This window comes from Streptomyces sp. HM190, from assembly GCF_009857135.1.
GTDB lineage: Bacteria > Actinomycetota > Actinomycetes > Streptomycetales > Streptomycetaceae > Streptomyces > Streptomyces heilongjiangensis.
The window spans coordinates 7,056,600-7,113,544 of the sequence record NZ_CP047318.1 but is presented as its reverse complement, the minus strand read 5'-3'; the positions used below and the strand labels follow the sequence as shown (position 1 = coordinate 7,113,544).

At 73.8% G+C, this 56,945-nt stretch carries 49 protein-coding genes and 1 pseudogene (1 of these 50 only partly in view); 18 read left to right on the top strand and 32 right to left on the bottom strand.

Going from position 1 to position 56,945, the window contains the following annotated elements; all coding sequences use genetic code 11:
- Positions 1-82 (bottom strand): annotated as a pseudogene (locus GSY65_RS30425) (sensor histidine kinase) (its annotated part extends 288 nt beyond the left edge of the window); the annotation flags it as partial.
- A gap of 27 nt (positions 83-109) precedes the next feature.
- Here GSY65_RS30425 and GSY65_RS34775 point away from each other — a divergent pair.
- The 3 genes from GSY65_RS34775 to GSY65_RS30410 all read left to right on the top strand — a co-directional run bounded on the left by GSY65_RS34775 (position 110) and on the right by GSY65_RS30410 (position 1,465).
- A complete protein-coding gene (locus tag GSY65_RS34775; RefSeq protein ID WP_201452720.1) occupies positions 110-289 on the top strand; it encodes a hypothetical protein in 180 nt (59 codons plus the stop codon).
- 277 nt (positions 290-566) lie between these two features.
- Entirely contained in the window at positions 567-1,238 is a 672-nt protein-coding gene (locus tag GSY65_RS30415; protein ID WP_159774625.1) for an RNA polymerase sigma factor, read from the top strand.
- Positions 1,235-1,465, top strand: coding sequence for an anti-sigma factor family protein (locus GSY65_RS30410; protein ID WP_159774623.1), 231 nt, complete (start codon positions 1,235-1,237; stop codon positions 1,463-1,465). The genes GSY65_RS30415 and GSY65_RS30410 overlap by 4 nt, the downstream gene beginning before the upstream one ends.
- Positions 1,466-1,482: 17 nt before the next feature.
- On the opposite strand, the gene GSY65_RS30405 is transcribed toward GSY65_RS30410, so the two are convergent.
- The 6 genes from GSY65_RS30405 to GSY65_RS30380 all read right to left on the bottom strand — a co-directional run bounded on the left by GSY65_RS30405 (position 1,483) and on the right by GSY65_RS30380 (position 10,555).
- Positions 1,483-1,977, bottom strand: a complete 495-nt coding sequence (locus GSY65_RS30405; RefSeq protein WP_159774621.1) for a DM13 domain-containing protein — start codon at positions 1,975-1,977, stop codon at positions 1,483-1,485.
- 617 nt (positions 1,978-2,594) lie between these two features.
- Complete coding sequence (locus GSY65_RS30400) at positions 2,595-4,952, bottom strand: SWIM zinc finger family protein (protein ID WP_236580123.1); 2,358 nt, start codon at positions 4,950-4,952, stop codon at positions 2,595-2,597.
- Positions 4,949-7,825, bottom strand: coding sequence for a DEAD/DEAH box helicase (locus GSY65_RS30395; protein WP_236580122.1), 2,877 nt, complete (start codon positions 7,823-7,825; stop codon positions 4,949-4,951). Before GSY65_RS30395 ends, GSY65_RS30400 begins: the two co-directional genes overlap by 4 nt.
- 138 nt (positions 7,826-7,963) lie before the next feature.
- Positions 7,964-8,545, bottom strand: coding sequence for a sugar kinase (locus tag GSY65_RS30390; RefSeq protein WP_159774619.1), 582 nt, complete (start codon positions 8,543-8,545; stop codon positions 7,964-7,966).
- A complete protein-coding gene (locus GSY65_RS30385) occupies positions 8,542-9,687 on the bottom strand; it encodes an ROK family glucokinase (RefSeq protein ID WP_159774617.1) in 1,146 nt (381 codons plus the stop codon). Before GSY65_RS30385 ends, GSY65_RS30390 begins: the two co-directional genes overlap by 4 nt.
- Positions 9,688-9,817: 130 nt before the next feature.
- Positions 9,818-10,555 carry a GntR family transcriptional regulator gene (locus GSY65_RS30380; RefSeq protein ID WP_201452856.1) on the bottom strand — a complete coding sequence of 246 codons (738 nt, stop codon included), beginning with the start codon at positions 10,553-10,555 and terminating at the stop codon, positions 9,818-9,820.
- 129 nt (positions 10,556-10,684) lie between these two features.
- Here GSY65_RS30380 and GSY65_RS30375 point away from each other — a divergent pair, with 129 nt between their 5' ends.
- Complete coding sequence (locus GSY65_RS30375; RefSeq protein ID WP_159774615.1) at positions 10,685-11,695, top strand: Gfo/Idh/MocA family protein; 1,011 nt, start codon at positions 10,685-10,687, stop codon at positions 11,693-11,695.
- Between the two features lie 15 nt (positions 11,696-11,710).
- Here GSY65_RS30375 and GSY65_RS30370 read toward each other — a convergent pair whose 3' ends face one another.
- From GSY65_RS30370 to GSY65_RS30360, 3 genes are all read right to left on the bottom strand, one after another.
- Positions 11,711-12,211, bottom strand: a complete 501-nt coding sequence (locus GSY65_RS30370) for a hypothetical protein (RefSeq protein WP_159774613.1) — start codon at positions 12,209-12,211, stop codon at positions 11,711-11,713.
- A 55-nt stretch (positions 12,212-12,266) separates the two neighbouring features.
- Entirely contained in the window at positions 12,267-13,457 is a 1,191-nt protein-coding gene (locus GSY65_RS30365; RefSeq protein WP_159774611.1) for a cytochrome P450 family protein, read from the bottom strand.
- 324 nt (positions 13,458-13,781) lie between these two features.
- Complete coding sequence (locus tag GSY65_RS30360; protein ID WP_159774609.1) at positions 13,782-14,453, bottom strand: response regulator; 672 nt, start codon at positions 14,451-14,453, stop codon at positions 13,782-13,784.
- A 124-nt stretch (positions 14,454-14,577) separates the two neighbouring features.
- On the opposite strand from GSY65_RS30360, the gene GSY65_RS30355 reads away from it, so the two are divergent.
- Complete coding sequence (locus tag GSY65_RS30355) at positions 14,578-15,603, top strand: aldo/keto reductase (RefSeq protein WP_159774607.1); 1,026 nt, start codon at positions 14,578-14,580, stop codon at positions 15,601-15,603.
- A gap of 240 nt (positions 15,604-15,843) precedes the next feature.
- On the opposite strand, the gene GSY65_RS30350 is transcribed toward GSY65_RS30355, so the two are convergent.
- Complete coding sequence (locus GSY65_RS30350; RefSeq protein WP_201452719.1) at positions 15,844-17,097, bottom strand: sensor histidine kinase; 1,254 nt, start codon at positions 17,095-17,097, stop codon at positions 15,844-15,846.
- Positions 17,098-17,277: 180 nt separating this feature from the next.
- On the opposite strand from GSY65_RS30350, the gene GSY65_RS30345 reads away from it, so the two are divergent.
- A complete protein-coding gene (locus GSY65_RS30345; RefSeq protein ID WP_159774603.1) occupies positions 17,278-17,481 on the top strand; it encodes a hypothetical protein in 204 nt (67 codons plus the stop codon).
- 255 nt (positions 17,482-17,736) lie between these two features.
- Here GSY65_RS30345 and GSY65_RS30340 read toward each other — a convergent pair whose 3' ends face one another.
- The 3 genes from GSY65_RS30340 to allB form a co-directional block, all read right to left on the bottom strand.
- Positions 17,737-18,363, bottom strand: coding sequence for a dihydrofolate reductase family protein (locus GSY65_RS30340; protein ID WP_159774601.1), 627 nt, complete (start codon positions 18,361-18,363; stop codon positions 17,737-17,739).
- Between the two features lie 92 nt (positions 18,364-18,455).
- Positions 18,456-19,571, bottom strand: coding sequence for an allantoicase (gene alc / locus GSY65_RS30335; protein ID WP_159774599.1), 1,116 nt, complete (start codon positions 19,569-19,571; stop codon positions 18,456-18,458).
- A 5-nt stretch (positions 19,572-19,576) separates the two neighbouring features.
- On the bottom strand, positions 19,577-20,956 hold the full coding sequence (gene allB / locus GSY65_RS30330; RefSeq protein ID WP_159774597.1) for an allantoinase AllB: 1,380 nt from the start codon (positions 20,954-20,956) through the stop codon (positions 19,577-19,579).
- Positions 20,957-21,232: 276 nt separating this feature from the next.
- Between allB and GSY65_RS30325 the strand changes: the two genes are divergently transcribed.
- Positions 21,233-22,030 carry an IclR family transcriptional regulator gene (locus tag GSY65_RS30325; RefSeq protein ID WP_159774595.1) on the top strand — a complete coding sequence of 266 codons (798 nt, stop codon included), beginning with the start codon at positions 21,233-21,235 and terminating at the stop codon, positions 22,028-22,030.
- 102 nt (positions 22,031-22,132) lie between these two features.
- Entirely contained in the window at positions 22,133-22,912 is a 780-nt protein-coding gene (locus GSY65_RS30320) for a maleylpyruvate isomerase family mycothiol-dependent enzyme (RefSeq protein WP_159776546.1), read from the top strand.
- Positions 22,913-22,977: 65 nt separating this feature from the next.
- On the opposite strand, the gene GSY65_RS30315 is transcribed toward GSY65_RS30320, so the two are convergent.
- Entirely contained in the window at positions 22,978-23,265 is a 288-nt protein-coding gene (locus GSY65_RS30315) for a DUF5955 family protein (RefSeq protein ID WP_159776544.1), read from the bottom strand.
- A 526-nt stretch (positions 23,266-23,791) separates the two neighbouring features.
- Between GSY65_RS30315 and GSY65_RS30310 the strand changes: the two genes are divergently transcribed.
- Both GSY65_RS30310 and aceB read left to right on the top strand, forming a co-directional pair.
- A complete protein-coding gene (locus GSY65_RS30310) occupies positions 23,792-24,367 on the top strand; it encodes a nucleotidyltransferase family protein (protein WP_201452855.1) in 576 nt (191 codons plus the stop codon).
- A 199-nt stretch (positions 24,368-24,566) separates the two neighbouring features.
- Positions 24,567-26,201 carry a malate synthase A gene (gene aceB / locus GSY65_RS30305; protein ID WP_159774591.1) on the top strand — a complete coding sequence of 545 codons (1,635 nt, stop codon included), beginning with the start codon at positions 24,567-24,569 and terminating at the stop codon, positions 26,199-26,201.
- Here aceB and GSY65_RS30300 read toward each other — a convergent pair.
- The 4 genes from GSY65_RS30300 to GSY65_RS30285 all read right to left on the bottom strand — a co-directional run bounded on the left by GSY65_RS30300 (position 26,191) and on the right by GSY65_RS30285 (position 29,080).
- On the bottom strand, positions 26,191-26,487 hold the full coding sequence (locus tag GSY65_RS30300; RefSeq protein WP_159774589.1) for a SelT/SelW/SelH family protein: 297 nt from the start codon (positions 26,485-26,487) through the stop codon (positions 26,191-26,193). The genes aceB and GSY65_RS30300 overlap by 11 nt on opposite strands.
- The gene (locus GSY65_RS30295) at positions 26,484-27,404 is read right to left on the bottom strand and encodes a HipA family kinase (RefSeq protein ID WP_159774587.1); all 921 of its coding nucleotides are present in this window, start codon (positions 27,402-27,404) and stop codon (positions 26,484-26,486) included. Before GSY65_RS30295 ends, GSY65_RS30300 begins: the two co-directional genes overlap by 4 nt.
- Positions 27,405-27,476: 72 nt before the next feature.
- Complete coding sequence (locus GSY65_RS34140; RefSeq protein WP_236580121.1) at positions 27,477-27,953, bottom strand: hypothetical protein; 477 nt, start codon at positions 27,951-27,953, stop codon at positions 27,477-27,479.
- Positions 27,954-28,171: 218 nt separating this feature from the next.
- Positions 28,172-29,080, bottom strand: a complete 909-nt coding sequence (locus GSY65_RS30285) for a LysR family transcriptional regulator (RefSeq protein WP_236580120.1) — start codon at positions 29,078-29,080, stop codon at positions 28,172-28,174.
- Between the two features lie 202 nt (positions 29,081-29,282).
- On the opposite strand from GSY65_RS30285, the gene GSY65_RS30280 reads away from it, so the two are divergent.
- The 3 genes from GSY65_RS30280 to GSY65_RS30270 all read left to right on the top strand — a co-directional run bounded on the left by GSY65_RS30280 (position 29,283) and on the right by GSY65_RS30270 (position 32,469).
- On the top strand, positions 29,283-30,503 hold the full coding sequence (locus GSY65_RS30280; RefSeq protein WP_159774583.1) for an FAD-dependent oxidoreductase: 1,221 nt from the start codon (positions 29,283-29,285) through the stop codon (positions 30,501-30,503).
- A 40-nt stretch (positions 30,504-30,543) separates the two neighbouring features.
- Entirely contained in the window at positions 30,544-31,437 is an 894-nt protein-coding gene (locus tag GSY65_RS30275; protein WP_159774581.1) for an alpha/beta hydrolase, read from the top strand.
- Between the two features lie 93 nt (positions 31,438-31,530).
- Positions 31,531-32,469 (top strand): flavodoxin family protein, encoded by a 939-nt coding sequence (locus GSY65_RS30270; RefSeq protein ID WP_159774579.1) that lies wholly within the window; start codon positions 31,531-31,533, stop codon positions 32,467-32,469.
- 228 nt (positions 32,470-32,697) lie between these two features.
- Here the strand turns inward: GSY65_RS30270 and GSY65_RS30265 are convergent, their stop codons facing one another.
- From GSY65_RS30265 to GSY65_RS30220, 11 genes are all read right to left on the bottom strand, one after another.
- Entirely contained in the window at positions 32,698-34,449 is a 1,752-nt protein-coding gene (locus GSY65_RS30265; RefSeq protein WP_159774577.1) for an ABC transporter ATP-binding protein, read from the bottom strand.
- A complete protein-coding gene (locus GSY65_RS30260; protein ID WP_159774575.1) occupies positions 34,446-36,185 on the bottom strand; it encodes an ABC transporter ATP-binding protein/permease in 1,740 nt (579 codons plus the stop codon). Before GSY65_RS30260 ends, GSY65_RS30265 begins: the two co-directional genes overlap by 4 nt.
- On the bottom strand, positions 36,182-37,312 hold the full coding sequence (locus tag GSY65_RS30255) for a nitroreductase family protein (RefSeq protein WP_236580119.1): 1,131 nt from the start codon (positions 37,310-37,312) through the stop codon (positions 36,182-36,184). The genes GSY65_RS30260 and GSY65_RS30255 overlap by 4 nt, the downstream gene beginning before the upstream one ends.
- A gap of 14 nt (positions 37,313-37,326) precedes the next feature.
- Positions 37,327-38,706, bottom strand: coding sequence for a YcaO-like family protein (locus GSY65_RS30250; RefSeq protein ID WP_159774573.1), 1,380 nt, complete (start codon positions 38,704-38,706; stop codon positions 37,327-37,329).
- Positions 38,703-40,184, bottom strand: coding sequence for a CocE/NonD family hydrolase (locus GSY65_RS30245; protein WP_159774571.1), 1,482 nt, complete (start codon positions 40,182-40,184; stop codon positions 38,703-38,705). Before GSY65_RS30245 ends, GSY65_RS30250 begins: the two co-directional genes overlap by 4 nt.
- Positions 40,181-41,023: a hypothetical protein gene (locus GSY65_RS30240; protein ID WP_159774569.1), complete on the bottom strand. Its 843-nt coding sequence runs from the start codon at positions 41,021-41,023 to the stop codon at positions 40,181-40,183. The genes GSY65_RS30245 and GSY65_RS30240 overlap by 4 nt, the downstream gene beginning before the upstream one ends.
- A 91-nt stretch (positions 41,024-41,114) precedes the next feature.
- A complete protein-coding gene (gene amiA, locus GSY65_RS34385) occupies positions 41,115-41,228 on the bottom strand; it encodes a streptamidine family RiPP (RefSeq protein ID WP_268256018.1) in 114 nt (37 codons plus the stop codon).
- Positions 41,229-41,285: 57 nt separating this feature from the next.
- Positions 41,286-42,107: an ABC transporter ATP-binding protein gene (locus GSY65_RS30235; protein WP_159774567.1), complete on the bottom strand. Its 822-nt coding sequence runs from the start codon at positions 42,105-42,107 to the stop codon at positions 41,286-41,288.
- 20 nt (positions 42,108-42,127) lie between these two features.
- Positions 42,128-43,135, bottom strand: a complete 1,008-nt coding sequence (locus GSY65_RS30230; protein ID WP_159774565.1) for a FecCD family ABC transporter permease — start codon at positions 43,133-43,135, stop codon at positions 42,128-42,130.
- Positions 43,132-44,268, bottom strand: coding sequence for a FecCD family ABC transporter permease (locus GSY65_RS30225; RefSeq protein WP_236580269.1), 1,137 nt, complete (start codon positions 44,266-44,268; stop codon positions 43,132-43,134). Before GSY65_RS30225 ends, GSY65_RS30230 begins: the two co-directional genes overlap by 4 nt.
- 104 nt (positions 44,269-44,372) lie before the next feature.
- Positions 44,373-45,350: an ABC transporter substrate-binding protein gene (locus GSY65_RS30220; protein WP_201452718.1), complete on the bottom strand. Its 978-nt coding sequence runs from the start codon at positions 45,348-45,350 to the stop codon at positions 44,373-44,375.
- 89 nt (positions 45,351-45,439) lie between these two features.
- Here GSY65_RS30220 and GSY65_RS30215 point away from each other — a divergent pair, with 89 nt between their 5' ends.
- From GSY65_RS30215 to GSY65_RS30195, 5 genes are all read left to right on the top strand, one after another.
- The gene (locus GSY65_RS30215) at positions 45,440-46,639 is read left to right on the top strand and encodes a hypothetical protein (RefSeq protein ID WP_159774563.1); all 1,200 of its coding nucleotides are present in this window, start codon (positions 45,440-45,442) and stop codon (positions 46,637-46,639) included.
- 335 nt (positions 46,640-46,974) lie between these two features.
- A complete protein-coding gene (locus GSY65_RS30210) occupies positions 46,975-48,162 on the top strand; it encodes a carboxylate-amine ligase (protein WP_159774561.1) in 1,188 nt (395 codons plus the stop codon).
- A 223-nt stretch (positions 48,163-48,385) separates the two neighbouring features.
- Positions 48,386-50,170 carry an N-acetylglutaminylglutamine amidotransferase gene (locus GSY65_RS30205; protein ID WP_159774559.1) on the top strand — a complete coding sequence of 595 codons (1,785 nt, stop codon included), beginning with the start codon at positions 48,386-48,388 and terminating at the stop codon, positions 50,168-50,170.
- Positions 50,143-52,488, top strand: coding sequence for a S9 family peptidase (locus GSY65_RS30200; protein ID WP_236580118.1), 2,346 nt, complete (start codon positions 50,143-50,145; stop codon positions 52,486-52,488). Before GSY65_RS30205 ends, GSY65_RS30200 begins: the two co-directional genes overlap by 28 nt.
- Positions 52,489-52,604: 116 nt before the next feature.
- Positions 52,605-52,886, top strand: coding sequence for a hypothetical protein (locus GSY65_RS30195; protein ID WP_159774557.1), 282 nt, complete (start codon positions 52,605-52,607; stop codon positions 52,884-52,886).
- Positions 52,887-53,025: 139 nt separating this feature from the next.
- Here GSY65_RS30195 and GSY65_RS30190 read toward each other — a convergent pair whose 3' ends face one another.
- Both GSY65_RS30190 and GSY65_RS30185 read right to left on the bottom strand, forming a co-directional pair.
- Positions 53,026-55,182 carry a SpoIIE family protein phosphatase gene (locus GSY65_RS30190; RefSeq protein ID WP_159774555.1) on the bottom strand — a complete coding sequence of 719 codons (2,157 nt, stop codon included), beginning with the start codon at positions 55,180-55,182 and terminating at the stop codon, positions 53,026-53,028.
- 110 nt (positions 55,183-55,292) lie between these two features.
- On the bottom strand, positions 55,293-56,849 hold the full coding sequence (locus GSY65_RS30185) for an IucA/IucC family protein (protein WP_159774553.1): 1,557 nt from the start codon (positions 56,847-56,849) through the stop codon (positions 55,293-55,295).
- Between the last annotated feature and the right edge of the window lie 96 nt (positions 56,850-56,945).

Here is a 56,945-nt window from a genome sequence, read left to right as displayed (position 1 = left end):
CGAGGCTGCCGAGTATCTGGCGGAGTCGCACAGGGTCCGCAGACACGTCGGGCGCGTCCCATGCGGCGACCGTGACCGTGACGCCCGATCAGCACAGGAGGAGACAGCCATGCACGCCGACCGGCAGCGGCACGCCGCAGATCCCGCAAGGGCCGAACTGGGCTTCGATGGTCCTCCGACGGTCATCTGCGTCAAGGCCGAGGAGGAGCACATCGAGGCCGTCAGCCAGGTCCTGCCCGCGACGGTCCGTCCGGAGCTGCCCGGCCCGGTCACCGTCAGCCGCCCCTAGGACGCCCTGACCGCCGGACAGCAGACCTGGAGCACCGCCTGCGCGCCTTTCCTGGGACTGGCCCTCGTCGCTCTGCTGGTCGGCGGGGTCGGCAGCGCCGACACCATGGTCATCTCGGTGATCGAACGCCGCCGGGAGATCGGACTGCTGCGGGCTCACTGTGGGATTCGGGAACAGCTTTCTCGTTCAAGCCGGTTGACGGGCATGACTGGCACGCATGGGCCTCTGGCCCACCCCGTAGGCTGAGGCTCCCCGTTGACAGCCATGAGGAGAGACGATGGCGGGCGTACGCGAACTGCCCCCGGACGAGGTCCTGGTACAGCGATTGCGTGACGGTGACGAGCGGACCTTCGCGCTGGTGCTGGACAGTTGGTGCGGTGGCATGTTGCGGGTCGCGATGTCGTTCGTGTCGACGAGGGACTCCGCCGAGGAGGCCGTCCAGGACACCTGGCTGGCGGTCATCAAGGGTATCGGCGACTTCGAGGGGCGCTCGAGTCTGAAGACGTGGGTCTACCGGATACTGGTGAACACCGCCAAGGCGCGCGGCACGAAGGAGAGCAGGACCGTTCCCTTCGGTGATCTCCTGGCGGAGGAGGAGGGCCCGACGGTGGATCCCGCACGGTTCCGCGGCCGTGGTGAGCCGTATGCCGGGCACTGGGCCGTGGGACAGGAGCCGCGCCCCTGGCACTTTCCGGAGGACCATGTGCTGCGTGGTGAGGTCCGCGGTGTGATCGAGGAGGCGATAGACGGGCTTCCGCCCCGCCTGCGCACCGTGATCACGTTGCGCGACGTCGAGGGGTACGGCTCCGAGGAGGTGTGCTCCCTGCTGGAGATCTCGCCCGGGAACCAGCGTGTACTGCTGCATCGGGCAAGGGCCCTGCTGCGCGGCAAGTTGGAGAAGTATCTGTCGGAAACGCATGAGGTCGCTGTCGGGAGGGGGCAAGCGTGAACTGCGACGAGTTCGTGGAGCTGGTGACTGCTTTTCTGGACGGTGCCCTGTCCGAGGAGGACGAGCATCGCTTTGTGGGACACCTGGCCGAGTGCTCCAAGTGCGAGGTGTATCTGGACCAGTTCCGGCAGACGATCGCCACGACGGGCGAGCTGACTCCGCAAGCCATCTCCGACGAGGCCCGGGGCCTGTTGCTCACCGCGTTCCGGGACTGGCGACGGCCGTGAACCGGTCCGGACATCCGTCAGGCCGCCCGGTCCAGTTCGGCCGCGCCGAAGGACACGCTGAAGCGTTCGCACCAGATCGTCACCGTGGAAAACCTTCCGAGGTCGGCGCTCGCCGGGATCGCATAGTTCTGGTTGCCCTCGTTGCCCTTCAGCGAGCCGAGGTCGATGTGCTGACCGCCGTCGAGGTTGCCGCCGTCGCCCTGGACAGGCTGGTCGCTGAGCCATACGTGCAGTGCCGGGCCGTCGGACGTGCGCAGGTCCGACAGACGCAGCGTCCGCGCCCCGTCCGCGGACTCCAGAACCGTCACCGAGCCGCTGGTCTCGTGCCCGTGTGAGACGAACGTACCGCTCAGCGACCGCTCCGCGGCGACGGCGGCCGGCGGTGCCTCGTCCACCCGGACCGTGGTGAACGCCCGCCACGGCTGGAAGAGACAGAGGCCGACGGCCACGGCCACGACGGCCAATGCGGTGATGATCCAGAGGGCAGGGCTGCGGCGCTTGCTGCGGCACATGGGAGTTTCCGTTTCTGTTCGGTGGTCGCTGTGACCCGGCGTCGTGGTCACAGCGCCTTCAGAGACGGAAGGGGCGCCGAACGTTACACACCCACCGAGGAATTCGCCCCCCGAGACATACGCGGAACCCCACGCCGGATCGGCTTGCCACGTTCGGCGGCTTCGGCGCACCGAGTAGGCACAAGCGACGACGCCCCAGCCGTACCGGACTCAACAACCGTGCGCAGAACGGCACTACGGCTGGAATGTTCGCGCCGAGGCGAATGGGGCCGTCTTCCACACCACCCGGTGTGGAAGACGGCCCCATGTCTGTTGGGAGGGGTCAGTCGCAGAGCAGGGCCCACCCGTTGCCGGGGCGCCAGGTCTCCTCGCCGGCGGAGGCTCCACTGCGCTGTGCTCGACTTTGGCACCGTCACCACGGTGCCCAGCACCAGCGGTCGGGCAGCCCACCCACTGCGATGGCGCGGCTCGGGGGCGGTCTGCCGCGCGCGACGATGTCGGGGGCGGGCGAACAAGTGGGGCGGGCGAGGAAGTCGCGGGGGGGCGTGACGGGTCGTGGAGGGCTGGAATCTCGTGGAGCGCTCGGTAGGCGTAGGGGTCTCGGAGTTGGTGGGGCTTCAGAGGGCGTCGGTCGGCCCCAGGCCCGTCAGGGCTCCGACCGGGTCGAGGTCGGGGATGCCTCTCGGCCACCAGTCGTCGTGGCCCGGTTCGGACTCGTAGGCGTACCACAGACCGTCCCGGCCGAGGCGGAGTTGGACGTGGCCGAGGGGGTGGGTGAGGTGGTTGCGCCACGGGCGGAACGGCGGCAGGTCGGCGGCGAGGAGCAGCGGGCGGGCACGGTCGAAGCGGCCCGCCGGCGGGTCCCAGGGCTCCTCCAGGACGACGAGCCCTTCGAGGCCGCCCTGGCGCCAGGCGGCGACGGCGCGGGCCAGGTCGGCCGGGGTACGCCCGGTGGCGGCGGCCAGCGACGAGTACAGGGCGCGGGTGGCGGCGGTCAGACCGGAGCCGGGGCGCGCGGCGGCCAGCCGTACCGCGTCCTGCCAGAGCGTCAGCTCGGCGACCGGGTCCCGCCCGGTGGTGAGCAACGCGTGCGCCCGGGCCGCCGCGTCGGTGGCCAACTGGTCCAGCGCGAGCGGGTCCGGGCCGCCGGGCGCCCCCGGATACACCGGGGGCTGCTCCGGGTGCGGGGGCGGGGACAGCGGGGCGGGCAGCGGCGGAAGCACGCGCGGGGCGAGGGCCTCGCTCGCCCGGACACCGGGGAGTGCCGCGGGCCGCTGCTCCTGCGCGGCACGCGCCGCCCGCGCGGCGTTGCGCCGCGACAGCGCGTCGAGCAACTCCCGCTCGCCCCGGCCGCGCAGAAGCAGCAGGACGAACGGGTCCTCGTCCAGGAGCCGCGCCGTCTGATAGCACAGCGCCGCCGCGTGCTTGCAGGGATGCCCCCGGTCCGGGCAACTGCAGTGGGGCTCCAACTCCCCCGGTCCGGGCAGCAGGCGCGCCCCGCGACAGCTCCGGCCGCCGGACGCGGGCGCGTCACCGGCACCGGCACCGGCACCGGCAAGGGACTGAGGGAGTTCCTTGTCGAGCAGGGCGGCGATGTCGGCGGGACGTTCGGCCGCCGTGTCCAGGAAACGGTCCCATTCGTCGTCGTCCAGCGTCCGCAGCCGGACCTGCACGCGGTAGGGCCGGGGGCGGCTGCCGTGGACGTACGCCAGCACCAGCCCCGGCGTGACCGTGATCGCGTCCACGTGGCCCTTGTCGGCGTACGCCCGCCCCCGCACGAGCCGGGCCGCGTCCAGGGCGCCCTCCTCCAACGCCGTCACCCAGGCGTTCCCCCACCAGCTCTCCGCGAACGCCTCCCCACCGGAGGTCCGGGGCGGGAACGCCCGGAAGGTACGCCGGAGTTCGCCGTCACGGGAGGGAGCTGCCATGGTGCCGGGAACGCGGGGCATGGCGGCGGCACCTGCGGACCGGGGATCACCGGGGTGGTCGACGGCGTGGGAACCATACCGGTCACCGGCCAGGGCTTCGCCTCGGACGGGCGATTCGGCGCGGGCTCGGCTGCGGGCCCGCGGGGCCTCGGCGGAGGTGAGGTCGCGCGTCGGCGCGTGGTCCTCCGTGGGCGGTTCGAAGGCACCCGCGATCACGGCGCGTACGTCCCGGACCGGGCGGGGTCCCTCACCCCGGTCCGCGCTGCGGCCGGGCCCCTCGTGCCTGCCGGTGCGCCGACCGTGGGGCGGGTCCACGGGCGCGGCTCCCTCCACATCGGCATCGGTCCTGGCCATGTCCTCGGCGACGGCCTTCGCTTTCGCATCGGTCTTGGCCGCGGCATCGGTCCTGGCCGCGGACTCCGCGTCGGTCTTCGCCTTCGCATCGGTCTTGGCCGCGGCATCGGCCTTGGCCGTGGACTCCGCCTCGGCCTCCGCACGGGCCCGCTCCGCCGCGCTCCGAGCGGCGCGCAGCGCGGCACGGGCGACGTCACCGGGCCGGGCACCGCCCGATGCGGCAGTCCCAGCAGTCCCACGAGCGCGCGGCGCCTCCGGGGCGCGTGCTGCGCGCTCCGCCTGCGGTTCCTCGGTCGAGGCCGCCACCCCGGCGTCCACGGCCCGCCACAGCGCTGCCCGAGCCGCGTCGCCCGGCCGGGCACTCCGCGCCCCGGCGGCAGCGCTCCCGGCCGACGCTGCCGCCGTGCCGCCGCTCCCCGGCTCCTCCCCGAGGCGGGCCGGCACGGGCCCCGGCGTCCTGGCGTCACCCGTGTCGCCCGTCCCCTCCGCACCCGATGTCTGCGCACCCGGCGTCTCCCCGGCACGGCGCCCCGCCACCGCGCCGCCACCAGTCACCGCGCCCCCGCCGGTCGGCCCCGGTGTGGTCGTGGTCTCCTCCCGGTCCTCGCCGCGCACTGCCCGTGCGCGGGCCGCGCGCAGCGCCTGGCGGGCGGCGTCCGCCGGGCGGGGGGCGGGAGGGCCGGAGGCACTCATGTCGACCTCCGCAGCGAGACGAGGTCGGTCAGTTCGCGGTCGGTGAGTTCCGTGAGGGCCGCCTCGCCGGTGCCGAGGACGGCGTCGGAGAGGGCACGCTTCGCTTCGAGCATCTCGGCGATGCGGTCCTCGACGGTGCCCTCGGTGATGAGGCGGTGGACCTGCACGGGCTGGGTCTGGCCGATGCGGTAGGCGCGGTCGGTGGCCTGTTCCTCGACGGCGGGGTTCCACCAGCGGTCGAAGTGGATGACATGGCCGGCGCGGGTGAGGTTCAGGCCGGTGCCGGCCGCCTTCAGGGAGAGGACCAGGACGGGGGTCGCGCCGCTCTGGAAACGGTCCACCATCTCCTCGCGGTCCTTGACCGGGGTGCCGCCGTGGAGCAGTTCGACGGGGATCGCGCGGGCGGCGAGGTGCGCGGTGATCAGGCGGGCCATGCCGACGTACTGGGTGAAGACGAGGGCCGACCCGTCCTCGGAGAGCAGGGTGTCCAGCAGTTCGTCGAGGAGGGCGAGTTTGCCGGAGCGGGCGGACAGGCGCTCGCCGTGGGTGGTCGGCTCCTCCTTCAGATACAGCGCCGGGTGGTCGCAGATCTGTTTCAGGGCGCCCAGCAGTTTCAGGACCAGGCCGCGGCGGGCGATGCCGTCGGCCGTCTCGATGGCCAGCAGTGACTCGCGGACGACGGCCTCGTAGAGCGCTGCCTGCTCCCGGGTGAGGGGGACGGGGTGGTCGGTCTCGGTCTTGGGCGGGAGTTCGGGGACGATACCGGGGTCGGACTTCTTGCGGCGGAGCAGGAAGGGGCGGACCAGCCGGGCGAGACGGGTCACGGCCTCCTCGTCCTCGCCGTTCTCCACGGCGCGGGCGTGGCGGGAGCGAAAGGACTTCAGGGGGCCGAGGAGGCCGGGGGTGGTCCAGTCGAGGAGGGCCCACAGTTCGGAGAGGTTGTTCTCCACGGGGGTGCCGGTGAGGGCGACCCGGGCGGGTGTCGGGATGGTGCGCAGGGCCTTCGCCGTCGCCGAGTAGGGGTTCTTCACGTGCTGGGCCTCGTCGGCGACGACCATACCCCATCGCTGCTCGGCGAGTCGGGGTGCCGTCGAGCGCATCGTGCCGTAGGTGGTGAGGACGAAGCCGGGGCCGAGGTCGTCCAGGGTGCGGTCGGGGCCGTGGAAGCGGCGGACGGGCACGCCGGGGGCGAAGCGGGTGATCTCGCGCTGCCAGTTGCCCAGCAGGGAGGCGGGGCAGACGACGAGGGTGGGTTCGGTGCGGGCCCGGCGCAGGTGCAGGGCGATGACCGTGACGGTCTTGCCGAGGCCCATGTCGTCGGCGAGGCACCCGCCGAGGCCGAGGGAGGTCATGAGGTCCAGCCAGGCCAGCCCCCGGAGTTGGTAGTCGCGGAGGGTGGCCGCGAGGCCCGGGGGCGGTTCGACCGGGGCGACACCGGCGGTCAGCCGGTCGCGGAGCGCGGCCAGCGCGCCCACCGGGACCGCCTCCACGGTCTCGCCGTCCACGTCGGCCGTGCCGGTGAGGGCCGCGGACAGGGCGTCCACCGGGTCGAGCAGGCCCAGTTCACGGCGGCGGGCCTTGCGGACGAGAGCGGGGTCGACGAGGACCCACTGGTCGCGCAGGCGGACGACCGGGCGGTGGGCCTCGGCCAGGGCGTCCATCTCGGCGTCGGTGAGCGGGTCGCCGCCGAGCGCCAACTGCCAGCGGAAGCTGAGCAGTTCCTCGCTCTCGAAGAAGCCCGTGCCGTCCGTGGCCGAGCCGGGGGCCGGGCGGACCTCGGCGCGGGCGCTCAGGTCCTGGGCGAGGTCGCGGGGCCAGTGCACGGCGACCCCGGCCGCGGCCAGCCGGGTCGCGGCCACGCCGAGGAGGTCGGACAGTTCCTCCTCGCAGAGCGCGAGGACGTCGGGGACGTCCCGGTCGGCGAGGCGGTCCAGGGGAGGCCAGACGCGGGCCGCGCGACGCACGGCGAGGGCGGCGTCCACCCGTGCGCGGGGCCCGAACGCCTCGTCGGCGTCGCCCGCCCACAGCGCCGCCGCGTCGACGACCAGGGTGGGGTCGGCGAGGCTGTGCACCTGGACGACGGCCGCTCCGGCCCGGCGGCCACCCTCGCTGTCGTCGAACAGGTCGTACGCCGACAGGTCCAGGCGCAGGGAGATCCGTACGCCCGCGTCCAGGCCGGCGGCGACCTCGGCGGCCCAGTCGCGGGCGCCGGGAAGCCGCTGGCCGGTGCTCGCCGCGAAGGGTGTGCCGGAGACGTACGGCGCGGCCGGGCCGCGGGGCAGGGTGTCGGCGACGGCGTCCAGGAAGGACCGGATCAGCGCTTCCGGGTCGGGCAGCCGGAGAGGGCCCTTGCCGGGCAACGGGACCGCGTGGCCCTCGTACGGCAGCGCGGCGGCGACGGCCCTGAGGTGGGCGATGTCACCGGGGTCGAGGGGGCCGGCCCGCCAGGCGTCGAACCCGTCGGCGGTGAGCCCCGGCAGGAGGCGCCCCCGGGCCACGAGCCGCAGCGCGTGCAGGGCGGCGGCACCCCAGCAGGCCGTGGCGGGGTGGGCCGCGGGATCGCGGCGGGCCCGGGAGAGCAGGGGCAGGGCCTCGGCGACGGACAGGGACAGCGCGGGGGCGGTGCCCCTGCGGACGCCGGTGGCGCCGTGCCGCCGGACGACGGTGAGGTCCTCGGTGCGGCCCGGCGGCGGTGTGTCGCTGTCGGGGTCCCAGAAGGCGACCCGGCCGTGGCGGGGCAGGGGCGCCGGCAGGAAGACGGCGGCCAGCCGCACCGGGACGGTGCGGGGGTCGGTGGCGGCCGGTGTCGTGAGCACGGCCGCGTCGGCAGCGCGGACGGTCCCGTCGGCCTCGGGAACAGCCGTGTCCCTCATGTGTCCGGTCACCTCCCCGCCCATGGTCGGATGAGCCGTCCCCGGCTCCGATCAGCTGTCTCCGACTCTACGGGCGGGGTCTGACATTCGGTCCCGCCGACCGTGCGCGAGCCCGCTCGGACCCCGGATACGTGCAGGTCAAGGCACGGTTCGGGACACCAGGTACACCATCGGATGCTCCGGGTCGGACCGGTTCACGACGATGTCGTGGGTGGGCGCGGGACTCTTCTGCTTGTTGACGAGGCCGTACCAGGGGCCGGGGCCGCCGAAGTCCCATCCCACGATCCGCCGGTCGCGGGCGTGGACGGCCATCTCGCCCTCCTTCAGCGCCGCCGTGCGCGTGCCGATCTGGTCGAGGAAGCGTTCGAGGCCCTCGTTGCTCGTGTAGAACTGCACGTACAGGCGGCTGGTGCGCCAGTTGTTCGTCTCGTAGTAGGCGACGTGCTTCGAGTACGGCGGGATCGGGACCTGGTAGAGGCGCTGCTGGAGCCGTGAGGGCCAGTGCGCGGTGAGGCCGGTCGCCGAGTACTTCTCCTCCTTGTCCTTGCCGCTGTCCCGGCTCTGGTTCGCGGAGATCACCAGGTAGCCGGCGGGGACACCGATGAGCAGCACGATGATCGCCAGGGTGAGCGCGCGCCGGCGGATCCTGTGGCGGCGGTCCTCGGCGGGCTGCCCGGGTTCCTCGGGTGAGGTGCCCTGGCGGGGCACGGAGGCGGTCACGCGGTGTCCTGGGTGGTGCGGCGGCCCTCCACGTAGCGCGCGTACCGCTCGTACCGCTCGACGCGGCGGCGGTTGGCGCGGCGGAAGCGGCGGGCCACGAGACGGGCGAGGTCGGCGGCGCCCACCATGCCGGCCTCGGGGCCGAGCTGGGCGCGGGCGATGCGGGCCTCGGGGCGGTAGCCGCGGCCGGTGAGGTGGCGGCGGAAGGCGTCGCGGGCGGGGCCGATGAGGAGGTCGTCGGCGGCCGAGACTCCGCCGCCGATGACGAAGCAGGACGGGTCGAGGGCGGCGGCTAGGTTGGCGATGCCGACGCCGAGCCACTGGCCGATGTCCTGGAGCAGTTCGATGCACATCGCGTCGCCCTCGCGGGCCAGCTCGGTGATCATCGGCCCGGTGATGTCGCCGATGTTGCCCTTGACGTGCTCGATGATCCCGTACGCGACCGGGGAGTCCGCGGCGGCCAGCTCGCGGGCCTCTCTGACCAGCGCGTTCCCGGAGCTGTACTGCTCCCAGCAACCGCGGTTGCCGCACGGGCAGCGGTGACCGCCGGGCACGACCTGCATATGGCCGAACTCCCCGGCGACGCCGAACTTGCCGCGCTTGACCTGGCCGTCCTCCAGGATCGCGCCGCCGATGCCGGTGCCGAGTGTGATCATGACCAGGTGGTCCTCGTCACGGCCGGCGCCGAAGCGCCACTCGGCCCAGGCGGCGGCGTTGGCGTCGTTGTCGACCAGCACGGGCACGGCGAGGCGGCCCGCGAGCCGGTCGCGCAGCGGTTCGTTGCGCCAGGACAGGTGCGGGGCGAACAGCACACGGTTGCGGTCCGCGTCGACCCACCCGGCGGCGCCGATGCCGACGGCGTGCACGTCGTGCCGGTCGGAGAGGTCCAGCACCAGCTCCACGATCGTGTCCTCGACGACCTGGGGGCTCTTGGACTTGTCCGGGGTCTCCGTGCGGAGCTTCTCCAGGATGTTGCCGTCGGCGTCCACGACGCCCGCCATCACCTTCGTACCGCCGATGTCGATGCCGACGGTGGGGACGCGGGGCGCCGTCAGGTGCGAGCGGCGCTCGCGCGTGCCGACGGTACGCAGGACGGTGGCCCGCGCGGAGCCGCGGTGGGTGAAGTCGCGGTAAGTGCTCATCGGGCCGATTCTGCCTTAGCGCTCCGCTCGGTGCGGCGTGGGGGCGGGGGGTGCCGCCTCTTTGTTTCTCGGGTGCGGGTGTGCGGGGACCGGGGAGGGAACCGGCACCGGGCCCCCACCCCGGCGGACGCTACGCCCTCACCAGCAGCTGGAAGTCGAAGGAGTAGCGGGAGGCCCGGTAGACGTGGGTGCCGTACTCGACCGCCCTGCCCGTGTCGTCGAACGTGGTGCGCTGCATGGTCAGCAGGGGCGCGCCCTCGGGTTCGGTCAGGCGTTCGCCTTCCGCGGCGGTGGCGGCGCGGGCGCCGATGGTCTGGCGGGCACTGTGCAGGGTGATGCCCGCGGAGCGCATCAGCCGGTACAGGCCCGTCGACTCCAACTGGGGGGAGTCGAGGTCCAGCAGGCCGGTCGGGAGGTAGTTGCAGAGGGCGGCCATGGGCTCGCCGTGGGCCAGACGGAGTCGCTCGATGCGGTGGACCTCCGCGCCCTCGGGGACGGCGAGGGCGGCGGCGACCTCGGCGGAGGCGGGGACCGTGGTGTTGAGGAGGACCCGGGTCTCGGGTCGCTGGCCGGCGGCCTCCAGGTCGTCGTAGAGGCTGCTCAGCTCCAGGGGGCGCTTGACCTGGCTGTGGACGACCTGCGTGCCCACGCCGCGGCGGCGGACGAGGAGGCCCTTGTCGACGAGGGACTGGATGGCCTGGCGGACGGTCGGGCGGGACAGGCCGAGGCGGGCGGCCAGCTCGATCTCGTTGCCCAGCAGGCTGCCCGGGGTCAGCTCGCCGTGCTCGATCGCGGCCTCCAGTTGCTGCGACAGCTGGAAGTAGAGCGGGACCGGGCTGCTGCGGTCGACGCTGAGCTGGAGCGACACGGTCGGATCCACTTCTGGTTTCGGCACGGCCCGAGCGTAGCCCCGGCGCAGGATGACGGGAAGCCGCGTCGTTCGGTTGTCCGGACAAAGCATTGACACGGTGGCGGGTGCGACCGCACTTTGTTTCCCATGCGCATCGGACTCATCGGAGCGGGTCGAATCGGGACGATTCACGCGGCCGCGCTCAGCCGTCACCGGGATGTCGGCTCCCTGATCGTCACGGACGTCGACCCGGCTCGGGCCCATGACCTCGCGGACCGCCTGGGCGAGACGGTCGCACCGGGAGTGGACGAGATCTTCACCTGGGGGGTGGACGCGGTGGTCATCACGACCGCCACGTCGGCCCACGGCGAACTGATCGGTCGGGCAGCACGCTCGGGTCTCCCGGTGTTCTGCGAGAAGCCCGTCGCCGTGGACCTGCAGGGCACCTTAAACGCGCTCGCCGAGGTCGACGCCGCCGGAACCGTGCTGCAGATGGGCTTCCAGCGACGCTTCGACTCCGGCTACGTCACCGCCCGTGCGGCCGTGCGCTCGGGCCGGCTGGGACGGTTGCACACCGTGCGGGCGCTGAGCGCCGACCGGACACCACCGCCCGCCGGGTACCTGCCGCTGTCCGGGGGCATCTTCCGGGACTGCATGATCCACGACCTGGACGCCGTGCGCTGGGTGACGGGACGCGAGGTCGTCACCGTGTACGCCACGGGGTCGGACGCCGGGCACCCGATGTTCCGGGAGGCGCACGACATGGACACGGCGGCGGCGGTGCTGACGCTGGAGGACGGCACCCTCGCCACGGCGACGGCGGCGCGGGTGAACGGGGCGGGCTACGACGTCCGCATGGAGCTGGCCGGGGAGCTGGACACCGTGGTGGTCGGGCTGGACGACCGTACGCCGGTCGCGTCCACCGAGCCGGCCGGGCCGCCGCCCGCCGACAAGCCGTGGACCGGTTTCCTGGAACGTTTCGCCGCCGCGTACGAGGCCGAGGTCGCCGCGTTCGTCGAGGTGGTGCGCGGCGAGCGGGCCAACCCCTGCGACGGCCGCGAGGCACTGCAGGCGCTGCGGGTCGCCGAGGCGTGCGAGCTGTCGCGCCGGGAGCACCGGCCGGTGAACCTGGGCGAGATCCCGGGTGGTCGCGACTGAGTCGCCCCCGGTGGGTCACACGAGGAGGCGTACCGCCGGGGTCCGGGTGTCGGTGGCCAGGATCTGGTCGCAGTCGTCGCAGCGGAGGTCCCACGGGCGGCTCACGTTGGTCTGGATGCCGGACGTGCCGGACTCCCCGGTCTCGTGGCAGTAGGAGCCGAGGTGCAGCCGCACCCAGGGGTGGCTGGTCGGGGCAGCGGAGCGGCGGCCGTCGCGGCCGTCCTCGAAGGGCACCCACCAGAAGTCGACCAGGATCCGCACCGCGAGCCGTTCGTCGCCGGAGGTGCTGTCGAAGGCGGTGATGCGGGCCGGCGCGTGATGCCGGCCCAGGCCGCTGCGGGTGCCGGAGCACCGGGCCTTCTCGGCTCCGCGCTCGAAGAACGTGGTGCGGCCGAGCCGCTCGCAGACGAAGCAGTCCAGGCTGAACTCCAGGGTGGGCCCCCAGTACAGCTGATGGCTCTCCTTGCCGCCCGGTGGGAGGGTGAGGGCCGCCGTGATCTCCGCGGTGCGCAGCATGGTCGGGTTCTCCTGCGGGGCTCGGGGGCGGCGTGCGCGGGCGGTGAGAGCGTACTCACCAGCGGACCGGGAGGCTGCGTACGCCACGTATCAGCATGCCCGGCAGCCAGGGGCCCGGCTGGCCGTCCGCGGCGAGGTCGGGGCAGCGGTCGAGGAGGGTGCGCAGGGCGACGCGCGCCTCCAGCCGGGCCAGGGGCGCGCCCAGGCAGTAGTGGATGCCGTGCCCGAAGGCGAGGTGGCCGCGGGTGTCGCGGTGGATGTCGAAGCGGTCGGCGGCGGGACAGCGGCTGTCGTCGCGGTCGGCGGCGGCCAGACCCACCAGCACGGAATCGCCCGCCGCGATGGGGGTGCCGGCGATGACGAGCGGCTCGGCGGCGAAGCGGAACGTCGCGTTCTCCACGGGGCCCTCGTAGCGCAGGGTCTCCTCGACGACCGCGTCCACGAGACTCGTGTCGGCCCGGACCTCGGCGAGTTGGCCGGGGTGGGCGAGCAGGGTGTGCACGGCGTTGGTGATCAGGTTGACGGTGGTCTCGTGGCCGGCGATGAGCAGGATGAAGGCCATGCCGCGCAGTTCGTCCGGCGAGAGCCGGTCGCCGTCCTCGTCGGTCGTGCGGATCAGCGCGCTCAGCAGGTCGTCGGCGGGCGGCGAACACCGCTTGTCCTCGATCAACTCGCCCAGATAGGCGGCGAGTCGGACGAAGGCGTCGTACTCGCTCTCCGCGCTGGTGGGGGCCACGGTCTGGGTCGACATCTCGCGGAAGGCGGCGCGGTCGAGCTCGGGTACGCCGAGCAGTTCGCAGATGACGGTGAGCGGCAGCGGGTAGGCGAAGGACTCCACCAGGTCGGCGCGCCCGCGCGGCAGCATCGTGTCGAGCAGGTCGTCGGTGATCTGCTGGATCCGGGGCCGTAGCCGTTCCACCCGGCGGGCGGTGAACTCGCGGGTGATGAGCCCTCGCAGCCGGGTGTGCTGCGGCGGGTCGGAGACCAGCAGGTACTTGCCGATCAGCTCCTCGTCGAGGAAGGTGACCCCGATCTTCGAGGCGTCCTTCGACAGCCGGGGGTCGGCGAGCGCCGCCCGCGCCTCCTCGTACCCCACGACCAGCCATGTCTCATGCTGCGCGTCGGGCACGGGCAGCCGCACCCGGTGCACCGGACCGAGCGCGCGCAGCTCGGCGTACACGGGGTGCGGGTTCTCGGTGAACCGGGCCCCGTACCGCGTCAGATCGATCACATGCGTGTTCCTCATGATTCCCCCTCACCCGCACAACGCACGGGCCCCCGCGGGAGTGCCCGCGGGGAGCAACGGAACACCCTCCCGCCGCTGGACGGCCGCCTGGCAGGAGTCCCGCGGCGGACGGAGACGGGCGGGGACGGGTGGCTCGGCCGACGCCCCGGTCGGCCGGCACCAGTGCCGCGGCAGGCAACGCTTGCCCGTCGAGGAGCGGCGTTTGGTGCGTGCTCCCGGCGTGCCGGGCGCACGTCCTCGTACGGGATGCACTCGGGCTTGTGCCCGGTGCGGCGAGAGTGCGTGCCGGGCGTCACGACGGGGCGAACGTTGGCTGATGCGGCACTAGCGTCCGTCCTCGTCCAGCAGGCCCGCGTCGTACGTCACCAGGGCGATCTGTACGCGGTTGTTGAGGCCGAGCTTGGTGAGGATGCGGGAGACGTGGGTCTTGACGGTGGCCACGCTCAGGAAGAGTGCGGAGGCGATCTCGGCGTTGGTGGCGCCCCGGCCGACCGCGACGGCGACCTCGCGTTCCCGGTCGTTGAGGGCGGCGATCCGGGAACGGGCCGTCGTGCGGCGGGTGTCGGGGACGGCGCCCGCGACGTGCTCCATCAGCCGGCGGGTGACGGCGGGTGACAGGACGGGGTCCCCGGCGGCGACCCGGCGTACCGCCGCGACGATCTCGGCGGGCGGGGTGTCCTTCAGGACGAACCCGGCGGCGCCCGCGCGCAGCGCCCGCAGTACCTGGTCGTCGGCGTGGAACGTGGTGAGGACGACGACCTGCGGGGCGTCCGCGCGCCGGCGGAGCCGTTCGGTGGCCGAGAGACCGTCGACGGTGGGCATCCGGATGTCCATGAGGACCACGTCGGGACGGGTGCGGTCGACCAGGGCTTCCACCTCGCCGCCGTCGGCGGCCTCGCCCACGATCTCGATGTCGTCGGCCCCGCCCAGCATGAGGGAGAGCCCGGCCCGGACGAGGGGGTCGTCGTCGACGAGCAGCAGTCGGATGGGGGTCATCGGCCCACCGTTCGGATGTCGGTCATGGCCCCACCGTAATGACGGACCGTCACGGACAGCCGTCTTCCGCCGCGCCGACCCGTTAGTGTCGGCCGGTACGGCATTCAACTGACGGAGGTTGTGGGTGCGTTACCGACTCCTTGGCCGGACCGGACTCCGGGTCTCCGAGTTGTTCCTCGGCGCGATGACGTTCGGTGAGCAGGGCGGGGTGGGGGCGCCCCGGGCGGAGTGCGCGCGCATCCTCGACGCGTACGCCGGGGCCGGCGGCAACGTGATCGACACGGCCGTCAACTACCGGGGCGGGGAGAGCGAACGCATCGTCGGCGAGCTGCTCAAGGGGCAGCGGGACCGTTTCGTGCTGTCCACCAAGTACACCGTCTCGCGTGACGGCACCGACCCCAACGCGGCGGGCAACCACCGCAAGAACCTGGCCCTGTCGCTGGAGACCAGCCTGCGGCGCCTGGGGACCGACTACATCGACCTGTACTGGGTGCACATCTGGGACCGGAACACCCCGGTCGAGGAGACGATGCGCGCGCTGGACGACGCCGTACGGTCCGGGAAGGTGCTGTACGTCGGCATCTCGGACGCCCCGGCGTGGGTGGTGGCCCGGGCCAACACCCTGGCGGAGTGGCGGGGTTGGTCCCCGCTGTCGGCGCTCCAGGTGCCGTACAGCCTGCTCAACCGGGACATCGAGCGTGAACTTCTGCCGATGGCGGAGGCGTTCGGGATGTCGGTCGCGGCGTGGAGCCCGCTGCAGAACGGCATCCTGTCCGGCAAGTACACGCGGGCGGGCGGACCGGCGCCGGGTACGGCGACCCGGCTGTCCGCGGAGACCATCGGTCGGCGGGAGCGCGCGGTGGCGCAGGCCGTGCAGTCCGCCGCGGACGAACTCGGTGCCACTCCCGCGCAGGTCGCCATCGCCTGGACCATGGCCCACTCCCCCGCCGTCCATCCCGTCCTGGGCGCCCGCCGCGCCGAACAGCTCGCGGAGAACCTGGGCGCGGTCCGGCTGGTCCTGCCGGAAGAGGTCCTGGTCCGCCTGGAGGACACGACCGGCTTCCGCCTCGGCTTCCCCGGCGACTTCATCGACGAGGCGTCGGCCTGGGTGTACGGATCGGCGGGCCAACGGGTGGTGCCGCGGGAGTGAGCGGCGCGCCCCATGCCCCGGGGCGCGCCCGGTCAGCGGGTGCGGACGGGTCGGGGTTGTCCGCGTCCACGCGGCGGGGCCCGCTTGTGTCGCGGCCCTCGCGCCCCCCGCGCTACGAGGCGCCCCCCACCCCCACCCCGTACCGGCACGCTGCTGTCCCTCCCGGGGCGCCCGGTGTCGATCGAGTCGACAGGCCATCATGGTGGACGGCCCGCCGTCCACGCACGCCGGCTCGTTCGCTCAGTCCCAGGGCAGCCAGGCCCGCACCTCGAAGCCGCCGTCCGCCTCGGGGCCGTGCTCCAGGCGGCCGCCGGCGAGGGTGGCCCGCTCGGTCAGCCCGATCAGCCCCTGTCCGGAGCCGGGGACGGGCGGGACCTCCCCCGGCGGCTCGGGATTGCGGACGCGAATGGTGAGTCCCTCGCGCGGGGCGCCCGAGACCGTGACGGTGACCTCGGCGCCGGGTGCGTGCTTGCGGGCGTTGGTGAGGCACTCCTGGGCGATGCGGTACGCGGTGCGCCCGAGGGATGCGGGGACGGCGGCGGGGTCGGTGACGTGGTGGTCGAGGACGACCTTCATGCCGGCCACGCGGGACTCGGCGACGAGTCCGTCCAGCGCGGCGAGCGTCGGCTGGGGTCGCCCTGCGTCGTCGGAGTCGCCCGCGCGCAGCACGCCGATGATCTCCCGCAGGTCCTGGAGCGCCTCGTGGGCGCTCTCCCGGATGACGCCTGCCGCGCGGACGATCTCCGCGCGGGGCGCGTCGGGCCGGAACTCCAGGGCTCCCGCGTGCACGCTGAGCAGGGTCAGCCGGTGGGCGAGGACGTCGTGCATCTCGCGGGCGATGGCCTCGCGGGCCAGTCGCTGCGCCTGTTCGGCCCGCAGGGCCGCCTCGGTCTCGGCGCGCCGGGCGCGGTCGCGGAAGCTGAGCATGAGCTGTCGCTTGGAGCGCACGAACATGCCCCAGCCGACGGTGGCGCCGGTGAGCACGACGGAGAGGAAGACCGACCAGGGGTAGGAGAGGTCCGGGTCGGGGCGCAGCCAGTAGAAGAGCGGGTTCAGCAGCAGGGAGAGGCCGCCCACCCAGGCCACGTACCGGAAGGGCCGGTGGACGGTGAGGGTGAAGAGGGCGACCACGCCGGCCCCGCCGGCGGTGGCGGACACGAAGCAGACGGGGACCATCGCGACGGCGAGCCCGGTCGGCCAGCGACGGCGCAGCCAGAGCGCGGCGCAGGCGAGCGCGCCGAGCACCTGGTCGAGGACGGCGTAGCCGTCGGGGAGGCCGGCCTCCTTGTTCACCGTGTCCAGGGCGAGGAGACCGATGCCCACGGCGAGCAGGAAGCAGGTGAAGTCGACGACCCAGTCGCGTGCGGTGCGCCGGGGCCGCCGTCGCGGACGCCCGCTTCCGGGATCCTGGGCGGGGTCGAGGACGGCGGACGGCAGCAGCCAGCGCCGCCCGGGGAAGGCCGGTGGTTCGGGCACCGGCTGGTCACCACTCACGGTCGACAAATCTACGCAGGGTCGGGCCCTCGTCGGCGCCCTCCGCCCCGGATCGCGACCAAAGTCGTGATCTCGTCGACTTTCGGTGGTCCGCAGCCGTACGGGTCGCTACCGACGTCGGCCGGGCATCGCCTCGCGGCCGATGGGCGGGAGGGGCCGGCGGCGCAGAGGATCCCCGCCATGAAGAAGCTGTTGGAGTTCCTCGGGTTCCTCGCCCTGCTGCAGGGCTCGGGCGGTCTGGTGTACGAACTCACCGGGAAGCTGAGGTGGGGGGTGATCCAGCGGTGGGCCGTCCTGGACGGCTACGAGCTGTACGTGAGCATCGCGCTGATCGTGCTGGGGCTCGCGCTGTTCGCGGCGGCCGGCAGCCGGAAGCCCGGGTGACCCGGCCCGTCGGGCCGTCCGTTCCGGTGGGGGGAGGACATGGGGCCCGACGGGTGACCCGGTGGCGGTCAGCAGCCGTGACCGACCACGTCGGAGGACGCCCGTGGTGGTCGGCGGTGCAGTAGTCCTCCTGGTGCTGCTGCCCGGTGACGAGGCGACGGGCGCCGCGGGCCGAGGAGCCGGGCGTCCTCGGCCCGGCACCAGGGCGCTCTCGGGTACGACGCCCCCTCAGGGGTCCTGCGGTCCGACGCTCCCTCAGGCGTCCTCCGGCAGGGCGAAGCTGCCGTAGGAGGGGCGCCCCTCCCGCTCGTACGTCTGGATCGAGACGCCCTTGCCGGTGATCCGGCCCCCCGCGTGCCGGAAGGCCGTCGGTACGGCGCCCTCCCGGAACAGCCGGAATCCGGAGCCGAGCGCCACCGGGAAGGTGAGCAGGTGCAGGGTGTCGAGGAGACCGAGGTCGATCAGGGAACCGACCAGCGCGCCGCTGCCGTGCACCTGGAGTTCGCCGTCGGTGCGTTGCTTGAGGGCGGTGACCTGGTCCGCGAGGTCGCCGTCGATGACCGTGGTTCCGGTCCACTCGGGGTCGGTGAGGGTCGTGGAGGCGACGTACTTCGGCAGCGTGTTCAGCTTGCCGGCTACGGGGTCGGCCGGGTCGGTCACGTGCGGCCAGTACGAGGCGAAGATGTCGTACGTCCGGCGGCCGAGGAGGAACGCGCCGACCCTGCCGAAGCTCTCGGAGACGAACGTCCCGAAGTCGTCGTCGGCGTACGGAAAGCTCCAGCCGCCGTGCTCGAAGCCGCCGCGGGTGTCCTCCTCGGGGCCTCCCGGGGCCTGGTAGACGCCGTCGAGGGTGACGAACACGGTCGAGACGAGCTTGCCCATGGCGATCGCCTGCTTCCTGGTGCGGGATCTGTTGTCATCACCTCAGACCCCGCGGGGGCCCGCAACTCATCGGTGCGGCCGGACGGGTGCGGTCAGGCGCCCAGTTCCTGGAAGCGTGCCGCCAGCCTCGTCCTGCCCTCGTCCGTGAGGGAGCCGTGGAGGCGCAGGCGGGAGATGCCGCCGTCCGGGTAGATGTCGATGCGGGCGTGGGTGGCGACCGCGGGCTCGGGGAGGACGAAGCGGTGGTTGGTGTCGGGCTGGAGGCGGGTGCGCGGGAGGACCTGCGTCCAGGTGCCGTCCTCGCCGTCGCGGACCGAGACACCGGCCCAGCCCGCCGCGTTGCCCTTCAGATACGCCGTGTCGATCTCCAGGGCCCGGATCTCGGACTGCGCGGCCAGGCGGTAGCGGATCCAGTCGTTGCCCTGGTCACGGCGGCGGCGGGTCTCCCAGCACTCGTGCATGACCCGGGCGCGGCCGGGCTGGATGGTGTTGGTGGCCGGTGAGTAGAAGAGGTTGGAGGCGTTCTCCGCCAGGCCGCCGTTCTCCAGGGCGACCACGTCGAAGGTGCCGAGGACGTCCAGCCACGCCGGGTCGGGGACGACCTCGCCGTACACCCGCAGGCGGGCGATGCCGCCGTCGGGATGCTGGTTGACGCGCAGGTGGGTGAAGCGCTGTTCGACGGAGACGGCGAAACCGTTCGCCGCGTGACCGCCGACGGGGGTGCGCGGCACGAGGGTCGTCCACTTCACGTCCGCGGCGAGGAGCTCCTCGGGCGACGGGGTGCCCGGCACCGAGGTGGCCTCGACCGAGACCGCCTGCGGGTAGTTGCCGCGGAAGTGCGCGGTGTCGACCACGATGCCCCGGACGACGCCGGGCGCGCCCAGGCGGACCAGCGCCCAGTCGTGGTCCTCGGCGGCCGGCCAGGGGTGGTCGGCCGAGGAGCCCCGGCGGCGCCGGGTCTCCCAGCCGTCCATGATCTTGCCCTTGTGCCCGAAGTGCTCCGGGTCGAACTCGGCCCGTTCCGGCAGCAGCAGGTTCTCCCGCTGGGCGAAGAACTCGTCGTTGGCGGCGATGACACCGGCGCCGAGCCGGCGGTCGGCGAGGTCGGCGTAGTGGGTGAAGGGGAGGTCGGCGGTGCGGTAGTCCGCGTACGGGTCACCTCCGCCGTACGGGTTCGCGTCGCCGGTGAAGTGCACGATCGCCGTCACGATGATCAGGTCTGCCTTTCGGTGGTGGGCCGCCGTGGGCGGGGGGATCGGGGGGTGCGGGTGAGGAGCCGTCCCTTCGGTGCGGTGAACTCGCCGTCGGCGACGATGCGTTCGCCGCGCAGCCAGGTGGACCTGACGACGCCGTACAGCGTCCTGCCCGCGTAGGCCGTCACCCGGTTGCGGTGCTGGAGGGCGGCCGGGTCGACGGTGAACGTCTCGTCCGGGGCGAGCACCGCGAAGTCGGCGTCGCGGCCGGCCTCGATGGCGCCCTTGTGGTCGAGGCCGACGAGGGCGGCCGTGCGGGTCGACATCCAGCGGACCACGTCCTCCAGACCGTGGCCACGTCTGCGGGCCTCCGTCCAGACCGCGGCGAGGCTCAGCTGGAGGCCGGAGATGCCGCCCCAGGCGGTGGCGAAGTCGTCGGTCTTCAGGTCGGCCGTGGACGGGGAGTGGTCGGTGACCACACAGTCGATCGTGCCGTCGGCGAGCGCCTGCCACAGCAGGTCCTGGTTGGCGGACTCGCGGATCGGCGGGCAGCACTTGAACTCGCTGGCTCCGTCCGGGACCTCCTCGGCGGTCAGCGTGAGGTAGTGCGGGCAGGTCTCCACGGTGATCCGTACGCCCTCGGCCCTGGCGGCGGCGATCAGCGGCAGCGCGTCACCGGAGGACAGGTGGAGCACGTGCACGCGGGCGTCGAGCCGGCGGGCCTGGTCGATGAGGGCCGCGATGGCGCTGTCCTCGGCGCCGCGCGGGCGGGAGGCGAGGAAGTCGGCGTACCGGGGGCCGCCGCGCCGGGGGGCGGCGTCGAGGTGGTGCGGGTCCTCGGCGTGCACGACGAGCAGTCCGCCGAAGCCCGCGATCTCCGCGAGGGAGTGGGCGAGCCGCTCCTGGTCGAGGTGCGGGAACTCCTCGACGCCGGACGGGGACAGGAACGCCTTGAAGCCGAAGACACCGGCGTCGTGCAGCGGGCGCAGGTCCTTGACGTTGTCGGGCAGCGCCCCGCCCCAGAAGCCGACGTCGACGTGCGCCTTGTCGGCGGCGACCCGCTGCTTGGTGCGCAGGTGGTCGACGGTCGTGGTGGGCGGCAGGGAGTTGAGGGGCATGTCGACGAGGGTGGTGATGCCGCCGGCGGCCGCGGCGCGCGTCGCGGTCCAGAAGCCCTCCCAGTGGGTACGGCCCGGATCGTTGATGTGCACATGAGTGTCGACCAGGCCCGGCAGCAGGACGTCGTCGCCGAGGTCCTCCAGGCGGGCACCGGGGGGCAGGTCGGCGTCGTACGGGAGGACGGCCGTGATGCGGCCGTCCGCGACCGCGACCGCGGCGGGGCGCGATCCCTCGGGCGTGACGACCCGCGTCGAGCGCAGCACCAGTTCAGCGTCGGACACCCGGACCCCTCTCGTCCTGCCGTCGTCTCCCTTCCGCGTCCGCGGGGTTTACTTCCGCGTAACGGAATTCAACGTTCTGTTGAAGGAGTCTTCACTCCAGTTCGATCCCCGTCAAGAGCCCCCTCCCCCACTCTGCGCCCCACCGACCCCCTCTGGACATTTTCACTTCCTGGAAGGATCATTCCGCCAGGCAGAACATAGTGACGCGCCAGCGAGCAGTCAACGAACTGCCCGGTAGGCTGCGACTTCGCATGCCTTCGTGAAAGGACCCGCGCCGTGCCGACGTCCAGCGCCAGCACCACCGACTCCTCCAGGTCGTCCTCGTCCAGCGGCGGCGTCCAGTCCCTCGAGCGCGCTTTCGACCTGCTGGAGCGGATGGCGGACGCCGGCGGCGAGGTCGGCCTCAGCGAGCTGTCCGCGAGCAGCGGGCTGCCCCTGCCCACGATCCACCGGCTGATGCGCACCCTGGTGGTCTGCGGCTACGTGCGCCAGCAGCCCAACCGGCGCTACGCCCTCGGCCCGCGGCTGATCCGCCTCGGCGAGTCGGCGTCCCGGCTGCTCGGCACCTGGGCCCGCCCGTACCTGGCGCGGCTGGTCGAGGAGACGGGCGAGACGGCGAACATGGCGCTGCTCGACGGCGACGAGATCGTGTACGTGGCGCAGGTGCCGTCCAAGCACTCCATGCGGATGTTCACCGAGGTCGGCCGCCGGGTGCTGCCCCACTCCACGGGCGTCGGCAAGGCGCTGCTCGCCGACCTGCCCGCCGACGAGGTCCGGGCCCTGCTGTCCCGTACGGGGATGCCCGCCGCGACGGAGAAGACGATCACGACACCCGACGGTTTCCTCGCCGCGCTCGCCGAGGTGCGCGCCCTGGGGTACGCCGTCGACGACAACGAGCAGGAGATCGGCGTCCGCTGCCTCGCCGTCTCCGTCCCCGACTCGCCCACCGCGGCGGCCATCTCCATCTCCGGGCCCGCGGGCCGCGTCACCGAGGCGGCGACGGAACGGATCGTGCCGGTGCTGCAGCAGGTGGCGGCGGAGCTGTCGGAGGCGCTGGCCGGCACGGGGAGTTGAGGGCCAGGCCCGCGGTCCGCCCGTCAACGCGTTCCTGACGTCCGGTGCCGTGAAAACCGTTGTTCCGTGGCCGGGGTGCGGTGATAGACACCCGATGTGGCCATGACACTTGAGTTCTGCGACCTGCTGCGGCTGATCGACGAGCGGTCGATCGCGTTCCGGGACACGGTCGCCTCCGCGCCCGACCTGGACGCCCGCGTGCCGACCTGCCCCGAGTGGACGCTGTTCGACCTGGCGCAGCACCTGGGCGGAGGCGACCGCTTCTGGGCCGCCGTCGTCACCGCGGGACCCGCCGACGGTCCGCCGGCCAAGGCCGTCGCCGAGCGGGCCGCGCTGACCGCGCCCCGGGAGCGCGAGGCCCTGTCGGCCTGGCTGGCCGAGTCGACGGAGATGCTGCTGGGGGCGCTGCGGGAGGCCGGCCCGGCCGAGGGCTGCTGGACGTGGTGGAGCGCGTCGCAGTCGCCGCGGAACTCCGGTGCCGTCGCCCGGCACCGGGTCCAGGAGACGGCCGTGCACACCTATGACGTCCAGGTCTCCCTGGGTGCCGCGAAGCCGCTGCCGGACGAGGTGGCGCCGGACGGTGTGGACGAGTTCCTGTCCACCTGCTGCGCGACGACGGCCGCCTGGCCGCACCGGCCGACCGCCTTCGACTTCCACGCCACCGAGGGCCCCTCCTGGCGCCTCACGGTCGACGGGGACGGCGCACGCTCCCGCCGCCTGGCCGCCACCGGCGAGGACCCGGACACGGCCGGCGTCTCCGTCCGGGCCACGGTCAGTGACCTGATCCTCTTCCTCTACGACCGCATCCCGGCGGACTCCTTGCGGATCGACGGGGACGCGGCGCTGTTCGACCTGCTCCGCGCCTGGGAGCCGGAGGAATAGGCGCAGCAGGCGCGGCAGAGGATCAGGAGGGAGGAGCGGCGGGGACGGTCGCCGAAAGGCCCCGGTCAGCGGCGGGGTGGTTCCCCGAAGAGGTCCACCGCCGTGCGCACCTCCGCCAGGCCTCTCGACAGCGCGCTGACCGAACCGATCGCCCCGGCGATCAGCAGCAGGGACCGCCGCAGAAGCGGCACCTCGGGGATGCCGCTCACGACCATCGCCGCGAGCGCGGCCAACTCGTCCTCCGCTATCCCCCGGTCCGGGAACTCGGCGGGATGCGCGGCGAGTTCACGACGCAATCGGGACACGGCGGTCCTCAGTTCCGCCACCCTCGCGTCCTCGCCCCTGCCGGTCACTGGCCTCTGCCCCAAGCTCCGCAACCCAGCTCTCCCCCCTCACGCGCACCGCCACGCGTGAGCACCGGCCGCACCCCGTCGCACGACCGGCCTCCCCTGGCGTCGGTCGACCGCCCGGGGTGGCGCGGGCCAGTAAACGCCAACGGTGTGGCGAGCGCCACACCGAGGACCGAAAATCAGCCCCAGGGATTCCCCAACCGACGAACACTCCCCGGCACCCCGGATCATGGGCACGCGCACTCCGGATCGCGGGGACGTGCACGCAGGGATCACGGGCACGCACACGCCCGGATCACGGGCACGCACACGCCGGTTCGGGTATGCAGGGCACATGACGCACGACCACGAGCAGCCCGCAGGCCGGGACGACGCACGGGCCGCAGGCCGGGGCGACCGCCGGACGGGAGAGCGGGGCGACCGGCCGGCCGCGGGCCCGGGCGACCGGCAGACCGGGCGCGACGGAGTCCCCCCGGCCACCGGTCAGGGCGGTCAGGGCAACGGGCAGTCGTCGCGGGTCGCCGCCCTTCTGCTCGCCGCCGGTGGGGGGCGGCGCCTGGGCGGTCGGCCCAAGGCTTTGCTGTCACATCGAGGGCGCCCCCTGGTCGAACACGCGGTCGCGGCGCTGCGGGCGGCCGGCTGCACACGGATCCACGTGGTGCTCGGCGCGGAGGCGGCGACCGTACGCGCCCGGGCCGAACTGCCCGGCTGCGTCCTGGTGGACAACCCGCAGTGGGCCGACGGCATGGGTTCGTCGCTGCGGGCCGGACTGGAGTCGCTCGCCGGGACGGGCGCCGAGGCGGCGCTGGTGTCGCTCGTGGACCAGCCGGGCATCGGGCCCAGGGCCGTGTCCCGGGTGCTCGCCGCGTACGAGCCGGCCGGCGCCGACAGGGCGCTCGTGGCCGCCGCCTACGACGGGGAGCGCGGCCACCCCGTCCTGTTCGGCGCCGCGCACTGGGCGGGCATCGCGGCCACCGCCACCGGCGACCGGGGGGCACGCGCCTATCTGAAGGCACACGCCGAGGAGATCACGCTCGTCGAGTGCGGGGACGTGGCGCGGCCGTACGACATCGACACCGAGGCCGACCTCGCCCACCTCGAATGAGTGGCGCGTGAGCGGAGTGGCACCCGGCGCCACCTTCCCTCGACCCGGAGAATCTCGACATCAACAAAACATTGAACTTCCACCATGAGGAAACTAGTATCCACTGACCAGAAGTGCTCCCCTGCACCCGAGGGTGCTCCCCGCCCCGCCAGGGTCGACTGACACCCGGTGCCACGCCCGCTGAAGGAAGTGACAGCTCATGTCCGCACCAGCGCCGTCCCCGCTGGCCATCGTCGACGCCGATCCCCTGCCCCGCCAGGAGGAGATCCTCACCGACGCGGCACTCTCCTTCGTGGCCGAGCTGCACCGCCGGTTCACGCCCCGGCGTGACGAGCTGCTCGCCCGCCGGGCCGAGCGCCGCGCGGAGATCGCCCGCACCTCCACGCTCGACTTCCTCCCGGAGACGGCCGCGATCCGCGCCGACGACTCCTGGAAGGTGGCGCCGTCGCCCCCCGCCCTGGAGGACCGCCGGGTCGAGATCACCGGCCCCACCGACCGCAAGATGACCATCAACGCGCTCAACTCGGGCGCCCGGGTGTGGCTCGCGGACTTCGAGGACGCCTCCGCCCCCACCTGGGAGAACGTCGTCCTCGGCCAGGTGAACATGGCCGACGCGTACACCCGGAACATCGACTTCACCGACGAGCGCACCGGCAAGTCGTACGCGCTGCGCCCGAACGAGGAGCTGGCGACGGTCGTCATGCGTCCGCGCGGCTGGCACCTGAACGAGCGCCATCTCGTCGACGCCGACGGCACGCCCGTGCCCGGCGCGCTCGTCGACTTCGGCCTGTACTTCTTCCACAACGCCCAGCGCCTGCTCGACCTCGGCAAGGGCCCCTACTTCTACCTCCCGAAGACGGAGTCGCACCTGGAGGCCCGCCTCTGGAACGACGTGTTCGTCTTCGCGCAGGACCACGTCGGCGTCCCGCAGGGCACGATCCGCGCCACGGTGCTGATCGAGACGATCACGGCCGCGTACGAGATGGACGAGATCCTCTACGAACTCCGCGACCACGCCTCCGGGTTGAACGCGGGCCGCTGGGACTACCTGTTCTCCATCGTGAAGAACTTCCGTGACGGCGGCGCCCGGTTCGTCCTCCCGGACCGCAACGCGGTCACGATGACCGCCCCGTTCATGCGGGCGTACACCGAACTCCTCGTCCGCACCTGCCACAGGCGCGGCGCGCACGCGATCGGCGGCATGGCGGCGTTCATCCCGTCCCGCAGGGACCCGGAGGTCAACAAGGTCGCCTTCGAGAAGGTCCGCGCCGACAAGGACCGTGAGGCGAACGACGGCTTCGACGGCTCCTGGGTGGCGCACCCCGACCTCGTGCCGATCGCGATGGAGTCCTTCGACAAGGTCCTCGGCGACCGGCCGAACCAGAAGGACCGGCTCCGTGAGGACGTCCACGTCGAGGCCGCCGACCTGATCGCGGTCGACTCGCTCGACGCCCGGCCCACCTACGACGGTCTGGTCAACGCCGTCCAGGTCGGCATCCGCTACATCGAGGCGTGGCTGCGCGGGCTCGGCGCCGTGGCGATCTTCAACCTGATGGAGGACGCGGCCACGGCGGAGATCTCCCGCTCCCAGATCTGGCAGTGGATCAACGCGGGCGTCGAGTTCGAGCACGCCGGAGAATCCGTGAAGGCCACCCCCGAGCTGGCCCGCACGATCGCCGCCGAGGAACTCGCCGCGGTCCGCGCGGAGATCGGCGAGGATGCCTTCGCCGCCGGCCACTGGCAGCAGGCCCATGACCTGCTCCTCCAGGTCGCCCTCGACGAGGACTACGCGGACTTCCTGACGCTGCCCGCGTACGAGCAGCTCAAGGGCTGACGCCGTCCGCCCGACCGGACCTGTCCGAGTGGCCCAGGGGTTTGTCCGGGGCCACTCGGTCGCGTACGGCCCGCTTGACCGCCGTGGGCTCCGGGAAGCCCTGTTCGCGCCGGTCCCAGACGACCTCGTCGTCGACCCGGACGACGAAGACCCCGCCCTTGCCGGGCCTCAGCGCCAGCTGCGTCAGCTCCGCCTCGAAGGTCGTGAGCAGTTCCTGTGCCAGCCAGGCGGCGCGGGGCAGCCAGCCGCACTGCGTGCAGTACTCGATCTCGACGCGGCCGCTCATCCGAGGTGCACCGACCAATCCTGTTCCGCCGCCGGTTTGCCGTGCAGATCGGGGACCCGTTTGAGCCAGTCCGGGCGGCCTCGCTGTGTCCTCGCCGCGCGGAGCGCCTCCTCGGCGGCGAGTTCCTCCCGGGAGGGGAAGTCGGTGGGGAGCCACGATGCGGACGCCCGCACGCGCGCGTGGAGGTAGTCGACGTACGCCGCGCGCGCCTCGTCGGGTGTCGCGAAGCCGTCCTCGGCGTCCAGCCAGGCGTCCGGGACCTCCGCCACGATCCGCCGCAGCAGCTCCTCGGTGACCTTCGGCACCAGCTCGGCGTCGGCCGCGCGGACGTCGGGGGCGTAGTGGCCGAGGGCGTGGTGCCGGAAGTCGTACGCCTTCGCGGGGTCCGAGGCGTCCCAGCGGTGGTGGAAGACGAGGGCGGCACCGTGGTCGATGAGCCACAGCCGCGGGGGGACCGTGCCGAGGGTGGGCCACACCATCAGGTTCGAGCTGTGGACCGTGCGGTCGACGTTGACGGTGAGGGCGTCGAGCCAGACGATCCGGCCGGCCTCGGCGGGGTCCACGGGGAAGGACTTGGCGATCTCGGGCGTGAAGTCCTTCGCGCCCGGCAGGAAGTCCATGCCGAGGTTGAGTCCCGCGCTCGCCCCGTGCAGCTCCCGTACCTCCTGGTGGGGCTCGTCGTCGGCGATCGCCGGGTCGAAGTGGACGAGGACCAGCTCCGGGAAGCGCAGCCCGAGCGCTCGGGCCAGCTCCCCCACGATCACCTCGGCGACCAGCGCCTTGCGGCCCTGCGCGGAGCCGGTGAACTTCACGACGTAGGTGCCCAGGTCGTCGGCCTCGACGACGCCGGGGACCGAGCCACCGGAGCGCAGGGGCTCAAGGTAGCGGGTGGCGGTGACCTCTCTCAGTACATTCAAAGGCCCCACAGCTCCATTGCCTTACATTTCACGGCCAGCTCCACGCGGTGCAATCCGGGGAAACCTCCCCGCTCAGCCCTGGGGAGAATCTGGGGAGTTTCGGCTGGCATGCTCGTCTCCCGCTCTCCCCGGCAGTCCATCCAGGGCGGTGCGCCCCTTGCTTCCGGCCTCCGGCATGAAGTGAGCATAGTAACCAAGCGTGACAGTCGGGGAGGAGTGCCCGAGCCATCGTGCCGGCGTCGCCACGGACTCCCCCGCCTCCAGCATGATCGAGGCGCAGGTGTGCCACAGCACGTGGAAGCCGTCCTTCGGCGCCGCCTCCCCCTGCCGGCCCTTCGCACCCTTGACGCGCGGCGGAATGACGCCGGCCTCGGCAGGCGCCGGCTTCCAACGGTCCCGGACTCCGGGTACGCCGGCGACCTTGTAGCCCTTGCCGTAGCGAGCGGTTCGTTCCCTCTTGCCCGTGATCGGTTCCCTCTTCTTCTTGATCCAGCGGTCTTCGATGCAGTCGGCCAGGTGAGTCTCCTTGCCGAGCAGGTGGTGCTCCACGGCGCCTGGCGCCTCGGGTGTCGGCGGTACGGCCGAACCGTTGGGGGTCGCGCTGAACGGGTTCAGGGCGGTGTCGGAGCGGGAGTCAGCCTGTCTCTGTTCGCGGGAACGCGCCACCGGCGTTCTCCCGGCCGGAGAAGCGGCCCAGCAACGTCACGCCCGCGCACCCGGCGGCAGCTTCTCGCGCCAGTGACCACCGCCCACCCGAGGGCACTTCCTCACCCCTTGGGGCCGCTCCCGACTGCCTGGCCGGCCTGAGCGGCGATGCGACGCAGCCATATGTGGGCCGGTTCCCGCTCATGGAGGGGATGCCACCACAGGGACTCCACCAAGTGGCCGATCTCGAAGGCGGGTTGAACGACGGTGATCCGTTGTCCGGAGAAGGCGGGGATCGCGACCCGTTCGGGCATCAGGCCGATCCGGTCAGTCCCCGCGACGAGGTGGGGAATGGCCAGGAAGCTCTCCGTGACGATCTCCGCGTGCGGTTCGATGCCCTCGGCGTGCAGGCGGTTCAGGGGGGAGAAGACCGGCGACGGGTGACGATAGGGCAACACCCAAGGGTGTTGCGCCAGTTCCTCCCGCCCGAGGACGGCCGGGGCACGGTCGGCGGACATCACGCACACCCAACGGTCCTTGTACAGGTCGAAGGTGGGGATGTTCGACAGGATGCCCTGGGGCAGGACGAGGGCGTCCACCGTGCGCAGGTTGTCCAGCGCCTGCTGCACGACCCGTTCGGTGCTGTGCTGGAAGCGCAGCCGCACGTTCGGCGCGGCGGTGCGGACCAGGTCGGCCAAGGCCCTTCCGAACGTGGGTAGTTGGCAGTCGGCCATGACCACGGTGAACTCGCGCCGGGCCTGCGTGGGATCGAAGTCGGGGCGCGTCTGGAGGACCCGGTCCGCCCAGCTCAGGGCCTGCTCGGTGTGTTCCACCAGTCGTTCCGCCAGGGGGGTCAGTTCGTAGCTGTTGCCCACCCTGACGAGGAGTTCGTCGCCGTAGTGCCGGCGCAGCCGGGCCAGGGCCGCACTCAGCGTGGGCTGGCTCAGACCGAGCCGCCCGGCGGCACGCGTCACACTGCGCTCCTGGAGGAGCGCGTCCAGCGGCAGCAGCAGGTTGAGGTCCAGAGTCACGGCACCCACCTCAAAGGATCATCAGCCCTGTCTATGTCGAGCATAGGGGATTTCGGCTTCCCTGATCCCAGCGCGGACGCAAGAGTGGTGACACGGTTCGGCGGGACCTCATGTCAGAGACGTACCGCCACCACCTCAGACGTTCGTACCTCGGGCCTGCACCGATCGATGCAGGTGTTCCGAGCCCATCAAGGAGGCGACAATGCCGTCGTTCCATGTCCTGATCGCCGGCGGGGGCATCGGAGGGCTCTGTCTGGCGCAGGGGCTTCGCCGCGCGGGCATCAGCTGCACCCTCTACGAGAGCGCGCCGGGCATCGGGCGGGCCGGCTACCGCCTGCACATGAACGGCGCGGGTGGCCGCGCTCTCCAGCAGTGCCTGCCGGACCACCTCTTCGAGCTGTACATGCAGACCTCGCGCGAGACGCCGCGCCGTGAGGTCATGGTCATGCTCGACCACCAGGCCCGCGAACTCGGCGCCCGCCCTCACATCGGCCCGCCCAACGACCCGCGGCGGCCCCACACAGCGGTCAACAGGCGCACGCTGCGCCAGATCATGGGCGTGGGCCTGGAGGACATCGTCCGCTACGACAGCACCGTCACCGGCTTCGAGACGGACGGCGAGAAGGTGCGGGTGCTGCTCGACGACGGCACGAGCGAGACCGGGGACGTGCTGGTGGGCGCCGACGGCATCAACTCCGTCGTGCGCAGGCAGTTGCTGCCCGACGTTCCGGTCGTGGACACCGGAATGCGCGGCCTGTACTCCACCGCACCGCTGACCGACGATCTGGCGGCGAGCCTGCCCGAGGCACTGTTCGACGGTTTCGCCGTCGCCGCGGGGCCGAACGGCGCGATGTTCGCGTACGGCGTGTACCGGCCGCGCAGGCCGGTCGCCGAGGCGGTGGCCGAACTGGCGCCCGGCGCCGCCGTCGATCCCGTCGATCCCTACATCATGGTCAACCTCGGACTTCCGCCCGGCAGCCCTGCCGCCGCCGGGGCTCCCGACCTGTGGCACAGCTCCGCCGAAACCCTGCACGCGCTGATGCGCACCGCGGTACGGGGCTGGGATCCCGCCCTGGCCGGTCTCGTCGAGCACGTCGACGCGTCGACGATCTTCCCGGTGGCCACGCGTCACCTACAGCCGGCAGACCCCTGGCCGGCCGGCCGTGTCACCCTGCTCGGTGACGCGATCCACGCCATGCCTCCCTCGTTCGGCTCCGGCGCCAACACGGCACTGCGCGACGCCGCGGCCCTCGCCCGGGCCCTGGAGCGCGCCGCCCACGGTGACACGCCTGTGGCGGCGGCCGTGGCCGAGTACGAGACCGAGATGCGCGCCGAGGTCTTCCCCATCCTGCGCGCCTCGGCCGACCCGCGGGCTGCCGACATCGACTTTCTGCCCGACGACCTCCCCGTCAGCCACACCTGATCGCCGACTCCCCGACACGAGCCGCACCACGAGGAGAACCATGCCTGTCACCGAAGACATCGAGTTCCGAGTGTCGGAACTGACCCTGCGGGGCAAACTGTTCCGCCCGGCCGACGGTCCCGAACGCCCGCCCGTCGCCATCCTCCAGGGCGGCCTGGGCGGTCCCGCGGAATCCATGTTCGCCATGGCCGAGGGCTTCACCGACGCCGGTCTGGCCTGCCTGATCTACGACCACCGCAACACCGGCTACAGCGACGGCGAACCCCGTCAGCAGTTCGATCCCTGGCAGCAGTGCCGGGACCTGCGCGACGTCATCACCCATCTGACCCTGCGCGAGGACATCGACCCCGACCGCATCGCCCTGTGGGGCATCAGCATCGGTGGCGCCAACTCCCTCTTCACGGCAGCCACCGACCGCCGGGTCAAAGCGGTCGTCAGCATCATCCCCCCGGTCAGCGGCTGGAGCGCGCGCACCCTCCAACCGGCCGACACGCTCGCGGAGCTGGAAGCTCTCATCCCCGCCGACCGCCAGGCCCAGCTGCGCGGCGAGCCGGCCGCGAGTATCCGCCTGCACGGCGTCCCGGAACCGGGGGCCCCGGTCATGTTCAGCGACCAGGAAGGTCTGGAATTCGTCGAGAACATGATCCACCAGCTGCCCAGCTTCCGGAACGAGATCACCATCTCGACCCTCGACCGCATCTTCGAGATGGAAGTGCGCGCCTACGCCGAACGCATCACGGCCCCGGTCCTGATGATCCTCGCTTCCAAGGACACCGTCGCCCCCGTCGAGGAGGCCCGCGAGATGTACGAGCGGATCCCCGACCCGAAGGAGGTCGTCGAGTACCCGGGCCAGCACTACGAGATCCTCTCGAACCACTTCCCCGAGATCATCACCCGCAGCGCCGACTGGCTGGCCGCCACCCTGCGCGGCTGACCGCCCCACCATCCGCTCCCGTCCGGTCCGCCGGAGCCCGCGTGGCCCGGCGGACCGACCTCCATCCCCCGACCACACAGAGAGGTGTCGTCAATGCGTCTGCTCGGACTTGCCTGCGGGCAGGAGGACGGCAGTGCCGAGGTACTGCTGAAGGCCGCGCTCACCGCGGCCGCGCGCGAAGGGACAGCCGTCGAGATGGTACGGCTGACCGACCTGTCCCTGGTGACCGCCGCCACCGCGGACACCGGGGACGACGCGGCCTGGTTCTGCGACCGGCTGCTCGACGCGGACGGCGTGATCGTCAGCTCCCCCACCTACACCCGCAGCGCACCGGGCGCGTTGAAGCTCCTCATCGATCGCGCCTTCGGTCCGCGCACGGACGTCGTCTTCGTCCGTGAGGCCCTCGCCCGCCGCGAGGACGGCCGGACCGAGCAGCAGGAGACTCGCGGCATTCTGGGCCTCCACACGGCCCCCGACCCGCGGGTTCTCAAACCGCGCGTGGCCGGCTTCATCGCCGTGGGTGGCTGCCCGTCACCCCACTGGCGCACGCTGACGCTGCCCACTCTGCACGCCCTGGCCTTCCCCCTGCACATGGCCGTCGCCGACCAGATGGAAGTCCCCACCCCCGGCGGCCTGGGCGGCATAGTCACTGACCCGGCGGCTGTGCTGCGCGCCGAGCGGCTGGGCGGCGCGGTTGCCCGGCAGCTCGGGCTCCCCCACGACGAGGTCCGGTTCCTGGGGGAGCCCGGCACCTGTCCGATGTGCCACCTCGACCTGATCGTGCTGCGCGGCGACCGCGCCGAATGCGGCACCTGTGGGGCCGCGGGCCGTTTCTTCGTCGAGGACGGCGACGTCCGGGTCGACTTCTCCCCCTCCGGCACCTCTTCCTCCGTCCACACCCTCACGGAACTGGAGGAGCACCACCGGGAACTGCTGAGCGCCGCCTCACTGGAGCCGGACCCCCAGGAGATCGACAAGCACGCCGCCGCGTTCCGCGACAGCGTCCCCGTCCTGCGCCCACCGCGGCCGTAGGCGACCGTTCGCGGGCTCTCCACCGACGCCGGCGCGCGCCGGCAGCAGTGAGCCATCTCCCCCACCGGCGACGGCTACTACCTCCTCACCAACCGGCTCAGCGGCCCGTCCCTCAAAGTCGACAGCGGCGCCACCGCCGACGTAGCCGCCGTCAACCAACGGACCCGCTCGGTCGCCCTGGGGTGGCAGTCCGGCATCGACGCCGGACTGCCACCGGACGGTGCGGGTTCAGGACGGGGTGACGGCGAGGACACGGCCCAGCGCGCTGTCGGGGCGGGTGGTGAGTTCGTCCCAGGTGCCTTCCTCCGTGATGCGGCCGGCTTCGAGGACGGCGATGCGGTCGGCACGGCGGATGGTGGCGGGGCGGTGGGCGATGACGATCGTGGTGCGGCGCTCCCTGCCCAGGGCGGCGGCGAGTTGGGCGTCGCCGGCGTTGTCGAGGTGCGCGGTGGTCTCGTCGAGGACGAGGACTCGGGGCCGGGCGAGCAGCGCGCGGGCGAGGGCGATGCGGGCGCGCTGACCGCCGGAGAGGGTGGAGCCGCGCTCGCCGACGAGGGTGTCCAGGGGGGCGATGCGGTCGACGCCGCACAGCCGGGCGGTCTCGGCGAGCAGGTCGTCGTCCGCCTCCGGCGCGGCGAGCCGCAGGTTGTCGGCGAGGGTGCCGTGGAAGAGAGGGGTGTCCTGGCCGACCACGGCGACGGCACGGCGGAGTTCGGCATCGCTCAGGTCTCGTAGGTCGACGGGCTCACCGTCACCGGGTATCAGATGGACGGCGCCCTCGGACGGGTCCCAGAAGCGGGCCAGCAGGTGGGCACAGGTCGACTTGCCGGCCCCCGAGACACCGACCAGGGCGAGGGTCTGCCCTGCGCGGGCTGTCAGTTCGACCCCGTTCAGCACGGGTCGGCCGCCGTAGTCGAAGCCCACCTGGTGCATCCGGACGCCCAGCGGACCGGAGGGGAGCGGGCGCGGTGCGGCGGGCGGCGGGGCGAGAGCGGGGGCCCGCGCGGCCGCGCCGACGCGCTCGGCCGCGGCGCGCAGGCCCACTGCCTGGCTCACGGCCCTGGCCGACTCGGCGACGGGCCCCAGCACCGACAACGCCAGTGCCATCGCCCCCGGGGCCCACGCGCCGTGCAGCCGCCCGGACGTCACGGACTGTGCGGCGGCGGCCACCACCCCGAGGACCGCGAGCACGATGAGGAGTTCACGGACCGCGGCGGCCATGGCCTCCCACGTGGCCTCGGCCCGCTGTGCATGGCCCACCCGCCGGCCCTGCCCGGCGAGTCGGCGCCGCCGCTCGGCCAGCCCTCCGAAGGCGAGCAGCTCACGCAGCCCGTCCACCGCCTCCACGGTGTCGGCCGACAGCTTCGCCGCGGCCGTCCTGGTGCGCGCCCCGCGCGCCGCGCGTCCGCGCGCGTCGGCGAAGGGCGCCGCGGCGAGCAGCGCGGCGACCGGCAGCACCGCCGCGAGCAGCCATGGCTCCACCCCGGCCAGAACAGCGGCCCCGCCCGCGAACACCGCACCGGACGCCAGGAGTTGGGCGGCGGTGTGGGCGTAGAAGAACTCCAGTGCCTCGACGTCGGCCATGGCGGTGGCTGCGAGGTCACCGCTGCGGCGGCCCGCGACGCGGGCGGGCGCGCTGCGGGCGAGCCCGTCGAAGACCCGCACGCGCAGTTCGGCGAGGACCCGGTAGGCCAGGTCGTGGCTGAGGTCCATCTCGCGCCAGGTCATGAGGGCACGCACAAGGACGAGGACGGTGAGCGCGGTGACCGTGCCGGCCGAGGGGGCGCGGTGGTCGATGACGGCGGTTCCGACGGTGTGAGCGGCCAGGGTCAGCAGGGTGACCAGAGAGCCCTGTTCGACGAGTGCGGCACCGCAGGTGCGGGCCATCATGACCCGGTGCCCGGCGAGGGCGGGGAGCAGGGCGCGCAGTGAGCCGCGCGCGGGCACGGCGACGGTACCGCGGTCGGTGGTGGTGCTCATGCGGCGAGCCCTTCCTCGTGAACGTGGCCCGCCCTGACGAGCCGGGCGTAGACGCCGCCCGCTTCGACCAGGGCGGTGTGGTCGCCGACGGCGTCCACGCGTCCGCCGTCGAGGACGACGATGCGCTCGGCGTGGCGGACGGCGGCGAGCCGGTGGGCGACCACCAGGACGGTCCGGCCGCCCGCGGCGTCCAGCAGTTCGCGGACGATGTCCGCCTCGCGGCGTTCGTCGACGGCGCTGGTGGCCTCGTCGAGGACGAGCACCGGAGCGTCGGCCAGCAGGGCGCGCGCGAGGGCGAGCCGCTGGCGCTGGCCACCGGAGAGGGTGGCGCCCCGTTCGCCGAGGACGGTGGCGTAGCCGTCGGGGAGGGCGGCGATCTCGTCGTGGACGCCGGCGGTGCGTGCCGCGCGCGTCAGTTCGTCGTCCGTGGCGTCCGGCCGGGCCAGACGGAGGTTGTCGGCGATGGTGGCGTGGAAGAGGCACGTCTCCTGGGAGACGACGGCGATGCCCTGGCGCAGCGAGTCGAGCGCGTACCCGGACACGTCGTGGCCGTCGAGGGTGATCCGGCCGCCCTGCGGGTCGTGGTGGCGCAGGAGCAGGGCGAGGAGCGTCGACTTGCCGGCGCCGGACGGGCCGACGATCGCGGTCGTCCGTCCCGCCTCGGCGGTGAAGGTGACGCCGCGAAGTGCCGGTGCGGCGGCGCCGTCGTAGGTGAACTCGACGTTGTCGAAGCGCAGTTCCGGCGGGGCGGGCCAATGCGCCGGTGCCGTTCCCGTGTCGGGCACGCCGGGTTCGGCGGTGCGCAGCGCCGCGATCCCGTCGGCGGCCGACACGCCCAGGTATCCGGCGTGCCATTCGCGGGACAGGTCGCGGACCGGCCGGAAGCACTCGGAGGCCAGGAGCAGCACCAGGTAGGTGCCGGTCGCCGTGGTGGATCCGGTGACGGCCGACCAGCAGGCGAGGAGCGCGGCGCCCACGGTGCCTCCCTGGACGGCCAGGTCGGTGAGGCCGGTGTCGACGAGGGACACGCGCAGCTTGGCGACGGTGGCCCGGTGCAGCGCCGCCGACCGCTTCTCCAGCCGCTCCCTGGTGCGCCCGACGGCGCCGGCGGCCCGCAGGGCGGGCATGCCCTGCAGTGCTTCGAGGTAGTCGGCGCCCAGTTGCTCGTAGGTGTCCCAGTGTCGCCTGCCGCGCTGGGCCAGGAGCCGGTCCCAGGCGCGCGGCCCGACGAGGGCGAGCAGAAGGGCGGGGACGAGGCCGAGGAGGGCGGCCGGTGCGACGACCACCAGTGCCGCGAGCAGCAGGGGCGGCACGGTGAGGGTGATCAGGAGCTGGGGCAGGTAGCGGGAGACATAGGCGTCGACACCCTCCACGCCGTCGACGAGAGTGGTGCGGACGGCGCCGGCGCGGGCGGTGGTCAGGTGGGCGGGGCCCAGCCGTCCGAGGTGGGCGAGGAGTTCGTCCCGCAGGGCGACCCTGACCCCGGCCCCGGCGCGGGTGGCGGTGCGCCGTTGCCGGTTGTCGAGTGCGGCGCGTACGGCGACGACGCCGAGCACCGCGCCGAGGAGCGGCGGGAGCCGGTCCGTCGTACCGCGGGCCAGGTCCGCCAGGGCGACTGCCAGGAGGACGGCCTGCGCCAGGTGCGTGAGGGTGACGGCCGCCTGCAGGAGGGTGGCCGCGAGCAGGGGACGCCGTGCGTGCCGTGCGGCGCGGCGCAGCTCGGGGTGGACGATCACGAGGTCTTCTCCTCGTCGGGGTGGGTGGTGCCGAGGGCCAGGCCGTGGACGATCCAGTCCCGACCCGGTGGGCCGCCGAGGGCAGCGCCCAGATCGGCCTGCTGCCAGGAGCCGACGGGGCGGGCGGCCAGCCCGCGCCGAACGGCGGCCAGGTGGGCGAGGTGGACGGCGAAACCGGCCCGCAGGTGGGTCCGGCGGATCAGCGTGGCGTCGGCGTCGGCCGGGCAGCCGTAGGCGAGGAGGACGGCGCCCGCGTCCGCGAGCCACGCCTGGCCCGCGGCCCATGCGGCGAGCGTGGGCCGGGCCTCCCCCGCCGCGAGCCTGCGCAGTGTGCCGTCGGGGGCGGACTCGACCAGTTCGGGCCGTGGCTCGCCGACGGCCGCGCACCAGGCGAGCTCACCTGCGCCCGCCCGGACGGCGGTGGCGAGCACCGCACGCAGAGCGTCCCGCGACGGGGTGCCGGTGAGCGGTGGCGCGGCGCTGCGGCGCGCCGGCAGGTCGCCGGGGGCAGGCACGTCCGCGGGCGGGCCCGCTCCTTCGGGCGGGGAGACCCGTCCGGGCCGGTGAGGGGTGAAGTGCACCGCGGCCAGCGGGCCTTCGTGCGGGCCGTCCAGGTGGAGCACGGGCTCGGCCGTGTCCAGCGCACGGGCCGCGAGCCACAGCGCCGCGGCGACGTGTCCGGTGTCCAGCAGCAGCAGCGGCCAGGCCCGGTGCCCGTAGTGGGAGACCGTGCGGCGCGGGGTGACGGTGAGTTCGACGGTGGCCCCGGGCAGCGGGCCGCCGGCTCCGGGACCGAGGCGGTGCGCGCGGTGGCGCAGCGGGTCGTAGCCGTAGCGTCCGGGCGGCAGCGGGCAGCCGGTGCCCACGACGAGTTGGGCGTCCACCGGGTGGAGCCCGCCGGCGGAGGGGGCGGGCCGCAGCCGCCCGGAGCCGTCCGAGGCCGCCAGCGAGAGGCGGAGCAGCCGGTCCAGGTCCAGCTGCCCGGGGGCGGCCTGCGGCAGGGCGTGCGCGGGCCCCGGCCAGGCGCGGACGACGGGACCGGCGGACGTGTCCGGGCCGGGACGCTCGCGCGAACGGGCGCGGGCGAGGGCGGTGACGAGGTCCACGCGCTCATGAGTGAGGTCCACGGAACGGAGGTCCCTCACATGTGCGGCGGAGGAGCCAGCGTGAAGTCCTCCGGCGCGCTCGGCGCGGTCGTCCGCCAGCCGCGGGCCACGGCGGCGTCGGCCAGGCGCGGGCAGCCGAAGTAGCCGAAGGCGGCGGGGGCGTTGGGCAGGAGCCCGGAGACGAGGACCCGGGCGACGCGCAGGGACGTCTCGGCCACGTCCTCGGTGGTGAGGTCGAACGTCATGACGCGGTGGCCGCCCTCGTGGAGGGCACGTTCCAGCCGGTCCGGGCTGCCGGGCTCGACCGCCTGGAGGGAGACGGTCCCGAGCGCGGGGTCGGTGAACCGCCGGGCCTGCGGCGCCATCCGTTGGTCCAGCCACACCTGGACGTGCGCGCCCAGGTCCCGTACGTGCTCGAAGTGTTCGCCGCACACGTCGAGGTAGCGGCGGTCCTCGCGGTGGTCCAGATACAGCCCGCGCGCGAGCAGCCCGGCCTCGACGGCCTGGAACACCCAGCCGTCGGGGCCGGTGAGCCCCCGGGTGAACACCCAGGTGTGGACGGCTTCGAGGACGGCCTTGCGGGCGGCCTCGGCCGGGTCGTACTTGCAGGCGAATCCGGCGGCGTACAGACCGAGCCGGGCGTCGTGGACGAGCGCTGCCATGCAGGGGGCGAACTCCGAGGGCATCTCGACGAGATGGACGTCGAGCGCGGATCCCGCGAGGTCGTCGCCGAGGCCGGGCACGGTGGCCGGGTCGATGCCGCGGGCGGGGCCGTCGAGGTGCCACCACAGTTCGAGCGCGTCGCGTTCGACGATCTCCAGCAGAGCGCGCTCGGCCGCGTCGTCGAAGCCCTGCCCGGTGGCGATGCCCGCGTAGTTGAGGTGGTGGGTGCGCGGCAGCGCACGCAACTCGCCCTGGCGCCAGTTGAGGTGGGTGAGTGCGACGGGCGCCCAGACCTCGGCGGTCCGGCCCTCGGGCAGCCGTTCGGTGCCGCGTGTCCACAGGGACGGTGTGTCGGCGGTGAGGGGGCGGTAGGGGAACGCCTCCCGGGCGTACTGCCAGTCGGCGTAGGCCGGCAGCTCGTCCGGTCCGTACAGCCGCAGGCCCTTCTCGGCCAGTTCGGCGGCCGTGGCACGCAGGGGGGCGTCGGGGTGGCCGGGCGGCGGCACCCGGTTGCCGCAGTATCTCTCTATGCCTTCCGCTATCGCGGCTGTTCGAGCACTCTCGGGGTCGCCGAAGGTGGTGCCCAGCGACACCCGGTCGGCGGGCCACAGACCGAGCCTGCGGGCGTCGGCGACCTCGGCGGTGAGCGCCGTGTAGCGGGGCGGTGCCCCCACGGGGTGATCGACGGGCTTGACGTCGCGGACGATGCCGCAGACGGGGTCGACGAGAGCTTCCAGCGGCAGCGCCGTCATCGCGGGATCTCCTCTGCGGGATGGGCGGGCGTGGGACGGGACAGGAGCACGGGCAGCCGGAGGGCCACGCTCCCGGCGTCGACCTCGCGGCGCGAGGGGAGCAGCCGGGTGGCGGTGACCGGGTCGTCGCCGGTGTGGGGGTTGCGGGCGTGGGCCGGGAAGTGGTGCCCGGCGATCTCCAGGCGGAGCCGGGTGCCCGCGGGCAGCCGTCGCGCGAGCCGGCCCATTTCCACGGTGAACTCGGCTTGTCTGCCTGGTGGTTCCTCGCGCCGGACGATCCCGACGGCGAGACGCCGGGCCACGCCCTCGGGGGTGAGTGACACGAGCCGGACGGCCCAGTCGGCGGACGGTGTGTGGGCGGTGGCCCGCATCCGCACCTCCACGGGGCCGACCACGTCCAGCGGACGCGGCAGCGGCGGGGTGACCAGCAGACAGCGGTCGGGCGGACCGTCCGTGGGAACGGCCAGGTCCTCGGACGACACGGGGCGTTGGGGATCGGCCGTGAAGGAGGAGCCGTGCAGCAGACGTACGCTCTGGGAGCGGGGCTCTCCCTCTGCGTCGGCGGGTATCCACAGGGTGCTGCCGCCCAGGCCGACCACGCCGCGCCGCCCGGCCGCCAGGTCCCCGGCGAGAGCGCGGCGGGCCCATCGCACGTAGAGCTCGCCGAGACTCACCCGGTGCGCCGGATCGGCGTCGGGTCCGGGCTCGGCGACCAGGCCGTGCCCCCAGGGTCCCAGCAGCAGCCGCGCCGACGGACCGCCCCAGTGGCGCCACAGCGTCACCGTGTCCTCGGCGAAGTGGTCGTGGTGGCCGCCCACCGCGAGCAGGGGCATCCCGGCGCACTCCGCTCCCGAGAGGAGCCGGCCGCGTTCGCGGTGCCGCCACAGGCCCGGCCACGAGGGCAGGCTCCGGCCGAGCCGGTCGGGGAGGGCGGTCAGCGGCAGACGGGCCAGCAGGCCGGGGTCGGCGGCGAGGGCCTTGTCCAGGGCGTTGTCGTCGGAGTCCGGCCGGTCGCCGTGGGCGGCCCACCATCCGGCGCGGGCCAGCAGCCGTTCCACGCCGGAGGGTTCGCGGGCCGTCTCGGCGGTGCCCAGCGCGGGCACGGCGGCGATGACGGCGTCGGGCCGGGCGTCCGCGGGCGCGCCGAGCGCGAGGGCGAGGGCGCAGTGAGCGGCGTAGGACGCCCCGGCGGCGACCAGCCGTCCGTCGTTCCAGGGCTGTCGGCGGATCCAGCGGGCGGTCGCCGCACCGTCGGCGGTCTCGTTCTCGTACGGACGCCACTCCCCTGGGGACGCGTGCCGCCCCCGAACGTCCTGGACCAGTGCGGCGAACCCCCGGCGAGCCCAGCCGCGCAGTTCGGCGCGGTGCCGTGTCCGGTCGTAGGGGGTGCGGACGAGGACGGCGGGGAAGGGGCCGTCGCCGTCCGGGAGGTGGATGTCGGTGGCGAGGCCTTCCACGGCCACCGTGAACGGGGTCATCCGGCCTGCTTCGGCGTGGGGGCGACGTCGGGGACGGGCAGCACGGGGTGCTCGGTGACGGTCAGCGTGCGCAGGTCGACGCGCCGGAGCCGGCGCCGGGCGGGCAGGCCGTCCGTGTCGGTCGTGCCGCTGATCCACCGGCTGAGGTCGTCGGCGAGCAGGGCGGCCAGCAGACCCGCGGCGGGCGCGGTGAGGTGAACGGGCGCGCCGGACGTACGGGGCCCGCTCCAGTAGGCGGCCAGCTCGCGGTGGGCGGGGGTGGCGGCGAGCCGGCGGGCGCGCACGTGGGCCGAGGTGACGTCCCCGGGAGCGGCCGCGAGGGGATCGACGTACGCCTGCCAGCCCTCGCGGTGGCAGCGCAGCCAGCCGATGCCGCGCTCGGGCAGCCGGTCGGCGGCGTCCCACAGACCCTCGGGTACGGGCCCGTCGAGGCACCACACGACGGCGGCGGGGTCTCCGGCGGACAGGTCGTCGGGGGAGGGTGACCCGCCGTCGTGCGCGGCCGTTCGCGGCTCGGCGCCCAGCGCGCGCAGGAGCGCGGCCAGCGGTTCGGTCAGGACCCGGTCGCCCAGCAGCAGGACGGCACGGCGGTCGGCGGGCCATCGCGGGCGCCGCGTTCCGTCCGCCAGGTACCCGGCGTCCTCGAAGGCCCGGACGACGCGGTCGAGTTCGCCGTGCGGCTCGCCCGCGGCCGTACCGGAGAGGCGGGACAGCAGGGCGGTCTGGTCCGCGTCCCCCGTCCTGACGGCGAGGAACTCCCCCTCGGCCGTACGGACGGCGAGACCCCGCCCGGGCACGGCGACGACCTCGACACCGGGTGCGAGCTGGCTGCGGGACACGTCGATCCTCCTGTGGGAAGGGGGCTGGGATGGGTGTGGGCCCGCCCGCGAGTGACGGACGGGCCCACGGGCGAGGGTGCGGGACCCTCGCTTACTCCTCGGTGTCCTCGAAGGGGTTCTCGACGAGGGCGTTGGAGTGCGTGGCCGAGGCGTGAGCCAGCTGACCGGGGTCGGCGATCGGCGCGAAGACCTTCTCGGTGTCCATGAACTCTCCTTCTTCATCAGGGAGATACGGCGTTCGGTTGAGCGCCACACCAGGACTCTAATGAATATGATTTTCATATTCTAGTGCCGGGAGGGGGTGATCTGGGTAACACACGGGCCAGCCCCCCTCGGGGTCCCGTCCGACCCGGCCGGCGACCCGGAGGACCTCCGCGAGCAGCCCCGGCGTGACGACCTCCCGCGGCGTGCCGTCGGCCACCACCCGGCCGTCGCGCAGCGCGACGATCCGCTCGGCGAACCGGGCGGCGTGGGCCAGGTCGTGCAGCACCATCACCACGGTGAGTCCGCGCTCCTCGCGCAGCCGGACCACCGTCTGCAGCACGTCGAGCTGGTGGTGCAGGTCCAGGTAGGTGGTCGGCTCGTCCAGCAGCAGGACCCGGGTGTCCTGGGCGAGCGCCATCGCGAGCCGCACCCGCTGCCGCTCGCCCCCGGACAGCCCGTCGACCTCACGCTCGGCCCACTGCTCCACACCGACGTCGCGCAGTGCGCGGCGCACGAGGGGGTCGTCGCCCTCGCGCAGCATGCCGAGCGGGCCGCGCGCCGCGTACCGCCCCTGCCGGACGAGCTGCCGTACGGTCACGCCGGGGACGGCCGGGGCCGACTGGTGCAGCAGCGCGACCCTCCGGGCGGTCGCGCGCCGGGACAGCCCGGCGAGGTCGTCCCCGCCCAGCAGCACACGTCCCGCATCCGGTCGCAGCAGCCCGGCGGCGAGCCGCAGCAGGGTCGACTTCCCACAGCCGTTGAGGCCGATGAGGGCAGTCAGCTCACCCGGTTCGACAGTCATGTCGACGCCGCGCAGCACGGGTTGGCCGGGATAGCCGAAGTGGACCCCCTCGGCGCGGATCCCCACGGGCTCGGTCATGCTCTGTCCTTAGGTCGACATCAGAACGAACGGCTCGGCGCGCGGCGCACGACGAACAGCAGCAGCGCGGCCCCGAGGCAGGCGGTGAGGGCCCCGACCGGCAGCGTGAGCCGCCCGGAGCCCAGCGCGGCCGCCAGCAGCCGCGAGGAGACCTGCGCCGCCGAGTCCGCACCGCACACCACGGCCGCGCCCGTCAGTGCGGCGCCGGGGAGGGCCGCCCGCAGGTCGGCGCCGAAGACGGCCAGGGCGAGGTGCGGCACGAGCAGCCCGACGAACCCCAACGCCCCCACGGCGGCCACCGCGCCCGCGGTCAGCGCCACCGCGCACAGCAGGGCGAGCGCCCGGGCGCGGGCGGCGGACAGCCCGGCGGCGAGGGCGACGTCGTCCCCGCAGCGCAGCAGGGTCAGCGGCCCTGCCAGCGACCAGGCCGCGACACCCCAGACCAGTGCCCACGGCCACAGCAGGTGCCAGTGCTCCCACACCCGGCCCTCCGTGGTGCCGACGAGCCACTGCACGACGCTGCCGAGTTCGCCCGGTGCGACGAGCAGCACCATGGCGGTGAGCCCGCCGAGCGCCGCCGACACCAGCACCCCGTGCACGGCGGTCTGCGCGGGGTCGCCGCGGCCGCGTCCGGCGAGCAGCCACAGCAGCGCGGCCCCCGCGCAGCCGCCCCCGCACGCGGCGACGACCACGGCGAGGGGCGACTCCCACCCCGCAAGTCCGAGGCCGGTCGCCGCGACGGCGCCGAGCACCGCCCCCGGCGTCACACCCGTCACCTCGGGTCCGGCCAGCGGGTTGCGCAGCGCCGACTGCAGGACGAGGCCCGCCACGCCGAGGCACGCCCCCGCACCGAGGGCCACCAGGAGACGGGGCAGCCGGAGCTGGAGCAGGATGTGCCGCTCCGTCGCGTCCCCGCCGCCACCGACGACGTCCCAGACCGCGGCGGGGGACATGCCTCGCCCGGCCACCAGTTCGACACCGGCGCATACGACCGTGAGTGCGGCGAGTACCGCGAAACGCCGTCTCACCGGTCCTCCTCCGCTCCGGCCGCCGCATCGGGTGAGGCGGCGGCACCGGAAGGACCGGGGATCCCTCGACGGGCAGCCCCTCCGGCCCCCGTGGAAGGCCCCTCCTTCCCCGGCGGGCCGAAGGACGTGCCGGGGGCGCGCTGCGGCGGCAGGCCGGCGGCAGCGGTACCCGTCGCTCGGCGCCGGGCCGCCGACCCGCGGCCGCCCGACCGGAGCAGGGCGACCCCGGCGGGCACACCGACCAGAGCCGTCCACGCGCCGACCGGTGTCTCCACGGGCGCGAGCGCGAGGCGGGCCGGCACATCGGCGACCGCCACGACGACGGCACCCCACGCCGCCGACCAGGGCAGCCAACGCACCGCGTCGGCCTCGGGGTTGAACCACCGCGCCAGGTGCGGGGCGAGGAAACCGACCCACGCGACCGGCCCGCACACGGCCGTCACGGGCGCGATCAGCACGACGGCGATGGCCAGTGCTGCCAGCCGTGCCCGCTGGGCACGCACCCCCAGCGCCTGGGCGTCCTCGTCCCCCAGCCGCAGCACCGAGAGCACCGGCGCGCACAGCACGAGCGACGGAACCGCGACGAGCAGCCACGGCCACAGCCCGGTGACGTCGTCCCAGGTGCGGGCGGAGAGCGAGCCCAGCAGGTAGCGGTAGATCAGCTGGAGGTCGAGCTGGTCGGCCATCACCATCAGCACGAGCAGCGCGGCCTGCAACGCGGCGGCGACCGCGGCGCCGGTGAGCAGCACGGCGGACGGACTGCGCCCCAGGCCCGCGGCGAGCAGCGTGAGGCCGCCGCCGAGCGCGGCTCCGCCGAGGGCCGACAAGGGCTGGACAGCGGCGGGGAGGGACACCGACAGCACCAGCGGCGCGGCGACCCCGAGCGCGGCTCCGGACGACACACCCAGCATCTCGGGGACGGCCAAGGGGTTGCGCAGCGCCTCCTGCAGCACGAGCCCCGCCGCTCCGAGACACGCCCCGGCGACGAGGGCCAGCACCAGCCGGGGCACGCGCAGTTCGGTGACGACGATCCCGGCGAGCGTGCCGTCCGCGTCCATCAGCGCACCGGGCAGCCGGTGCGGCGGGACGTAGGGCGTCCCCAGGGTCAGCGCGCAGACCGAGGCGGCGGCCAGCAGCGCGACCAGGACGGGCAGTTGCCGGCGTCCTGCCGGGCGCGCCGACCGCCGTGGGCCCGGTCCCCCGTCGCCTGCTGCGGTGTGCGTCGCGACGGGCGTGCTCACCGCAGCGCGGCCGTGGCCTCATCGAGGACGAGGCCCAGCGAACGAGTACCGCGTCCCTTGGCCCACACCTCGGAGTTCACCTCGTGGACGTCGCCGGTCCTCACCGCCGGGATCTTGCCCCACAGGGGATTCTTCGCCAGCTTCTCCGACAGCCTGCCGTCCGCCTCGCCGAAGCTCAGCGTCTCGACGAACAACACGTCGACGTCGGCCGCGAGGATCTCTTCGAGGCTGTAACTTCCCTCCACGCCACGGGACTTCCAGGGGTAGTCGGCGAGCTTCGGGAACAGGCTGGCGCCCACGTCCGTCTCCGGAGTGGCGACGCCGAAGTTCTCGTCGCTGCCGTAGATGACGAGCGCGGTCTTGTCGCTCCTGGTCCTCTCCGCCTCGGCGAGCTTGGTCCGGAAGGTCTTCTCGGCCTTCTCGCCCTCGGCGGTACGGCCGGTGAGGGCCGCCACATCACGCAGGTAGCCCACGCTGTCCTGCCACGTCTCGGGCTGCATGGGCCAGAACGTGGTGGCGTCCTTCAGCGCCGGGGCGAGCTTGCCGTGGGTGTCGCCCAGGCCGATCACCAGGTCGGGCTTGTGGGAGAGGATCGCCTCCACCTCGGGTGCGATGAACCCGCCGGGGATGACGTCGACCTTCTTCGCCCTCTCCTCCCCCAGGAAGTCGGGGTGGGCGAGGAGCGCGCTGTTCGTGGCCGCGGGGACGATGCCCAGCTCGGTGAGGATGTCGTCGCAGAGCGCGAACAGGCAGACGATGCGCTCGGGTTCCCTGTCGAGGGAGACCTTGACGCCGCCCGCGTCGGTCAACGCCCTCGTCGCCTTGATGGGTTCGACGGTGACGTCGGTCTTCGGACCGGCCGCGGCGGCCTTGCCGTCCGCCGGTTCGGTGGACGAGCCGCACCCGACCAGCAGCGAGCCCGCCAGCGCGGCGGTGACCCAGCTTCGGACGAATCTCGACGGTGAGCGCAGCATCAATGCCCTCGCTTCTTCTCAGGGAGCCGGAACGCCCTGAAGATACATGATAATCGTTTTCAAAAGGACCGATTCTCATGGAGGCATCGATGACGGCCGCCCCTGCCCTGCTGCTCGTCTCCGACCACGTGGAGGGAACCGTCCACATACGGACCGTGCCGGACGGCACCGAGACGGTCCGCCTCACCGGCCGTCACCTCTCGGAGCACGCCGGGTTCCTGGCGTTGCCGGGCGGGCGGGTCGCCTGCGTCGACGACCGCAGGGGCGAGTTGCTGGTGCTCGACCCCTTCGGCGACGAACCGGTGCAGACCGCGATCCCGGTCGCCGCGCCGGCCGAGCACCTGGCCTGCGATCCGTCCGGCCGGTGGGCGGCCGTCACGACGGGCCTGGGCGAGAACGGCGAGCCGTGGTCGGACCTGCTGACGGTCGTCGACCTCACGACGGGAGACGTGGCCCGGGTACGCACGCGCGTCGGCGAACCGGGGGTGACGGTGCTGGGCGACGGTGATCCGCTGGTCGTCCTGCGGCACCGGGAGCCCGGCACCCTGGCCGTCCACCGGTTCGCGGACCTGCTCGCGGCACCGCCCGGCTGCCCCGTGGTCACGCCCCACGCCCACCTCCCGCTGCCGGACGACGGACACGGGGACGCCCAGGACCCGCGCTCCGGCCATGTGTTCGCGGCCACGGGCGACGGGGCACACCGGGCACGCCGCGAGGCGGACACGCTCGTCCCGGAGCGGACGATCCCCTGGGACTCGCCTGCCCGGGGCTGGTACCTGCGGCTCGATCCCCGGCGGCGGACACTGTGGTCGACGCTGCGCGGCGGCCCCGCGGACCCGCTGCGGTGGCCGGAATGGACCAACCAGGCATGGCGCCACGACCTGGAGGCGAACCGCACCACCCTGACGGAGCTGGGCCCCGGCCTGGTCTTCCGGCTGGCCCTCGCCCGGCACCACACCGCGTTCACCCGCATCCACCCGGACGGCGACGAACTGATCCTCCTCGACACCGACGACACCGCCCGCCACGTCCCCCTTCCCGCCATGGACGACGCGCCCCGCCGCGGCGGCACCCCCTGGGAGGGCGTCCAGCGCCGCGCGGTGGCCGCCTCACCGGGCGCCGACTGGGTCGCCGTCACCCGCGGCGGCCACGGTGAGGTCCACGTCTTCGACGCCCGGACGGGCGACGAAGCGGCCCGGTGGAAGCTGGACACGCCCCTGCACCACGGCGGCCACGTGATGCTGCGCACGCGGGCCGACGGCGCCGAAGGCGATCCCGTGGGCCGCTGACGGCCGGGCCACCCCTCGCGCGACCCGGCGCTCCCCACCCCCTTCGCGCCGCGTTCGCGAAGCGCGCGCCGCCGCCCGTCCGCCGGCGGCGCCCCTCTTCCGCCGACCCGGCCGGGCCCCGACCGCTCGGCCCCGCGTCGTCAGAGGCACGGCACCGCGGAGAGCCCCGGCACCGGGGGAAGCCCAGCCGGTACCCGCTCATGTGAGACTCATGCACCACACAAGCGCAATATCGTGAGGCTTATTTGTGCTTTTGCCGGGAACTCGCTCGGCGCAACGGTCGCCGCGGGTCTCCTGCCCGGCGGGCGATCTCCGGAACGGAAGAGGGAGAGATCGTGACCGTTCGGGTAGGCGTTGAGGAAGAGTTCCATGTGCTGGACCTGGAGAGCGGCAGACTCGTCCCGGGCGCAGACGCGGTCCTCGGCCGTCTGCGCGGACCGGGCTTCAAGCCGGAGCTCCAGCGGTCGGCCGTCGAGTGGAACAGCCCCGTGCACACCTCGCTGGAGGCCCTGCGCACCGACCTGGCGGGGGCCCGGCGAGAGCTGGACGCGGCGGCCTCCCCGCTCGGGCTGGCCGTCGCCGCCGCCGGGACCGTGCCGTTCGCGCGGCTGACGCCGGGCGACGCCACGGCGGACCCGCGGTACCGGACCATGGCCGAGGAGTACCGGCGGGTCTCCGACGAGCACCTCGTGTGCAGCGCCCAGGTCCACGTGGACATACCCGACCGCGACACGGCCGTCCGGGTCATGTGCGCCGTCTCGCCCTGGCTGCCCCCACTGCTGGCGCTCTCCGCCAGCTCACCGTTCTGGCTGGGCGCCGACACCGGGTACGCCAGCTGGCGCACCATGCTGTGGCAGCGCTGGCCCACCGCCGGGCCGGTCGGCTGCTTCGCCTCGGCCGCCGAGTACGACGCCGCCGTCGCGGACCTGATCCGCGGCGGAATGATCAGCGACCCGGGCATGGTCTATTTCGACCTGCGACCGTCCGACCACCAGCGGACCCTCGAACTGCGGATCTGCGACGCCTGTCCGAGCCCCGAGACGGTCGTGCTCGTCGCCGGGCTGTTCCGTGCCCTCGTCGAGGACGCGCGGCTCCGCCTGGAACGGCGGGACCCGGTCTGTGACGGCCGGCACGAGTGGCTCCGGGCGGCGGTGTGGCGGGCGGCCAGGACGGGGCTGAAGGGCCCCCTGGTCGATCCGGAGACCCGGCTGGCCGCGCCCGCGCCCGTCGTCCTGCGCGGCATGGTCCGGCGGCTGCGCCCCGCCCTGGAGGCCTGCGGCGACTGGGACACGGTGCGCCTGCTCATGACGGAGGCCCTCGCCCGGGGCGACGCCGCCCACCGGCTGCGCCGGATCGCCGAGGTCCACGGCCTGCGCGCCGCGGTGGAGACGATCGTCGCCGAGACCCGCGGCGACCGCGGCCGGGGCCCCGCGCCCGCCCCGGCGCGACGGCCCGTCGCGGCAGCCGGTGCGCCGGTCCGGGCGCCCGTGGCGCCCGGACCCGTGGAAGCCATCGGGGGCTGAACCTCGCAGTCATGCGGAAGGACGGTCACCGGTCCGCGCCCCGGGACGGGGGCGCCCCCCAGAGCGGTCGTGGTCCGCTCCACGGCGCCGGTGCCGCCCGCGACCAAGGGGAGTTCGACATGTCCACCAGCAGGACCGACAACGATCAGACCGAGGGGTGCCCGCTGGGCGCCCATGCGTCGCCGGGCACGACCGGCGTCACTCCGCGGGGGGGTGCGGCCTGATGTGCGGTCTCAGCGGGGAGATCCGTTTCGACGGCGGACGGCCGGACCTGGCGGCCGTGGAGCGCATGACCGACCGGCTGGCCGCACGGGGACCGGACGGCAGGGGCGTCTGGTCGCAGGGCGCCGTCGCCCTGGGCCACCGGCGGTTGAAGATCATCGACCTGTCCGAGTGCGGGGCGCAGCCGATGGCCGACTCCGCGGGCCGGATCACCGGTGTCTTCAACGGCTGCGTCTACAACTACCGGGAACTGCGCGAGGAACTCCGCGGACTCGGCCACCGCTTCTTCTCCGGCTCCGACACCGAGGTCGTGCTGAAGGCGTACCAGCAGTGGGGCACCGACTGCGTGGACCACTTCTACGGCATGTTCGCCTTCGTCATCGTCGACCAGGACACCGGCCGGGTCGTGCTCGGCCGGGACCGGCTCGGCATCAAGCCGCTGTACCTGGCCCGGTCGCCGGGCCGGCTGCGCTTCGCCTCCTCGCTGCCCGCCCTGCTGGCGGGCGGCGGCGTCGACACCTCCCTCGACCCCGTGGCGCTGCACCAGTACATGAGCTGGCACGCCACGGTGGCCGCGCCCCGCACCGTCCTGAGCGGGGTGCGGAAGCTGCCCGCGGCCACCGTGCGGATCGTGGAGCCCGACGGCCGCGAGCGGGACATCCGCTACTGGCAGCCGTCGTACAGCCGCGCGCCGGAACACGCGGCGCTCGACGCGGACGACTGGCGTGACACGGTGCTCGACGCGCTGCGCACGGCGGTTCGCCGTCGCATGGTCGCCGACGTGCCCGTGGGCGTCCTGCTGTCGGGCGGCCTCGACTCCAGTCTGATCGTGGCGCTGCTCGCCGACGAGGGGCAGACGGACCTCTCGACGTTCAGCGTGGGGTTCGAGTCGGAGGGCGGTGTCGACGGCGACGAGTTCCCCTACTCCGATCTTGTCGCCCGGCGCTTCGGCACGGACCACCACCAGCTGATGGTGCCCTCGGACCGGGTGTCGACGGCGCTGGACGCGGCGGTCGAGGCGATGAGCGAGCCGATGATCAGCCATGACGTGGTCGCCTTCCACCTGCTGTCCGAGCAGGTGGCGAAGGAGGTCAAGGTCGTCCAGAGCGGCCAGGGAGCCGACGAGGTCTTCGCCGGCTACCACTGGTACCCGGACATGGCCGCGGCCCCCCGGGCGCGGGCCCACGAGGCGTACGTGGAGACGTACTCCGACCGCTCGCACGGCGATCTCACGGAGATCGTCCGGCCGCACATGATGCCCGGCCACGACGTGTCCGCCCGCTTCGTGCGGGAGCACATGGCGCGTCCGGGCGCCGAGACCGCGCTGGACGCGGCGCTGCGGCTGGACACCGAGGTGATGCTGGTCGACGACCCGGTCAAGCGGGTCGACAACATGACGATGGACTGGGGGCTGGAGGCCAGGGTGCCGTTCCTAGACCACGAACTCGTGGAGCTGGCCGCCCTGTGCCCGCCGGAGCTGAAGCTCGCCGACGGGGGCAAGGGAGTCCTCAAGGCCGCCGGCCGGAAGGTCCTGCCCGCGGAGGTCGTCGACCGGCCCAAGGGCTACTTCCCGGTCCCCGCCATCATGCACATGGCAGGTCCGGTACTCGACCGGGTGACCGAGGCCCTGACGGCTCCCGAGGCCACGTCGCGCGGGGTTTTCGAGGAGGCGTACGTGGCCAAGCTGCTGTCGGCGCCGGACGAGCACCGCACGAGGCGGGGGGCGAACGCCCTGTGGCAGGTAGCTTTGCTGGAGATATGGCTGCAAACGCACGGAATCAGCTGACCGGGGCGCAAGGGGGCCGGGCCCCGCGCCCCGTTGTGGCAGCCCCGTCGGACCCTCCCGCGGCGCCTGCCGACGGCGTCCCCACGGGCGCGGGCGCCGGCGACGGGGTGCCGTGGCCGCCCCCGGAGCACGGCACCGCGCCCCCGGCGGTGGTCGCGGTGGCCCCGGCGGCCACCTGGTCCGGGGCGGCCGGCCTCGCGCCCCCCGCGTCGACGGCTCCCGTACCGGTGCCGCTGCCCGGGACCGCCGGGACACGGGACACGCCGCAGCCGCTGCGGTCCCACGGCTGCTGGTACCCCTCCGTGGACCCCAGCGGCCGTCAGGTCGCGTTCATCTGCGACCGGGGCGGGGTGCCGCAGCTGTGGACCGGCGCGGTCGACGGGGACGAGGTCCATCTGCTGGACTCCGACCCCCACCCGGTCAAGGAGGTGGCCTGGTCGCCGGACGGCCGCTGGATCGCCTACACCACCGCCCCCGGCGGCGGGGAGCACACCCGAGTGTTGTGCGTACGGCCCGACGGCACCGGCCGACGCGTCCTCGCCGGCGCCGAGCCCGGCAGCTCCGCGTACCTCGGCTGCTGGCAGCACGACGGGTCGGCGGTCGCCGTCACCGTCGCCGAGCCGGTGCTCCTGCCGGCCGGGGTCGACATGGAGGAGTCGCCCGCCCGCCCGGAACCGGGCCTCGCCGACCCGCACACGTACACGCAGGCCCGCCCACCGGGCTGGGCCGTGCGGGACGGCCGGGCCGTGCTGCTGGGCGGCCCGTACTACGGCGACGCGGGACCGGACGCCCGTCTCGCGGAACGCGAGGGCGGGACCGCCCGCGAGCGCGACCGGCGGACCGGCCGGGAGGGCGCGGCGGCCGGCGGTCTCGCCGCCTACCTCGTCGACCCCACGGGCGCGGCGGCACCGGCGCTGCTGGCGGTGGAACGCGGCGCCGCCACGCTGCGGGTGTGCGACCTCAGTCAGGACGGCCGGCTCGCCCTGGTGCGCCGGGGTCCGCGCGGCCGCCGCGAGGCCCTCGTCGTACGCACCGCCGACCTGCGGACCACGTTCGCGCTGCGGGTAGCGGACGGTGACCCGTGGATCGGCCGGTTCTCCCCCGACGCGACGACGCTGTGGCTGCGCAGCGACGCGGCGCGCGAGTTCGCCGCGCTGTTCGCCGTGCGGCTGGCGCCCGGCGGCGAGCAGCAGGGCATCACCGTCACCGCGGAGCGCGAGGGGTGCGGCCTGGAGCTGCTGACGTTCGGGCGCGACGGGTCCACGGCGGCCCTGGCGTGGAACGTGCGGGGGGCCTCCGAACTGGAGGTCACCACCGTCTCGGCCGCCGCGGGCGTCGCCGCCGTGGGGGTGCGGCGGTCCGTGTCGCTGCCGCACGAGGTGGTGACCCGGATGGCGCGGGCCGGCGGGGGCCCGGAGCTGGTGCTGGCGCTGTCGGGGTCGCAGCGGCGGCCCGGCCTGTGGTGGCTCTCCGAGGGTGGCGCGCGGCGCACCGCGTGGTCGTCGCGCGACGAGGACGCCGTACCGCCGGGTCGTTCACCCGTGCGTCCCGTGCCGCTGCGGCCCCGCGCGCGGGACGGGCTGCCGCTGAGCGGCTGGTACTACCGGGCGCCGGGCCGGGTGCCCGAGCAGCCGGCGCCCTGTGTGATCCATCTGCACGGCGGGCCCGAGGAGCAGGAACGGCCCGTGTTCAACCCGCTGTACCACGAGCTGTCGGGCCGGGGCCTCGACATCTTCGCGCCGGACGTGCGCGGCTCCTCCGGGCACGGCCGGTCGTTCGTGGACGCCGACCTCGGCACGGGCCGGTTCGCCGCGATCGAGGACGTCGCCGACTGCGCGGCCCACGTCGTCCAGGCCGGGCTCGCCGATCCGCGGCGGCTGGCCGTCATGGGCCGCTCGTACGGCGGCTACCTGGTGATGGCCTCGCTGGTGTGGCACCCGGAGCTGTTCCGCACGGGGGTCGCGGCGTGCGGCATGTCGGACTTCGCGACGTTCTACGCGGGGACCGAGCCGTGGATCGCGGAGTCGGCCGCGCACAAGTACGGTCACCCGGAACACGACCGGGAGCTGCTGCGGGCGCTGTCGCCGATGACGCGGATCGACGCGCTGCGCGTGCCGGTCCTCGCCGTCCACGGCGAGCACGACACGAACGTGCCGCTCGGTGAGTCCGAGCAGTTCGTGCGCGCGGCCCGCGAGCGGGGCCTGGAGGCCGAGCTGCTGCTGTTGCGCAACGAGGGCCACGACTTCCTGCGCGCGGACAGTCGCCGGATCTTCCGCCGCAGCGCGGCCGACTGGATCGAGCGCCTCGTCGCGGAGTGACCACCGTCGACCGACCTCGAACAACGGGCATTTCCGACTAATCGACGCATGGGTGGCCCGGTCACGGGCACTCGCCCGCCGAGCGGACATCCCCCACCACCCACGAGGAGTCGATCATGGTCGTCAAGAAGATGCACGACATGGGCATCCGCAGTGAGCACGCCTACCTGGCCGCCATGGCGTCCATCGGCCTGACCGTCGTCGCCTGGGCGGGTTCCATGAAGATGGAGCGCGGCACCGGGCTGGCCCGCGCGGACCGCTGGGGCCTGTTCGTCGGCGAGTGGGCGCCCACCTTCTTCGGCCTGGGCCTCGCCCTGTCGCACTACGAGCAGCAGGACGGCACCCTGACCGCCACCGTCCACGAGCTGCGTGACCAGCGCGAGCACAGGGCCGGCTGAGCGCGCGGGCTCCCTCCACACGCGTCCCGGGCGCCATGCGCCCGGGACGCCCAGGGGCACCGGCCCCCGGGGCGCACCGGGTTCTCCGACACCGCAGGGTTCCCTGTGGTGTCGGACGCTGTCGAGGCGTTGCGCGAGGTCAAGCGCCGCTTCCGTGGTGACGCCCTCGGTGGCCCTCGTGGTGGCCTTCGTAGTGCAGCAGGAGCAGCGCGATGTCGTCGGTGCGCCGGCCGGCCGGCCCCGCCTTCTCGACCAGCTCGTCGATGAGTACGTCCAGGTCGCGGGTGTCGGCGCGCGCCAGGTGCCGTGCGAGGCGGGCGATGCTGTCGTCCAGGTCGACACCGGGTGTCTCCACGAGACCGTCGGTGTAGAAGGCGAGCGTCGTCCCCGGGGTGAGCGGGATCTGCGTCACCGGGTAGACGGCGTGGGGGTCGATGCCCAGCAGGGGGCCGGGCGGGACCGTGAGGGGCCGGGTGTCGCCGTCGGGCAGGCGCAGCAGGGGCGGCGGGTGTCCGGCGCTGGCGAGGGTCACCCGGCCGCCGCCGAGGTCGAGGTGGGCGTAGAGGCAGCTGGTGAACAGGTCGGGGCCGAGGTTGGTGAGGAGCCGGTTGGTACGGGCGAGCACCTCGTCGGGGGGTATGCCGAGGGTGGCGTGGGCGTAGACGCCGGTACGCACCTGCCCCATGAGCGCGGCGGCGGCGACGTTGTGGCCCTGGACGTCGCCGATGACGGCCGCGACGGCGGTGTCGCCGAACCGGATCAGGTCGTAGAAGTCCCCGCCGATCTCCATGCCGCGGGTGGCGGGCAGATAGCGGGCGGCGATGCGCAGTCCGGTGACCGTGGGCAGGGTGCGCGGGAGCAGCGCCTGCTGGAGGCCGTGGGCGAGGTCGTGTTTGGTGTCGTGGAGGCGGGCGCGGTCGAGGGCCTGGGCGATGAGCCCGGCGAGCGACGTCATCACGGCCCGCTCCTCGGCCTGGAACTCGTGGGGGCTGTCGTACGACAGGACGCAGATGCCGACCACGCGGCCGGTGATGATCAGCGGCAGGAAGGCCCATGCCTGTTTTCCGCTGGCGACGGGCGCTCCGGGGTAGCGGCGCTCCATCTCCTCGGGCGTGCCGTAGAACGAGGGGACCCCGCTGCTCAGGGCGTGCCCGGCCGGGGTGAACGCGGTGTCCAGGGGCAGGCGGTCGAGACGGGCGACGGCCTCGGGGGGATAGCCCCGGTGGCCGGTGATGCGCAGCTTCCCGGCCTCGGCGGAGGACAGCACCAGCCCCTGGGCGCCGAAGGCCGGCATGATCTGGTCGGCGACCACGTCGACGACGTCCTGCACGCCGACGACCTCGGTGAGGGCGGCGGCCAGGTGGGCGAGCTGGTACAGCCGGCCCGCGCGGGGCGGGGTCGCGGTGCTCGCGGCCCCGGAGGGCCGCGGCGTGGGCGGGGGCGCGCTGTCGCGGGGCAGGACCCGGACGCTGATGCCGCCGGCGTCCGGGTAGAGGTGGATGTCGAGCCACTGGCCGGGCGGTCGGCACGCCGCGAACGACAGGGGTTCCCGCGTGATCACCGCGGCGCGGTAGTGGTCCTCGTGGACGGGGTCGTCGAGCCAGCGCAGGGCGTGCCACGGCAGGGTGCCCAGCAGCTGTTCGGGCTCCCGGCCGAACAGTTCGCCGGCGCCCCGGCTGACGTAGGTGAACCGCCCCTCCAGGTCCAGGGCGCAGCTGCCGCCGGGCAGGCGCTCCACGAAGTCCGCCAGGGCCATCTCCTCGCTGCTGGAGGGGCGGCCGGCCCCGGCGGGCACGACGTGAGGGAGGGCGGCGGGCGCCGGCGCGCCGCCGTGCTCCTCCGCCTCGTCCAGCAGCAGGCCCAGACGTCTGCACCGGGACTCGATGTGGCCCCGCTCGCGAGCCGTCATGTACGGGGGGCGGCCGGTCGGCCACATCAGCAGCAGCGTCCCCCAGCGCCGGGCGCCGATGACCGGCGCGGCGGCCAGGGCCAGCGGATAGGGCAGGACCATCGCGGTGCGCGGGAAGGAGCGGGCCATCTCCTCCTGGCTGCCCACCCACACCAGGCGGCCCTCGCGGGCGGCGACGGCCACGGGGGCCGGCGCGGCCACCGGGACGCGCGCCCAGGGGACGGCGAACTCGGCGGGCGCGCCGCACAGCAGATGCAGGCGCAGCAGTTCCTCGTCCGGCGTGAGCAGGTAGAGCGCGCCGATGGACGCCCCGATGCCCCGCACGGTCTCCGCGAACGCCGCGTCCAGGACGTCGGCGGCGGTGGCCGGACCACTCGTGCCGGTCACGAGACACCTCCAGCGTCACGGGCCACGGCCGGGCGGCCGCGGACGGCCGCCGGTTCCCCTCGGGTGCGGCACGGCAGGCCGGACGTACCCGGGTGCCCTCACGCGCGACGTTACGCCGCCCCGGAGCGGTCGGCATGCCGGAACGGGTTGGGCAGCGGGAGGTAGCGGGCGTCCGCGCCGTCGGCGCGCGTCCAGCGCAGCAGCAGGTTCGTCTTGCCCGGCAGCGTCGGCGCGTCGAGGAGGTCCTCGACGCCGGGCACCGCGCGGTGCCGCTCCAGTTCCGCGCGTACGGCGCCCCACACGTCGACACCGGGGTGGTGTTCGGCCACGGCAGCCGCGACCTCCAGGACGTTGTTGACGAACAGGCAGTACACCAGCCGTTCCCAGCCCGCCTCGCGGGTCACGTCCGGCAGGAGCTTCACGCCCTCGGCGTCCCGGTAGAGGGCCTGGACGGGGGTGCCGGCGGCGTCGCAGGCGACGAGCGTGTTCTGGAGGTGTGCCTCCAGGACGACACCGTGGTGGTGGAACGCGCCGAGGGCCGGGGGCACGACCGCCCGCAGATACGCCGTCCACCAGGCGGCGGGGGCGTCGGTGCGGACCAGCGGGTTGTCGGGGAACGCCGCGGTGTCCTCGGTGAGGGCGGCGCCGAGGACGGCGGTCGTACCGGGGGCGAGCTGCCCGGCCAGTCCGTCGCGGACCAGGACCGCGAGCTCCTCGAACGCGAAGGCGGCGGTGCGGTAGCCGCGGTCGCTCAGCCAGGCGCCGTCGGGCAGCGCGGCGAGGGCCGCGCGGGCCGCCGCGTCGGTGCGGCGCAGCTTGAGCAGGTCGTGCCGCCACAGACGGCGCACGTCGTTGGTGATCCGCACGTCCAGGCTGAACTTGAGGAAGAGGTCCGGCTCGGAGGGGGTCGCGCCGGGACGGTGCGCCCCGGCCCCTCCGGGCAGGTACACCGTGCGGATCGCGGCCGTCGGCCACACCTCGCCCGCCGTGTGCCCCAGCCGTATCAGTCGGCCGTCGGCGAAGGCTTCGGCCAACTCCTTTTCCACCAGGTCGAGTTGCCAGGGATGGGCGGGCAGCAGCCGGTAACCGGGCGGGGCCGCGCCCAGGGCGTCGAGGGCGGTGGTGTCGCCCTCCTCGACGAGGGTGTCCTCGCGGATCCCGAGCAGCGTCAGCGGGAAGCCCGCGTACGCCTCCGGCGCGTAGGGCAGCCAGGCGGCGGCCGGACCACCGCCGCGCGCCTTGGGGGCGGGGTGGTACGGGTGTCCGGTGATCAGGGACTGCTCGGAGCGCCGGTACGGGTCCTCGGGTGGCGTCGCCCGCGCGCGTGCCGCGAGGAAGGCGGCCACGGCCGCGCGGCTGCCGTGCATCTCGGCGGGCAGCTCGGGGTTGGACAGGCCGGTGCGTCGGCAGAGTTCGTCGGCGGTGAGGTCGACGAGCTCGGCGTGGGTCAGCGGGTGCCAGGTGCCGTCGCCGAGCAGTTCGGGGTCGGTGGGGCGGCGGGTGCCGCGGACGCGCAGGAGACGGCCGCTCGCCGCGAGGCGGTGCACGCCGGGTCCGACAGGCTCCCCGGCCTCCCGCAGGAGGCAGTTCAGCAGGGGCGCGGCGGCATGGGCGTCGGCGGTGGCGCCGACGTCGGCGCGAGGCGGGTTGGCGTCCACGGGGTCCATTCGTTCCGCATACGGTGCGTGTGTGATCAAGTATGTCTGCTCGTCGTGGCGTGTCCCGACGAGCGTCCCGGCACCTGTACCGGCGCCGTCACGCGT

Coding starts and splice junctions, on each gene's coding strand:
- GSY65_RS30195 (WP_159774557.1), top strand. CDS start 52,605: ATGGTCGTCAAGAAGATGCACGACATGGGCATCCGCAGTGAGCACGCC.
- GSY65_RS30415 (WP_159774625.1), top strand. CDS start 567: ATGGCGGGCGTACGCGAACTGCCCCCGGACGAGGTCCTGGTACAGCGA.
- amiA (WP_268256018.1), bottom strand. CDS start 41,228: ATGGACACCGAGAAGGTCTTCGCGCCGATCGCCGACCCCGGTCAGCTG.
- GSY65_RS30250 (WP_159774573.1), bottom strand. CDS start 38,706: ATGACGGCGCTGCCGCTGGAAGCTCTCGTCGACCCCGTCTGCGGCATC.
- GSY65_RS30365 (WP_159774611.1), bottom strand. CDS start 13,457: ATGAGGAACACGCATGTGATCGATCTGACGCGGTACGGGGCCCGGTTC.
- GSY65_RS30360 (WP_159774609.1), bottom strand. CDS start 14,453: ATGACCCCCATCCGACTGCTGCTCGTCGACGACGACCCCCTCGTCCGG.
- GSY65_RS30280 (WP_159774583.1), top strand. CDS start 29,283: ATGCCGTCGTTCCATGTCCTGATCGCCGGCGGGGGCATCGGAGGGCTC.
- GSY65_RS30245 (WP_159774571.1), bottom strand. CDS start 40,184: ATGACCCCGTTCACGGTGGCCGTGGAAGGCCTCGCCACCGACATCCAC.
- GSY65_RS30200 (WP_236580118.1), top strand. CDS start 50,143: ATGGCTGCAAACGCACGGAATCAGCTGACCGGGGCGCAAGGGGGCCGG.
- GSY65_RS30405 (WP_159774621.1), bottom strand. CDS start 1,977: ATGTGCCGCAGCAAGCGCCGCAGCCCTGCCCTCTGGATCATCACCGCA.
- GSY65_RS30400 (WP_236580123.1), bottom strand. CDS start 4,952: ATGAGTGCCTCCGGCCCTCCCGCCCCCCGCCCGGCGGACGCCGCCCGC.
- GSY65_RS30215 (WP_159774563.1), top strand. CDS start 45,440: ATGACGGCCGCCCCTGCCCTGCTGCTCGTCTCCGACCACGTGGAGGGA.
- GSY65_RS30300 (WP_159774589.1), bottom strand. CDS start 26,487: ATGAGCGGCCGCGTCGAGATCGAGTACTGCACGCAGTGCGGCTGGCTG.
- GSY65_RS30395 (WP_236580122.1), bottom strand. CDS start 7,825: ATGAGGGACACGGCTGTTCCCGAGGCCGACGGGACCGTCCGCGCTGCC.
- GSY65_RS30185 (WP_159774553.1), bottom strand. CDS start 56,849: ATGGACCCCGTGGACGCCAACCCGCCTCGCGCCGACGTCGGCGCCACC.
- GSY65_RS30345 (WP_159774603.1), top strand. CDS start 17,278: ATGAAGAAGCTGTTGGAGTTCCTCGGGTTCCTCGCCCTGCTGCAGGGC.
- GSY65_RS30205 (WP_159774559.1), top strand. CDS start 48,386: ATGTGCGGTCTCAGCGGGGAGATCCGTTTCGACGGCGGACGGCCGGAC.
- GSY65_RS30320 (WP_159776546.1), top strand. CDS start 22,133: ATGACACTTGAGTTCTGCGACCTGCTGCGGCTGATCGACGAGCGGTCG.
- GSY65_RS30370 (WP_159774613.1), bottom strand. CDS start 12,211: ATGCTGCGCACCGCGGAGATCACGGCGGCCCTCACCCTCCCACCGGGC.
- GSY65_RS30275 (WP_159774581.1), top strand. CDS start 30,544: ATGCCTGTCACCGAAGACATCGAGTTCCGAGTGTCGGAACTGACCCTG.
- aceB (WP_159774591.1), top strand. CDS start 24,567: ATGTCCGCACCAGCGCCGTCCCCGCTGGCCATCGTCGACGCCGATCCC.
- GSY65_RS34775 (WP_201452720.1), top strand. CDS start 110: ATGCACGCCGACCGGCAGCGGCACGCCGCAGATCCCGCAAGGGCCGAA.
- GSY65_RS30385 (WP_159774617.1), bottom strand. CDS start 9,687: ATGAGCACTTACCGCGACTTCACCCACCGCGGCTCCGCGCGGGCCACC.
- GSY65_RS30340 (WP_159774601.1), bottom strand. CDS start 18,363: ATGGGCAAGCTCGTCTCGACCGTGTTCGTCACCCTCGACGGCGTCTAC.
- GSY65_RS30375 (WP_159774615.1), top strand. CDS start 10,685: ATGCGCATCGGACTCATCGGAGCGGGTCGAATCGGGACGATTCACGCG.
- GSY65_RS30235 (WP_159774567.1), bottom strand. CDS start 42,107: ATGACCGAGCCCGTGGGGATCCGCGCCGAGGGGGTCCACTTCGGCTAT.
- GSY65_RS30270 (WP_159774579.1), top strand. CDS start 31,531: ATGCGTCTGCTCGGACTTGCCTGCGGGCAGGAGGACGGCAGTGCCGAG.
- GSY65_RS30220 (WP_201452718.1), bottom strand. CDS start 45,350: ATGCTGCGCTCACCGTCGAGATTCGTCCGAAGCTGGGTCACCGCCGCG.
- GSY65_RS30265 (WP_159774577.1), bottom strand. CDS start 34,449: ATGAGCACCACCACCGACCGCGGTACCGTCGCCGTGCCCGCGCGCGGC.